The organism is Streptomyces camelliae, from assembly GCF_027625935.1.
GTDB classification, from domain to species: Bacteria; Actinomycetota; Actinomycetes; order Streptomycetales; family Streptomycetaceae; genus Streptomyces; species Streptomyces camelliae.
The window spans coordinates 3,781,644-3,838,396 of record NZ_CP115300.1 but is presented as its reverse complement, the minus strand read 5'-3'; the positions used below and the strand labels follow the sequence as shown (position 1 = coordinate 3,838,396).

The 56,753-nt window shown below is 69.7% G+C and carries 53 protein-coding genes, 3 tRNA genes and 1 pseudogene (2 of these 57 cut by a window edge); 30 read left to right on the top strand and 27 right to left on the bottom strand.

Annotation, left to right across the window (positions count from 1 at the left end):
• From O1G22_RS17385 to O1G22_RS17330, 12 genes are all read right to left on the bottom strand, one after another.
• A protein-coding gene (locus O1G22_RS17385; protein ID WP_270082175.1) for an ATP-binding protein crosses the window boundary here: on the bottom strand, positions 1–174 show its start. The gene continues 1,302 nt to the left of window position 1, outside the view; 174 of the gene's 1,476 nt are visible here — the first part of the coding sequence; it begins with the start codon at positions 172–174; its stop codon lies off the left edge, out of view.
• Between the two features lie 2 nt (positions 175–176).
• Positions 177–1,025, bottom strand: coding sequence for a bifunctional DNA primase/polymerase (locus tag O1G22_RS17380; protein WP_270082174.1), 849 nt, complete (start codon positions 1,023–1,025; stop codon positions 177–179).
• A complete protein-coding gene (locus O1G22_RS17375) occupies positions 1,022–1,762 on the bottom strand; it encodes a class I SAM-dependent methyltransferase (RefSeq protein WP_270082173.1) in 741 nt (246 codons plus the stop codon). Before O1G22_RS17375 ends, O1G22_RS17380 begins: the two co-directional genes overlap by 4 nt.
• 88 nt (positions 1,763–1,850) lie before the next feature.
• Positions 1,851–2,351, bottom strand: coding sequence for a hypothetical protein (locus O1G22_RS17370; RefSeq protein WP_270082172.1), 501 nt, complete (start codon positions 2,349–2,351; stop codon positions 1,851–1,853).
• Between the two features lie 168 nt (positions 2,352–2,519).
• Positions 2,520–4,541 carry a plasmid transfer protein TraB gene (gene traB / locus O1G22_RS17365; protein ID WP_270086444.1) on the bottom strand — a complete coding sequence of 674 codons (2,022 nt, stop codon included), beginning with the start codon at positions 4,539–4,541 and terminating at the stop codon, positions 2,520–2,522.
• A gap of 57 nt (positions 4,542–4,598) precedes the next feature.
• Positions 4,599–5,129, bottom strand: a complete 531-nt coding sequence (traA, locus tag O1G22_RS17360) for a plasmid transfer protein TraA (RefSeq protein WP_270082171.1) — start codon at positions 5,127–5,129, stop codon at positions 4,599–4,601.
• A gap of 19 nt (positions 5,130–5,148) precedes the next feature.
• Positions 5,149–5,649 (bottom strand): hypothetical protein, encoded by a 501-nt coding sequence (locus O1G22_RS17355; RefSeq protein WP_270082170.1) that lies wholly within the window; start codon positions 5,647–5,649, stop codon positions 5,149–5,151.
• Positions 5,650–5,701: 52 nt separating this feature from the next.
• Positions 5,702–6,040, bottom strand: coding sequence for an RRQRL motif-containing zinc-binding protein (locus tag O1G22_RS17350; protein WP_270082169.1), 339 nt, complete (start codon positions 6,038–6,040; stop codon positions 5,702–5,704).
• Positions 6,040–7,047, bottom strand: coding sequence for a DUF2637 domain-containing protein (locus O1G22_RS17345; protein WP_270082168.1), 1,008 nt, complete (start codon positions 7,045–7,047; stop codon positions 6,040–6,042). Before O1G22_RS17345 ends, O1G22_RS17350 begins: the two co-directional genes overlap by 1 nt.
• On the bottom strand, positions 7,044–7,331 hold the full coding sequence (locus O1G22_RS17340; RefSeq protein WP_270082167.1) for a DUF6303 family protein: 288 nt from the start codon (positions 7,329–7,331) through the stop codon (positions 7,044–7,046). Before O1G22_RS17340 ends, O1G22_RS17345 begins: the two co-directional genes overlap by 4 nt.
• Positions 7,328–7,588, bottom strand: a complete 261-nt coding sequence (locus O1G22_RS17335) for a DUF6284 family protein (protein ID WP_270082166.1) — start codon at positions 7,586–7,588, stop codon at positions 7,328–7,330. The genes O1G22_RS17340 and O1G22_RS17335 overlap by 4 nt, the downstream gene beginning before the upstream one ends.
• A gap of 110 nt (positions 7,589–7,698) precedes the next feature.
• On the bottom strand, positions 7,699–8,079 hold the full coding sequence (locus tag O1G22_RS17330) for a RapZ C-terminal domain-containing protein (protein WP_270082165.1): 381 nt from the start codon (positions 8,077–8,079) through the stop codon (positions 7,699–7,701).
• 720 nt (positions 8,080–8,799) lie between these two features.
• Between O1G22_RS17330 and O1G22_RS17325 the strand changes: the two genes are divergently transcribed.
• The 4 genes from O1G22_RS17325 to O1G22_RS17310 all read left to right on the top strand — a co-directional run bounded on the left by O1G22_RS17325 (position 8,800) and on the right by O1G22_RS17310 (position 11,730).
• Entirely contained in the window at positions 8,800–9,558 is a 759-nt protein-coding gene (locus O1G22_RS17325; RefSeq protein WP_270082164.1) for a GntR family transcriptional regulator, read from the top strand.
• Entirely contained in the window at positions 9,539–10,156 is a 618-nt protein-coding gene (locus O1G22_RS17320) for a GNAT family N-acetyltransferase (protein WP_270082163.1), read from the top strand. Before O1G22_RS17325 ends, O1G22_RS17320 begins: the two co-directional genes overlap by 20 nt.
• Before the next feature lie 1,095 nt (positions 10,157–11,251).
• Positions 11,252–11,476, top strand: coding sequence for a hypothetical protein (locus tag O1G22_RS17315; RefSeq protein ID WP_031167006.1), 225 nt, complete (start codon positions 11,252–11,254; stop codon positions 11,474–11,476).
• 41 nt (positions 11,477–11,517) lie between these two features.
• Positions 11,518–11,730 carry a hypothetical protein gene (locus O1G22_RS17310; protein ID WP_225100465.1) on the top strand — a complete coding sequence of 71 codons (213 nt, stop codon included), beginning with the start codon at positions 11,518–11,520 and terminating at the stop codon, positions 11,728–11,730.
• Between the two features lie 84 nt (positions 11,731–11,814).
• Here O1G22_RS17310 and O1G22_RS17305 read toward each other — a convergent pair whose 3' ends face one another.
• Together O1G22_RS17305 and O1G22_RS17300 are read right to left on the bottom strand one after the other, a co-directional pair.
• Positions 11,815–12,471, bottom strand: coding sequence for an SDR family oxidoreductase (locus O1G22_RS17305; protein WP_270082162.1), 657 nt, complete (start codon positions 12,469–12,471; stop codon positions 11,815–11,817).
• A 285-nt stretch (positions 12,472–12,756) separates the two neighbouring features.
• Positions 12,757–14,022, bottom strand: coding sequence for an amidohydrolase family protein (locus O1G22_RS17300; RefSeq protein WP_270082161.1), 1,266 nt, complete (start codon positions 14,020–14,022; stop codon positions 12,757–12,759).
• 374 nt (positions 14,023–14,396) lie between these two features.
• On the opposite strand from O1G22_RS17300, the gene O1G22_RS17295 reads away from it, so the two are divergent.
• The 8 genes from O1G22_RS17295 to O1G22_RS17260 all read left to right on the top strand — a co-directional run bounded on the left by O1G22_RS17295 (position 14,397) and on the right by O1G22_RS17260 (position 19,409).
• Positions 14,397–14,469 (top strand) — tRNA-Thr (locus O1G22_RS17295).
• 46 nt (positions 14,470–14,515) lie between these two features.
• A tRNA-Met gene (locus O1G22_RS17290) sits at positions 14,516–14,588 on the top strand.
• Between the two features lie 90 nt (positions 14,589–14,678).
• Positions 14,679–14,843 (top strand): 50S ribosomal protein L33, encoded by a 165-nt coding sequence (gene rpmG, locus O1G22_RS17285; RefSeq protein ID WP_003948671.1) that lies wholly within the window; start codon positions 14,679–14,681, stop codon positions 14,841–14,843.
• A gap of 122 nt (positions 14,844–14,965) precedes the next feature.
• Positions 14,966–15,418 carry a MaoC family dehydratase N-terminal domain-containing protein gene (locus O1G22_RS17280; protein ID WP_270082160.1) on the top strand — a complete coding sequence of 151 codons (453 nt, stop codon included), beginning with the start codon at positions 14,966–14,968 and terminating at the stop codon, positions 15,416–15,418.
• A 7-nt stretch (positions 15,419–15,425) separates the two neighbouring features.
• Complete coding sequence (locus tag O1G22_RS17275) at positions 15,426–15,854, top strand: MaoC family dehydratase (protein WP_270082159.1); 429 nt, start codon at positions 15,426–15,428, stop codon at positions 15,852–15,854.
• Positions 15,855–15,970: 116 nt separating this feature from the next.
• A complete protein-coding gene (locus O1G22_RS17270) occupies positions 15,971–16,540 on the top strand; it encodes a TetR/AcrR family transcriptional regulator (RefSeq protein ID WP_270082158.1) in 570 nt (189 codons plus the stop codon).
• 85 nt (positions 16,541–16,625) lie between these two features.
• Complete coding sequence (locus O1G22_RS17265; protein WP_270082157.1) at positions 16,626–18,140, top strand: DHA2 family efflux MFS transporter permease subunit; 1,515 nt, start codon at positions 16,626–16,628, stop codon at positions 18,138–18,140.
• A 213-nt stretch (positions 18,141–18,353) separates the two neighbouring features.
• A complete protein-coding gene (locus O1G22_RS17260; RefSeq protein ID WP_270082156.1) occupies positions 18,354–19,409 on the top strand; it encodes a UDP-N-acetylmuramate dehydrogenase in 1,056 nt (351 codons plus the stop codon).
• A 21-nt stretch (positions 19,410–19,430) separates the two neighbouring features.
• Here O1G22_RS17260 and O1G22_RS17255 read toward each other — a convergent pair whose 3' ends face one another.
• Entirely contained in the window at positions 19,431–20,063 is a 633-nt protein-coding gene (locus O1G22_RS17255) for an NAD(P)-dependent oxidoreductase (RefSeq protein ID WP_270082155.1), read from the bottom strand.
• A gap of 106 nt (positions 20,064–20,169) precedes the next feature.
• Between O1G22_RS17255 and O1G22_RS17250 the strand changes: the two genes are divergently transcribed.
• Positions 20,170–20,793 (top strand): TetR/AcrR family transcriptional regulator, encoded by a 624-nt coding sequence (locus O1G22_RS17250; RefSeq protein ID WP_270082154.1) that lies wholly within the window; start codon positions 20,170–20,172, stop codon positions 20,791–20,793.
• Positions 20,794–20,808: 15 nt separating this feature from the next.
• Complete coding sequence (locus tag O1G22_RS17245) at positions 20,809–21,537, top strand: hypothetical protein (RefSeq protein WP_270082153.1); 729 nt, start codon at positions 20,809–20,811, stop codon at positions 21,535–21,537.
• Here O1G22_RS17245 and O1G22_RS17240 read toward each other — a convergent pair.
• Together O1G22_RS17240 and O1G22_RS17235 are read right to left on the bottom strand one after the other, a co-directional pair.
• Complete coding sequence (locus O1G22_RS17240; RefSeq protein WP_270082152.1) at positions 21,482–22,522, bottom strand: adenosine deaminase; 1,041 nt, start codon at positions 22,520–22,522, stop codon at positions 21,482–21,484. The two genes, O1G22_RS17245 and O1G22_RS17240, sit on opposite strands and share 56 nt — an antisense overlap.
• Positions 22,523–22,667: 145 nt before the next feature.
• On the bottom strand, positions 22,668–23,894 hold the full coding sequence (locus O1G22_RS17235; RefSeq protein WP_270082151.1) for a pyridoxal phosphate-dependent aminotransferase: 1,227 nt from the start codon (positions 23,892–23,894) through the stop codon (positions 22,668–22,670).
• Between the two features lie 274 nt (positions 23,895–24,168).
• Between O1G22_RS17235 and O1G22_RS17230 the strand changes: the two genes are divergently transcribed.
• The 10 genes from O1G22_RS17230 to O1G22_RS17185 all read left to right on the top strand — a co-directional run bounded on the left by O1G22_RS17230 (position 24,169) and on the right by O1G22_RS17185 (position 37,492).
• A tRNA-Trp gene (locus tag O1G22_RS17230) sits at positions 24,169–24,241 on the top strand.
• A gap of 108 nt (positions 24,242–24,349) precedes the next feature.
• Positions 24,350–24,637: a preprotein translocase subunit SecE gene (secE, locus tag O1G22_RS17225; protein WP_225100442.1), complete on the top strand. Its 288-nt coding sequence runs from the start codon at positions 24,350–24,352 to the stop codon at positions 24,635–24,637.
• Positions 24,638–24,717: 80 nt separating this feature from the next.
• Positions 24,718–25,572, top strand: a complete 855-nt coding sequence (nusG, locus tag O1G22_RS17220) for a transcription termination/antitermination protein NusG (protein ID WP_270082150.1) — start codon at positions 24,718–24,720, stop codon at positions 25,570–25,572.
• A 169-nt stretch (positions 25,573–25,741) separates the two neighbouring features.
• Complete coding sequence (rplK, locus tag O1G22_RS17215; RefSeq protein ID WP_031167035.1) at positions 25,742–26,176, top strand: 50S ribosomal protein L11; 435 nt, start codon at positions 25,742–25,744, stop codon at positions 26,174–26,176.
• 100 nt (positions 26,177–26,276) lie between these two features.
• Positions 26,277–27,002: a 50S ribosomal protein L1 gene (gene rplA, locus O1G22_RS17210; RefSeq protein ID WP_225100439.1), complete on the top strand. Its 726-nt coding sequence runs from the start codon at positions 26,277–26,279 to the stop codon at positions 27,000–27,002.
• A gap of 181 nt (positions 27,003–27,183) precedes the next feature.
• Positions 27,184–28,140 carry an SCO4651 family lipoprotein gene (locus O1G22_RS17205; RefSeq protein WP_270082149.1) on the top strand — a complete coding sequence of 319 codons (957 nt, stop codon included), beginning with the start codon at positions 27,184–27,186 and terminating at the stop codon, positions 28,138–28,140.
• A gap of 280 nt (positions 28,141–28,420) precedes the next feature.
• Positions 28,421–28,951, top strand: coding sequence for a 50S ribosomal protein L10 (gene rplJ / locus O1G22_RS17200; protein WP_225100436.1), 531 nt, complete (start codon positions 28,421–28,423; stop codon positions 28,949–28,951).
• 109 nt (positions 28,952–29,060) lie between these two features.
• Entirely contained in the window at positions 29,061–29,444 is a 384-nt protein-coding gene (gene rplL, locus O1G22_RS17195) for a 50S ribosomal protein L7/L12 (RefSeq protein ID WP_225100579.1), read from the top strand.
• A gap of 560 nt (positions 29,445–30,004) precedes the next feature.
• Entirely contained in the window at positions 30,005–33,490 is a 3,486-nt protein-coding gene (rpoB, locus tag O1G22_RS17190) for a DNA-directed RNA polymerase subunit beta (RefSeq protein ID WP_225100435.1), read from the top strand.
• A 102-nt stretch (positions 33,491–33,592) separates the two neighbouring features.
• A complete protein-coding gene (locus O1G22_RS17185) occupies positions 33,593–37,492 on the top strand; it encodes a DNA-directed RNA polymerase subunit beta' (protein ID WP_270082148.1) in 3,900 nt (1,299 codons plus the stop codon).
• A gap of 56 nt (positions 37,493–37,548) precedes the next feature.
• On the opposite strand, the gene O1G22_RS17180 is transcribed toward O1G22_RS17185, so the two are convergent.
• From O1G22_RS17180 to O1G22_RS17155, 6 genes are all read right to left on the bottom strand, one after another.
• Positions 37,549–38,940 carry a M48 family metalloprotease gene (locus O1G22_RS17180; RefSeq protein ID WP_270082147.1) on the bottom strand — a complete coding sequence of 464 codons (1,392 nt, stop codon included), beginning with the start codon at positions 38,938–38,940 and terminating at the stop codon, positions 37,549–37,551.
• Between the two features lie 51 nt (positions 38,941–38,991).
• Positions 38,992–39,519, bottom strand: coding sequence for a Pycsar system effector family protein (locus O1G22_RS17175; RefSeq protein WP_270082146.1), 528 nt, complete (start codon positions 39,517–39,519; stop codon positions 38,992–38,994).
• Positions 39,516–41,327, bottom strand: coding sequence for a hypothetical protein (locus O1G22_RS17170; protein WP_270082145.1), 1,812 nt, complete (start codon positions 41,325–41,327; stop codon positions 39,516–39,518). The genes O1G22_RS17175 and O1G22_RS17170 overlap by 4 nt, the downstream gene beginning before the upstream one ends.
• 29 nt (positions 41,328–41,356) lie before the next feature.
• Positions 41,357–43,555, bottom strand: a complete 2,199-nt coding sequence (locus tag O1G22_RS17165; protein ID WP_270082144.1) for a hypothetical protein — start codon at positions 43,553–43,555, stop codon at positions 41,357–41,359.
• Positions 43,552–44,385, bottom strand: a complete 834-nt coding sequence (locus O1G22_RS17160) for a hypothetical protein (protein WP_270082143.1) — start codon at positions 44,383–44,385, stop codon at positions 43,552–43,554. The genes O1G22_RS17165 and O1G22_RS17160 overlap by 4 nt, the downstream gene beginning before the upstream one ends.
• A gap of 426 nt (positions 44,386–44,811) precedes the next feature.
• A complete protein-coding gene (locus O1G22_RS17155; RefSeq protein ID WP_270082142.1) occupies positions 44,812–45,612 on the bottom strand; it encodes a Crp/Fnr family transcriptional regulator in 801 nt (266 codons plus the stop codon).
• A 456-nt stretch (positions 45,613–46,068) separates the two neighbouring features.
• Between O1G22_RS17155 and rpsL the strand changes: the two genes are divergently transcribed.
• The 5 genes from rpsL to O1G22_RS17130 all read left to right on the top strand — a co-directional run bounded on the left by rpsL (position 46,069) and on the right by O1G22_RS17130 (position 53,632).
• Entirely contained in the window at positions 46,069–46,440 is a 372-nt protein-coding gene (gene rpsL, locus O1G22_RS17150; protein WP_003948652.1) for a 30S ribosomal protein S12, read from the top strand.
• 2 nt (positions 46,441–46,442) lie between these two features.
• A complete protein-coding gene (gene rpsG, locus O1G22_RS17145) occupies positions 46,443–46,913 on the top strand; it encodes a 30S ribosomal protein S7 (RefSeq protein WP_003998848.1) in 471 nt (156 codons plus the stop codon).
• A 39-nt stretch (positions 46,914–46,952) separates the two neighbouring features.
• Complete coding sequence (gene fusA / locus O1G22_RS17140) at positions 46,953–49,079, top strand: elongation factor G (RefSeq protein ID WP_225100424.1); 2,127 nt, start codon at positions 46,953–46,955, stop codon at positions 49,077–49,079.
• Positions 49,080–49,235: 156 nt separating this feature from the next.
• Positions 49,236–50,429, top strand: coding sequence for an elongation factor Tu (gene tuf, locus O1G22_RS17135; protein WP_225100422.1), 1,194 nt, complete (start codon positions 49,236–49,238; stop codon positions 50,427–50,429).
• A gap of 176 nt (positions 50,430–50,605) precedes the next feature.
• Complete coding sequence (locus tag O1G22_RS17130; protein ID WP_270082141.1) at positions 50,606–53,632, top strand: glycosyl hydrolase 115 family protein; 3,027 nt, start codon at positions 50,606–50,608, stop codon at positions 53,630–53,632.
• A gap of 118 nt (positions 53,633–53,750) precedes the next feature.
• On the opposite strand, the gene O1G22_RS17125 is transcribed toward O1G22_RS17130, so the two are convergent.
• The 4 genes and pseudogenes from O1G22_RS17125 to O1G22_RS17110 form a co-directional block, all read right to left on the bottom strand.
• Positions 53,751–54,098 (bottom strand): hypothetical protein, encoded by a 348-nt coding sequence (locus tag O1G22_RS17125; protein ID WP_270086443.1) that lies wholly within the window; start codon positions 54,096–54,098, stop codon positions 53,751–53,753.
• Between the two features lie 83 nt (positions 54,099–54,181).
• Positions 54,182–54,772 carry a Uma2 family endonuclease gene (locus O1G22_RS17120; RefSeq protein WP_270082140.1) on the bottom strand — a complete coding sequence of 197 codons (591 nt, stop codon included), beginning with the start codon at positions 54,770–54,772 and terminating at the stop codon, positions 54,182–54,184.
• Between the two features lie 52 nt (positions 54,773–54,824).
• Positions 54,825–55,173, bottom strand: a pseudogene (locus O1G22_RS17115) (helix-turn-helix domain-containing protein); the annotation flags it as partial.
• Between the two features lie 211 nt (positions 55,174–55,384).
• Entirely contained in the window at positions 55,385–55,906 is a 522-nt protein-coding gene (locus tag O1G22_RS17110) for an ATP-binding protein (protein ID WP_333492289.1), read from the bottom strand.
• Positions 55,907–56,043: 137 nt separating this feature from the next.
• Here O1G22_RS17110 and O1G22_RS17105 point away from each other — a divergent pair, with 137 nt between their 5' ends.
• Positions 56,044–56,753: the 5' portion of a helix-turn-helix domain-containing protein gene (locus tag O1G22_RS17105; protein ID WP_270082139.1), read on the top strand. Its footprint extends 136 nt past the window's final position; only the first 710 of its 846 coding nucleotides appear in the window; the start codon lies at positions 56,044–56,046; its stop codon lies off the right edge, out of view.

Below are 56,753 nucleotides of genomic sequence, written 5' to 3'. Positions count from 1 at the left end.
CATGAGTTCCTGGCGGTGGCTGCCCGTCGTGCCCTGGGAGCGGATCGGGCGGGCAACGGGGTGGCCGTTCCTCTGCGCGTACACGGTCCCGTCGGCGGTGCGGAAGTAGCGGAAGTGAGCCTGCGCGTAGTCGGTGATGACCTTGCGAGCGGGATTCTGCTCGTCGTCAGCCATGGTCACAGTCCCAACCTGGTGCGGGCGTTGATCCACGCGTCGGTGCAGTGCCGGGGCGATTCGCCCTTGGCCTGAGCGGCGGTGAACAGTCGCGCGACGTGCGCCTCGGAGAGGCAGCCGCACCGGCCGTGAGCGGACAGCACAGCGAGGAAGGTGCGGTAGACGGTGGCGTGGACAGCGCTGCGAGCCTCGGTGATGCGCTGCTCGGCCATGGCGATGCCACGTTCCAGGTAGGAGGGCGTGCGGTGGCGGCACGCCCCTTCCCCGGCGCCTGCGGGCACGGTGGCAGCATGTGGCGCCGGCCGGTTCGGGGAGGTCTCCTTCACAGCCAGCGCACGCACGACCTCCGGCAGCGCCGTGATGGTGCCGGTGCCGTGGCCGAGCCACCGGGCGTAGGACATCGTGGACTTGATGTCGACACCGTCCCGGACGGCGTTCACGGAGCGCATGGCGCCTTGGTAGATCCAGTGCTCTCCGCGCGTGGTGGCCACAATCTGGGTGGACGGCAGGGTTCGGCTTGCCCAGGCGACGGCGGCCGGGTTGTCGAGGTCCACGACGGTGAGGCCGGCGCCGCCGGGGTGGTAGGCCACCGCTGCCGCATCGCGCCACGCCCGTGCCCACGCCGACGAGGTGATGACGTGGGGGTCGGTGGTGGCGGCGGCCCATGCGTGGCAGGGCTTCGGGCAGGCACAGGAGCCCGGGTTCTTCATGTTCGGCCGGCCACCACACGCATTCTGAGCGCACGTGCGGCAGTTGCCGAACGGCACCTTCCCTGCCCGCAGCGGCAGTACCGGGACGCCAGCCGCCGCGAGGTGGAGCGCGGTGCGCAGGTGGCTGTTCGTGGCGCTCACGCGGCCACCTCCAGGCCGGCCGTGGCGTGTCCGGCGAGGAAGGCCCGGCCGATCCACTCGGTGTAGGCCGGGGGCAGCGCCTCACGCAGACGGAGATGGTCGGTGGACCAGTCGATGCCCTTCGCGGCCCGGATCTCCTCCACGGTGGCCTTGCCCCCGCCATGGCCGTACGCGGCGACGTAGGGGCCGTCGTGGTACTCGCCGTGGCGCCACCCGCGCACGCGGCCCCGGTGGCGGGGGTGGGCCGGTCGGGCGGTGGTCCAGCGGCCGAGTTCGAAGTAGCGGTGCATCAGCACCGCAAGCCCGAACTGTTCCCCGCACAGGCGGACGTCCTTGCGGACCTCGGAGCCGGCCACGTTCTCGATCACGTATGGCCGGCCGGTCGCCTCCAGTGCGGCCCGCGTGGGGGCGATGAGCCGGGGGTAGGTCCGGCCGATCGTCGCGTTGCGGGCGGCGTTGGTGCCCTTGGTCGGGGCGCCCTCTCCCTGGCACGGGGGTGAGGTGTGGATGAAGTCGAATTCGTGTCCGTGGGCGCGGATAAACTCGATCGCGTCGCCCTGGTGGAAGGCGTCGCCCCGGTAGTCCGGCTGCGGTTCCTTGTCGACGCCGGTGATGTGGCAGCCGGGGAAGGCGCGGCGGTAGCCCTCGGTGGCGCCGCCGATGCACGAGTAGGCGTCCAGTACCCGGAAGGGTCCGGGCAGGGCGAGCACTCGCCCGATGTCGGTCGGATGGGTCATGCTGGGTGACCTCCACTGTTCGGTTGGATGGGTGGAACAAGGGCGGCCCCGCGACTTTGGCGAGACGGAGGGGCCGCCCTTGGCGTAGCTACTGCTGGTTGGTGGTTTTGGCCCACACGCCGCGGGTGGTGGTGTGGAGGTTGCGTTGGTCCTGGTAGACGGGGCCGGTGTAGTGGTTGTGGATCTCCGGCGGCATCGCGTCCTTGGCCCGCCGCAGGAGCCGGGTGAGAGCGAGGATGGGCACGGCCGGAGCACCGAGGAGCAGCGCGATGACGGTGGGATCGGCGTGCCGGGAAGCGATGAGCAGGCCGATAGCGATCAGACCCGGGGGCACGGTGGCCAGGCCGGCGGTGAGCATGAGGCGGCTCGCGTCGGTGGCCCGCTGTGACATGGGCGGTAAGCCCGGCTGCGGGACCGGGAGCGCGCTGCCGTACGCGGGCAGCGGGCTGGTGTCCCGGTAGGCGGTGGGGGTCGTCGGCGCGGGCCGGTAGGCGTCTTCGATGATCCGGCGTGCTTCGGCGGCGGCTTCGGCGTCGGTGAGGCGGGGGTCGGCGCGGATGGGGTCGGGGGCGTGCTCGGGGTGAGTCATGACGCGCTCCTGCGGGTGAGGCGCGGGCCCGCACGCGGGCGTGCGTGGGCGGGCCCGCGCGTGGGTGTCAGGCGGGTGTCAGGGGTGTCAGGCGGGGGGCGTCAGGCGTTTCTGACACCGGGTTTGCCTAGGGGCTTGGGTGTCAGGAGGGCGTGACGGTGTCAGGTGTCAGGCGGCCGTCAGGGCGGGGATGATGCGCCACCGGCCGGTCTGGTTCGTGGCCTCCAGGCGGCCCTCCTGGTAGGCCTCCTTGAGCTGAGCGGAGACCCACGGGCGGGAGAGGTTGTTGCGCTCGCACCAGTTCTTGAAGTCGACCGGCCCGACGATCATCCGCCCCTCCTGCTCGAACTCCTCCAGCGCCTGAGCGAACAGACGGCGGGCCTCCTCGGGGGACGGCTTGCGGCCGGTCTCTTGTCCGAAGATCGGGGTGTCGTCGCCCTGCTCCGCGTCGGGGAGTTCGGCTTCGGGGTCGATGTCGGCGTCCTCGGGGTCCACCAGCAGGCGGTTGTCCGCCATGGCGTCGTCCTCCTCGTCCTTGACCGCGTGCAGTGGCGCGGGCTGCTCGGTGCCGGTCGCGGTGCGGCCGGTGTAGGCGCGGCCGGCGACGCTGGAGGCGGCGCCGGCGGTGACAGGGTCGGCGGTGGCGCCGTTGCGCTGCGCCCACTGGGCAAGCAGCTCCATGACCGGCACGGCCCGGTGGGTGAAGCGGCAGGTACGGCCCGGGGAGGCGTACCGGTCCTCGGGGATGCCGGGGGAGACGACGTAGCAGTAGCCGGGCCGCCGGTTGCCCCACGCCCCCGGGTGCGCCCCCGCAGCCAGAACCTCATCCGGCAGCACGAACCCCTCATCGCGCGGGTCACAGCCCAGCGCGATGACGGACGGAAGGGAAGCCCGGGTGGAGGTGGACATCTGGTCGTAGGAGGGCCGCTGGAGCGAGACGATCAGCGAGACACCCGCCGACCGGGCCTCCTGCGCGATGCCGGTGAACGCGTCGTCGCCCATCCGGCGCAGGGTGTTCGCGGCCTCCTCGAACCAGGCGACCAGGAACGGCATCCCGGGGCAGCCACACGGCCGGCCGTCGGGACGGCAGGTGTGCTTGCCGCTGGTCTGCTGCTCCGCAGCCTCCGGTACCCACTGGCGGTAGCCGTGGGCACCCAGCCACCGCGTGCGGGCCGGGATCGCCGCTTCGACGGCGGCCACCAGGACTTCCGTCGGCGTCCCGCCCTCCGCTGCCCAGTCCAGGCCGGGCAGCAGCGGGCGGAAGTCCTGGAAGGCCTTGGGGTCGGAGAGCCACACGATGACGTCCCGGCGGGACAGGATCTCCGTCAGGAGGTTCTGGGCGGTGTCGCCCTTGCCGGAACCGGTACCGCCCGCGATCAGGCCATGGGTGGAGTTGCGGCCCGCCTCCGGGTCACCGGGCAGCCACATCACGAGCGGGGCGCCGTCGTCGTAGCGGCCGATGACCAGGGGTTCGGCGATCGAGCCGCCCAGGTTCGACGGCCCCTCCCACTCCACCACCTCAGCCAGCATGTCCTCCGGGACGATGACCAACTCGCCGCGGCGGCTGGAGGAAGGGTCGGGGTTGTAGCGGACGGCGGACGTGGGCAGGTCCAGGGCGGACGCGATCCGCCCAAGGCTCTTGGTCACGTCGTCGTTGGTCTGCTCGCCGGCCTCCACCGCGAGCGAGGCGGTGACCCGGTTCGGCTCCACCTTGGCCGCCCCGAGCTGCGCGCGGGCCAGACCGACCTTCTCCAGCAGGCCCTTGTCGGTGCCCTCGCCGGTGGCGTCGGTGTTCTGTCGCAGAACCATGCGGATGTTCCACGACAGGGCGAGCGCCGGGCCGCCCATCAGGTACAGGTCACCGACCGGGTGCGCTGCGGGACCGGCCAGGCAGGCTGCGGTCAGCCAGGCGGAGCCGGCGGCCACGGTGATGGCCGAGTGCAGGCGCCGCTGCTGGCTGGTCGCCTTCCCCGCCCACCACGTGACCCCGGTCAGGGCGACGGAGGCGAGGGTGAGGCCGACGCCGGCGGCGGCGCTGTCGGCCCACCGCCAGTTCCCCAGCGCCCCGGCCACGCCGGTGCCCGCCCACGCGAGCCACGGCGGCAGATGGGGCTTGGCACGATGCAGCAGGTAGGCACCGATGCTCGCGCCGTCCGGTCCGCCCTGCTGCTGCGCCAGGTAGCCGGCCATGCCGTCCGGATAGTACGCGGCCACCCGGTTCTGTCCACGGACCATGGTCCAACCTCCTTACTGCTCAGCCCAGTTCATGACCGGCTGCTGCGGCCGGCGGGCACGGTGACGGACACGGTTGATCTCTTCCTCGAACTCCTGCTGAAAGGCCGAGTAGCAGGCCGCAGCGTTCTTGGCCGCATCCCGCAGCGCGTCAGCGGACTTCTGCATCTTGCGAGACACCTTCCGCGCGCGGGCCCGGGAGCCGAACGCGCGCCCCTCCGGGTCAGGGACCGCGGCCAACACGCCGTTGAGGATCTCCGCACCCATCGCAACCTCGATCGAGAGCGTCACGGCCGCGGCCCGCAGGGTGTTGCAGTAGTTGCGAACCTTCGCCGGGGCGGAGAAGTCCGCCTCCGGCAGCAACGCACCCGCGCTGCTGCTCGGCCCGTCCGCGCCTCCCCTCCTCGCGGGAACGCCGTTGTTGGTCTTGTTGGCGTTGACGTTGATGGTGAAGCCGGGCGCGAACGACGCGCCGAAGTTCTTCGTGTTGGCCTTGGTCTGGGAGCCGTTGGCCCCGGCGCCGGGAGTAGCAGAGGTGGAAGCCATCAGGCGGATTCCCTTCGGGTCAGAGCGAGCGGCGGACGAAGAACCAGGCGCACTGCGCGACGATCAGCCCCGTGAGCCAGACCTGGGCCAGCGGACCCGCGAGCGGGCCGAACCCGGCGGCCAGGGCGACCCAGCCGAGAACGAACGTGGCGCCCACGGCGGTGGCGATCCGCAGCCGCAGCGTGCTGCCCTTGCTCGGCCGGCGGTACTGCACGGACCCCAGCCACATCCCCGGACCGGCAGCGACGACGGCCAGGATCAGGCCGGACCACCAGGCAATCGCGTGCAGGACCGCGGTCCCGACGAACGCGAGCAGGGCGAAGCCGGTCGGGGCGAGCGCGCCCCGGAAGCGCCACAGCATCCGCCCGAGGAAACCGAGCGCTTCGCGGGTCAGGGAGGGCTGCTCGGGGACGACGACGATGAACGGCTGAGCGGAGCGGCGTCCGCGCTGACGCGGCAGGCGGACGGTGTGGACGCCCGCGGCCGACTTCATGCCGCGGGTACGGGTACGACTGGACACAGCCAGACTCCTTGGACAGAGAAGGAGAGATGGAAGAGAAGCGCTGTGCAGGTCAGGCCGCAGCCTGCTCGTCGGGGTAGGCGCACGGCACGCACACCCCGAGCGAGGCAGGGATGACGTAACCGGCGTCCATGCGGCACTGCGGGCAGGTGCGGCGGGCGGTGTTCGCCTTGGCCAGCGCCGCCCGCTTGGCCGGCGTCATCGGCCGCACCGGCTTGGCCAGCTCCTCGCGGTAGAGGTAGGCCACCAGCGGAGCGCGCCGACGGCGCGGGCGCTCGATCTGCGCGGCCACCTCCTGACCGCCTGGCCTGAGCCCCTTCGCGCGCAGTTGACGCAGGGTGGCCAGACCGTCAGGGGCGAGCCTCCAGGGATAGACAGGTATGGCGGCCATCAGCGGCCCGCGATGGCCAGCTCAGCCCCGCCCGTACCGGGATCACGGTGTTCGGCGTAGCGGGCGGAGACCCAGCCGACCGACCAGCCGCACAGCTCTGCAGCCGACCGCACCGACAGTTCCGCACTGAACGCGGCGGCCACGATCTGGCGGGCCTCTTCCTCCGGGAGCTTGCTCGCGGCCGGGCCGCGCTGAAGCAGCGCCGCGCGTTCACGCTCGGCCCGCTCCTCACGCTCAGCCTGTTCACGGCGTTCACGCTCGCGCCGCTCCGCAGCCTCACGGGTGCGGCGCTCGGCAGCGTCCCGCTCGGCGCGTTCACGCTCCCGCTCGCGCTGTTCACGCTCGCGTTCACGGCGTTCACGCTCCTCGCGCTCCGCAGCCTCAAGAGCGGTCCGCTGCTCGCGCTCCTCGCGCCAGCGCCGCTCCTCCCGCTCGGACTGTTCACGGGCCAAGGCAGCTTCGTGCTCACGCTGTTCACGGGCCAGCATCGCGGCGTGCTCGCGCTCCTCGCGGGCCTGCCGACGGGCGGCTTCCTCGCGCTCACGCACGGCCTGTTCGGCCCGCTCCCGCTCGGCCCGCTGCCGCTCCTCCAGCGCCGTCACGGCGTCGGTGATGGCGCGGCGGTAGGCCAGCCCGGTCTCTGCTGTGACGATCAGCAGCAGCGGAGCCACCGCATGCACGGCCACGCCGACCAGGTCTTTCTTCAGCGCAGAGTCGGCGGTGTTCAGCGCCAGGGTCATGGCGCCGGTCATCCACCGCAGCGTGATGGGCCACCGCCCGCCGTGCCCGCCCAACCGGGCCAGCACCGAATCCAGGCGGACCACGATCACCACCGCGGCATCCACCACCAGAGGCAGGATGGGCGCCGTCCAGGCCCACTTTTCGGGGGTGTGGGCGGACATCAGCGGCGTGACCGTGAGGACCGAATACAGCATCGCGCCGCACACGATCAGCCACGTGCCCACCGACAACGCCCGCTCCGCTGAACGGATCTGAACACCGTTCACGCGCCCACCCCCGTCCATGAGCGCACCCGGACGGCGGCGATCAGCGTCACCGGGGAAGCGGGGTCGTCGGGGTCGGCGCTGTACTCCGTCCACTCCCACTCAGCATCCGGAAGCGGCTCGAAACCCAGCACGCTGAGTGCGTCCGCGCGCTCCGTGAACGTCGGCACCGGCTCCGCCCGGTCGAAGCTGAACTCCGGCCACGGCGTGACACCCGCGTCGAGCAGGGCGACGTACAGGCGCCACCGCCCCTTGAACACGGACATCTGCGCCGTGAACGCCTTCACGCCGCCTCCCCCGAGGAGGCGCGGTTAGCCAGGGCCGCCCGCGCGGTCAGCACCCGGTGCAGCGCCTTGCGCAGCCGCCGCTTGTCCAGCTCAGTCGGCGTGCGGTCCATCAGCGCGATCCGCACGTCCAGCAACTCGACCTCCGCCTCGATCAGCGGCGTCTCGACGGCGATCGCGTCCAACTCCGCGGCCGTCGGCTCCTGGTCCAGCTCGGCCGAGTCGATCGCGGACGGCATGGGAAGGGGGAGAATCTTCATGGGTCGTTTGCTCCTTGGATGGGACGGCCCGAACAGCGCCCTCCGGATGCCGGTCCGGGGGGCGCCCGCCGTCTGACGGGAAGCCGCGCAGATAGCGCGACGGGTGTTGCTCAGCGCTCCACGACGGCCTTGGCCAAGTCGCGGTGCCGCACGCTCACGCAGTGCCCGGCGACCGTCAGCCGCTCGGCCAGCGCGAGAGCGAAGGTCGGGGCACGGTGCCGGCCGCCAGCGCATCCGTCGGCGACGGTCACGACTCCGGCACTCGGGCCGGAGGCGAACGCGGTGACGGCTGCGGCCGTGGCCTCCACCAACTCGTTGATGCCGGGAGTGCTCAGTACGGCGGCGCGTACCGGCGCGTCCATGGCGGTCAGATAGCGCAGCTCAGGCGCCACATGCGGGTCACGGAAGTGGTGACGCAGGTCGATCGTCAGATGCGCCGACGGCGGCGCATCGTGCAGGTAGCCGAAGGAAACGATCTCGACATCAGCCATTGGATGACTCCAAGAGGCGAAGGGGTGTTCCGGCTCCCCGCGCTCCCGTCCGTACGGCCCCGCTCACAGCGGGCGCGGACGGACGGGAGAGGCAGCCGGCCGCAGCGTCAGACGCTGCGAAACCAGGACGGACCAGGGATCTGAACGGGCGCCGCCGGCCGGTCCGTGACCGGCAGCGCCCAGGTATGTCGTCGGCTCACACCGACCTCCCGCAGAACGCAGGGACACGGCTTCACCAGCACGCCGTTGCCACGGCATACCGGCCCCGAGCCGGGAACGTCGGGCGCGTCATCGTCACTGCTCTGACGCCAGCAGGGCGGCGCGTACCAGGTGGCATCCGACGGGTTGTCCTCCCGCGAGGAAGGCATGATCCCGAGGGCTGTTCTCCAGAGCCGATACGCGGGGCAGGACACGTTCACCTGCCGCGAAGTGGCCGCCGACGGCCGTCACCCGGGCCGTTGCGGGGACGGGGACTCACCCCGTCGCACTTTGACACCCTGTTGAGTTCTCAATCAATCGGCGCTCCCTTCGTACTCACCCCTGCGGGCTTTCCTCCGGCACACCTTGTACGGCCGAACCGTACGGGTCACCCTATCCACCTTGTCTGGAGGAGTGCCCTGGGAAGAGATTGCATGAGGCTTACTTGGAGAGTCAAGCCCCCTGGTCTAACTTGTACGGAGGAGTCGGAGTAGAGGAGATGCCTTGGTGGCACGACGCGGTATGACGAAGGCGCAGGAAATCGCCTATGACCTGCGCGAACAGATCCTGTCCGGCGCGCTGTCAGGCGGTGAGGCCCTGCCGAGCGAATCCAAGATGATGAGCCAGTACGGCTACAGCCGAGAGACCATCCGCGCCGGCGTACGCCTCCTGATCGAGGAAGGCTTGGTCGTCACTGGACAGGGACAGGGCAAGTACGTCCGCGAGGACTACCCCCCGGTCGTGTGGAACTGGACGACGCTGGAGAGCCGGAGCCGCCACGCCAACGCAGTCGAAGGACGGACGGCCGGCGACCAGTGGGCGAGCGCAATCGCGGAGAACGGAAACGCTCCCCGCCAAGAGATCTCGGTATCCATCGTTGTGCCCCCGCCCCACGTCCGAGAGCGCCTTGGACTGCCCGCAGACGGATTGGCCGTGGTGCGCAAGCGCATCCGGTTCATAGACAACCGGCCCTATGCACTCGCCGACTCGTACTTCCCTCAGGAACTCGTGGTCGGCACCCCGTTGATGGAGCCCCGAGACGTCTCCGCGCCCGGCGGCATCCTCGCGTCCGTAGGACTCGTGCAAGCCAAGTACGTCGACGAAATCTCAGTCCGTATGCCGACTCACCAGGAAGCGGAGCAACTTGGCCTCCCCGCAGCTACTCCAGTCGCAGAGCACACCCGAACGGGCTATGACGCGGACGACCGTCCCCTCCGCTGCATGGTCACCATCCTCCCCGGAGACAGGCACAAGATCCTCTATGAAGTCAGTACGGACTGAGTTCCTCCGCCCCGCAGCAACGGCGGACGTACCCGCCCTCTTGGCTCTGCGCACGGAGGCCGAAGGGTGGCTACGCGCCAAAGGCACCGACCAGTGGAGCGACCCGGAGACGGGCGACCGGGCGATCTCGAAGTGGCGCGCGAGCATAGATGAGGGGCGCGCATGGGTCGTCGTTGGCGAGCATGACGAAGTGCTGGCCACTGTGAGCCGTGGCCCCGTCGACCGAGACTTCTGGACCGACGCCGACCGCCCCGAAACAGCGCTGTACCTCTACAAGCTCATCGTCGCCCGCAAAGCGTCCGGCCGGCAGCTCGGGACGCGGGTCATCGACTGGATGTCCCGCCTAGCGGCCCTGGAAGGACGGAACTGGGTCCGCATCGACACTTGGCGCACGAACACTGGGCTACACGCCTACTACGAGGGGCTTGGCTTCAGGCACGTCCGCACGGAGGCGCCGGCGCATCGGCTCTCGGGGTGGCTCGCTCAGCGGCAGGCGGGAGAACTAGCCATGCCGAACGACCTGTTGCCTGTACACCCCATCATCGAGGAACGGAGCGAGGCTGTGTCCAATCCCGGAGTGCCCCACCAGAGGGGCTGATGCGCGGGTTTAGCGCCTTCGGGTCTACAGCACACCGGGGGCGCCGGCTCGCGGAGAGCATGAAGCGCTATTTGTAACGGATTGGTAACGTTCTGTGTGGATGAAACGGAACGCGATGGCAACGTCCCGGGGGTTGTCGCGCACTTGGCCATGGGGTCCGGCGCGCGTGGATGTGACCGGGTCGGCTGCCCGCTTGGTCGCGCCTTCCGTGGACGCGGCATCGGTGACCGCGTGACCTGCGAAGTCTTCCGCCGTAATGTCAAAAGCATTGCAATGCAATGCATTGCTAGGGTAGATAAAACCCCAGCTCAACCCCACCCTAATGCAGCCATAGGTGCATGACGCTTTCGCAAATTAGCAAAGACTGACTCGGGTGCGGAGCGACCGGCGCTTGCCTCACTCTGGGCAGGTATCGGGGCGGCGTGGCCGACGAAAGGCGGCCCCCGGGTCAACGGGAGCCGCCCTGACCTTGTCCGTTGGGAGAGAAAGGTCAGTGGTGACACTACCGACTGAGTCGCAGGGGTTAACTTCGGGCGCGAACGACGGTGCGCCCTCAGTGTCTGAGGGGGCGTCGCAGAAACGCTGGAAGAGACGGCGTTGGCTTGTGCTTGCCAGCCTTGCCGGTCTAGGGGGCGCCGTCCTGGTGCTTGTTTGCCTGCTGCCTTCTCTGGCTGTTCCGATCGGAACAGCTACCGGTGTCGTAGCCCTGGTTGTTGACAGGACTCAGTTGCTCGGTGGAGGGCGACGCGAGGGCGAGCCGTAGATTTTGCTGTCTGGGCGCTGAGGTGGCCCGGAATGATGAGGCCTGCTTCCCCCAGGTGTCCCCCAGCCGCATCGCGCGGGTGCAAACCCCCAGGTCACAAGTGGTGGACCCGGCCCGCTGTAAATCTGCCGGCTCAGCCTTCCCAGGTTCGAATCCTGGCGCCGCCACACGGGAACGAGAGCCCGTGATCTGTGAGAGCAGATCACGGGCTCTCGTCGTTTGCGTTGTCCTGAGCCACCCTTCGCTAGAATCGAACGCATGAGCGATAGCTTGGGGATGCAGGAATGACCGGCCCGGGTGCGGGTCCCGGTGGGGCGGACGATGCTGGAGCCATGGCCGGGAAGCGACCCATCATCGTGCATCTGCCGTCCCCGACCGGTGGGCGCCGGGTCCGTGTGGACGGCGAGATCCTCGGTCTGGCGCACAGCGTGCGGGACCTGGTGGAGTTCCTGCGCCGCGCGGGGCTGGAGATCGAGCCGGAGCAGGTGGCCGACTCGCCCCTGATCGACTGGCGCGGGGTGGGGCCCGACCGCTGGGAGGCCGAGACCCGCACCTGAGGCGCTGTGCCCCGCACTCGTCCGCGGGGCACACTGACGACATGTCCTCCCGACGCAGAACCTGTCCCGTGTGCCGCCGCGACATCGCCGTCGTGGCGGGCCGTTTCGCGCGGCACGACCCGCCCGGGGCGCGGGAGAACGGCGAGCTCGTCTCCTGCGCCGGGTCGCGGCAGCAGGCGCAACTCGGCGCGGTCCAGCAGGCGTTGGACGGCTACGCCGTGCCGGAGTTTCCCGGGCAGTTGCCCCTGTTCTGACGTGGTGGATGCTTACGGGGTGACAGCGGGCGGTGCAACGCGGCCCGTTGAGGGCCGCGACCGTTCAACGGGCGGCGGCCCGCCTCAGTTCCCGGCCACCGACTTCACCGCGACCGACACCGGCTGCGACCCGCTGATGAGTTCCAGCGTCAGGCCGGTCGTCGCCGGGGTGTCCACCAACTCCGCGAGTACGGCCGCCACGTCGTCCCTCGGGACCATCCCACGCCCGGTGTGCGCCTCCAGCCGGACCTGGCCGGTACCGGCGTCGTCCGTCAGCGAGCCGGGCCGCAGGATCGTCCAGTCCAGGGCCTCCTGACGGGACACGTACGCGTCCGCCTCGCCCTTGGCCCGCAGATACACGTCGAAGACGTCGTTGCCCTGGTGCGCGGGATCCGCGCCCATCGAGGAGACGACCAGAAAGCGGCGTACGCGCGCGCGTACCGCCGCGTCCGCGAACAGCACCGCCGCGCCCTTGTCCACCGTCTCCTTGCGGGCCGTGCCGCTGCCCGGGCCCGCGCCGGCCGCGAAGACCGCCGCGTCGGCGCCCTGCAGATGCGCCGCGACCTCCTCGACCGAGGCGGACTCCAGGTCGAGCAGGACCGGTTCGGCCCCGGCCGCTCGCAGGTCGGCGCCCTGCTCCGACCTGCGGATGATGCCCGCGACCTCATCTCCGCGCGCGGAGAGCAGGCGCTCCAGCCGCAGCGCGATCTGACCATGACCACCAGCGATGACAATGCGCATGATTCCGACCGTACGCCCGAGGGGGCGCATCCGCCGCACGAGTTGACCGGCATGGCCGGAGCACGCCGGGCGCGCGCCCACGCCCCCGCGCCAGACGTGCACAACGAGCGCAGAGCGCGCGCTCGTAACCGCGCGCCCGGTGCCCACTCGGAGCGCCCCGCGCCCCATCACTGCTCCACAGCGCTGGCCTCTACGGCCCCTGGCCTTCAAGGCATCCAAGCGCCCTCGGCTCCCCGCGCCCCCACACGCAGCTCCCCGCATCCCCCTCACAGCGCCCCGCGCCCCTCACGACAGTTCGCCCCGCCCCTGCCGGGGCAGCCCCAGCTCCGCTGCCGCCGCCGAGTTGCAGTACTCCCGGACCGCGCTGGTGCGGGCGACCACGCGCCCCCGGTGGACCACGATGCGGCTGTAGGCGAGGGAGAGGGCGCCGGGCAGGTGGGTGCCGCGTACGGCCAGCAGGTCGGCCGGGAAGCCCGCCTCCACGCGTACCTCCGGCAGGCCCAGGACCGCGCGGGCCGAGGTGCTCACGGCGTCGTAGGCGTCCTCCGGGCGCAGGCCGTGGGCGGAGGCGAGGAGGTAGGCCGCTTCCAGGGGATCGCCGCGGCCGACGGGGTTGGAGACGTCCCGCAGGGCGCCGCTGCCGGCCGCCACCCGTACCCCGGCCGAGCGCAGCAGCCGTACCGGAGGCGTGTCCCGGCGCTCGGCGGCGCAGCAGCCGCCCTGGGGCAGGCACACCACCGTGACGCCGGCCGCCGCGAGCTGGTCGGCGGCGCGCGAGGCGCTCTCGGTGGGCAGGCGCCCGAGACCGGCGCACGGCCCGATCGTCACGCCGGGGCGCAGGCCCCCCGCCATGGCCGCGAGCCGGGACAACCGGGCCGGGTCGGCGGCGTCCGTGTGCAGATCCACCGGGCACCCGTGCTCGGAGGCCACCTCCAGGACCGCCTCGACATAGCCCGCGGGATCGGGGTCCAGGTCCGGGCAGCCGCCCACCACGGAGGCGCCCATCTTCAGCGCGTCACGCAGCATCGCGAGCCCGTCCGCGCCCGCCACGCCGGTCAGCAGCCGCGGGGTGGCCACCGTCGTCAGCTCCGCGAGCCCCCGCAGCGACCGCCGCGCCTGCAGGACGGCGCCCAGCGCGCCGAGTCCCTGGACGTCGCCCACTCGCACGTGCGCGCGTACCGCCGTCGCCCCGTGTCCGAGCTGCAGCAAGGCCGCCTCCGTCGCCCGGCGCTGGACGTTCTCAGGCGCGTACGACACCGGGCCGGGCGCCTCGGCGGACAGGGCGGTGTCGGCGTGGGCGTGCGGTTCGGCCGGGGCCGGCAGGAGCAGATAGCCGCTGAGGTCCACGCGCGTGGTGCCCGTACGGGCCGGGCCCGGTGCCAGGCTGCCCGCCGTGCCCACCGCCTCGATGCGCCCGCCGCTCAGCCGTACGTCCACGGTCCGGCCGTCGGTGAGCCGTGCCCCGCACAGCAGCAGGGCGGCCGGGTCGGGCTGTCCCGAGGGGCCCGGGGAGTTCGACGGCGGATGTGGCTGCGGCTGGCTGTCGGGCATCGCGCTCCAGGGTCGGGGCCGGGGGCTCGGGGCGGACCCGCGTGACGCGGGGGCGCGGGCCCCCAAGATCACGCAGAGTGAGTCGAGCCTAGGGTGGCGAGCCGCGCGGGACGCGCAGGAGCGCAATAGTCGTACCGGTGTGGTCCGCCCATGGCGGTACACGTGTCGCCCGCCCGCGTGGCCCCGCCTCGGTCCTGTCGTGCCCACGCGCGCGTGGGCGTCGACCCACTGTTCCCACGGATGCCCACGCGCGCGTGCCCGGCGCCGGGATACGTCTCAGGAGGCGGCTGTGCGGGCTGAGATGGGGGGTGTGACGGGCCGCCGGATACGGATTTGGGTGAACGGCGGCGGACCGTGTAATGTCTTCATCGCTCGCCCCAATAGCTCAGTCGGCAGAGCGTCTCCATGGTAAGGAGAAGGTCAACGGTTCGATTCCGTTTTGGGGCTCTGGTGTGAGAGGTTCCCGCCGAAAGGCGGGGCCCGATCGCATCAAAGCGGTGTAGCTCAGTCGGTAGAGCAAGCGGCTCATAATCGCTGTGTCACCGGTTCAAGTCCGGTCACCGCTACTGACAGTAGCCGATTGCGGGGTCGGTCCTTCGATCGGCTACTCTTTCTTGCGTTAAATCAGTCCATCCGTTCGTCTTAGGAGCACTCACGTGGCTGCCACCGACGTCCGCCCGAAGATCACGCTGGCCTGCGTGGAGTGCAAGGAGCGGAACTACATCACCAAGAAGAACCGGCGTAACAACCCGGACCGTCTTGAGATGAAGAAGCACTGCCCGCGCTGCAACGCGCACACTGCGCACCGCGAGACGCGCTGAACAGGGTTCAACAGGCTCGTACGTGAGGCCGTCCCCTTCCGAGGGGGCGGCCTCACGGCGTTTCACCGGCCGGTTTACGGCTAATTTGGGGCCATCACAGCAGACATCAGGAGGTGCCGGGCATGGCGCTCGACCAGTCCTTCGTGGGACGGACCTACCCGCCCACCGCGCCCTACGAGGTGGGCCGGGAGAAGATCCGCGAGTTCGCCGAGGCGGTGGGAGAGGCCAACCCGGTGTACACGGACCCGGAGGCCGCGAAGGCGCTCGGGCATTCCGATGTGATCGCCCCGCCGACGTTCGTGTTCTCCATCACCTTCCGGGCCGCCGGCCAGGTCGTCGAGGACCCGCAGCTCGGCCTCGACTACAGCCGCGTGGTGCACGGCGACCAGAAGTTCGCCTACAACCGCCCCGTGCGCGCCGGAGACCGGCTCACGGTCACCTCCACCATCGAGGCGATCAAGTCCATGGCGGGCAACGACATCCTGGACATCCGCGGTGAGGTGTACGACGAGGCGGGCGAGCATGTCGTGACCGCCTGGACCAAGCTCGTGGCCCGCGCGGCCGAGGAGGCGTGAGGACCTGATGACGGCGAAGATCGCGTACGACGACGTCGAGATCGGCACCGAGCTGCCGGCCCAGACCTTTCCTGTGACCCGTGCCACGCTCGTGCGCTACGCGGGCGCCTCCGGGGACTTCAACCCGATCCACTGGAACGAGAAGTTCGCCAAGGAGGTCGGCCTGCCGGACGTCATCGCGCACGGCATGTTCACCATGGCCGAGGCGATCCGCGTGGTCACCGACTGGACCGGGGACCCGGGCGCGGTCGTGGAGTACGGCGTCCGCTTCACCAAGCCCGTCGTCGTGCCGAACGACGACAAGGGCGCCCAGATCGAGGTCAGCGGCAAGGTCGCGGCCAAGCTGGACGACAACACCGTCCGCGTGGACCTGACGGCGACCAGCGGCGGCCAGAAGGTGCTGGGCATGTCCCGGGCGGTCGTACGACTGGCCTGACGGCAAGCGCGCAGTGGTTGAGGTAAGGGGCGTCCTCCATGGTGGGGCGCCCCTTACGCATGCCCCGTGCCGAAGACCTCTTGCCAAGTTAGTGATTGAGTACTAACTTCCTTCTTGTGGTCAGGATGAGTGCAGAAGAGCGGCGCGAGAGCGTCATTCGCGCGGCGATCGCGGAGTTCGCGCAGAGGGGCTACTACGGCACGTCCACGGAGGCGATCGCGAGCCGCGTGGGCGTATCGCAGCCGTACCTCTTCCGGCTCTTCGCGGGCAAGAAGGCGATCTTCGCCGCCGCGTCGCTCCGCTGCGTGGAGGACACCTGCCGGGTCTTGGGGGAGGCGGCCGAGGGGCTGGAGGGTGAGGAGGCCCTGCATGCCATGGCGAACGCCTATGTGCGGCTGATCACGGAGCAGCCCGAGAGGCTGCAGATGCAGATGCAGACCTACATCACGGTTGCGGCGGCCGAGGCGGAGGGTGATCACGAGTTCGGTGAGGCGGTACGGGCCGGCTGGATGAAGCTCTGGGACACCGTTCACCTGCCGCTGGGGGCGGACGACAACGACACCACGACCTTCCTGGCGTACGGAATGCTCATCAACACCCTTGCGGCCATGGGGTTTCCGCCCGAACACCGGGTCTGGCAGGGGATGTATCCGTCGGCCCGGATCACCGGCCGGCTGGAGAAGTAGCGGAACGAGGCGGATTGCCCTGCCTCTTTTCCTGCGCCAAAAAGTTAGTAATCAATGACTAACTAGATCACTCTCTGGGGGACAGATGTCACAGCAGAACGCACTGAGCACAGGACGCGGGGGCGCCGCCTGGACCCTCGTCATCACCAGCGTCGCCGGATTCATGGCGGCCCTCGACAACCTCGTCGTCACCACCGCCCTGCCATCCATCCGCAAGGACCTCGGCGGGGCGCTGGACGACCTCGAATGGACCGTGAGCGCCTACACGCTCACCTTCGCCGTGCTGCTGATGTTCGGCGCCGCGCTCGGTGACCGGTTCGGGCGCCGCCGGCTCTTCATCGCCGGACTCACCGTCTTCACCGGCGCCTCCGCCGCCGCGGCCATGGCGCCCGGCATCGGCGCGCTGATCGCCGCCCGCGCGGTGCAGGGCGTCGGCGCGGCCGTGATGATGCCGCTCACGCTGACCCTGCTGACCGCGGCCGTGCCCGCCGCCAGGCGCGGGATGATGTACGGCATCTGGGGCGCCGTCAACGGCCTCGCCGTCGCCTCCGGACCGCTCATCGGCGGCAGCCTCACCGAGCACGTCTCCTGGCACTGGATCTTCTGGCTGAACGTTCCGCTCGGCCTGGCCGTGCTGCCGCTCGCCCGGCTGCGGCTCGCCGAGTCCCACGGCACCGGCGCCCCGCTCGACGTCCCCGGCACACTGCTCGCCAGCGGCGGGCTCTTCGGGATCGTCTACGGCCTGGTCCGCGGGCCCGCCGACGGCTGGACCGACACCGTGGTCCTCACCGCGATGTTCGCCGGTGCCGCGCTGCTGGCCGGGTTCGTTCTGTACAGCTCGCGCGCGGAGAACCCGATGCTCCCCATGCGGCTGTTCCGCTCCCGCGCGTTCTCCGGGATCAACGCGGCCAGTCTGCTGATGTTCGTCGGGATGTTCGGCTCGATCTTCCTGCTCAGCCAGTACATGCAGGGCGTGCTCGGCTACTCGCCCACCGAGGCGGGCCTCAGGATGCTGCCGTGGACCGGTATGCCGATGCTCGTCGCGCCGGTCGCCGGCATCCTCTCCGACCGCCTGGGGGGCCGTCCCGTCGTCGCCGCGGGCCTGTTCCTGCAGGCCGTCGGGCTCGGCTACATGGCCGTCGTGGCCACCGTGGACGCCTCCTACGCCGCCCAGCTGCCCGCCCTGATCGTCAGCGGGGTCGGTATGGCCCTGTACTTCGCACCGGCCGCCAACCTCGTGATGTCCAGCGTCCGCCCGCAGGAGCAGGGCATCGCCTCCGGCGCGAACAACGCGCTGCGCGAGGTGGGCGGTGCGCTCGGTATCGCCGTGATGTCGTCGATCTTCTCCGCGCGGGGCGGTTACGAGAGCGCACAGAGCTTCGTGGACGGCCTGCGGCCCGCCCTGGTCACCGGTTCGGCGGTGGTCGCCGCGGCGGCGCTTGCCGCGCTGGTGATACCGGCCCGCCGGAGCGCGGGTCCGCTGGGTGCGGAGGAGGAACAGGCGTCCGGACGGGGCGTGGAGACCGGCTCCCCGACAGCCGTGCCGGTTGCGGGGACCGAGGCGCTGGAGACCGGGTCGCTGGAGTCGTCGGCTCGCTGATCCGGAGCCTCGCCCAAGGGAGCCGACGTAGACCGCGGGAGGGCGGCGCGTTCCCCGTCGTGCGCACGCGCGCGTGGTCCTGCTGTGGGGCCACGCGCGCGTGCGTGTGCGCGCCGCGGCTGCCGTCCAGCCGCCGGTGGACCGGCAACGGCGGTCTCCAGGCTCCCTGGCGGGTGTGCGGGGCTGTCGTAGGTGTCTCGTAGTCTTGGGGCCGTGCAGGTACTCCACGACGCCCCCCTCGCCCCGCTGACCACCTTCCGGCTGGGCGGTCCCGCGACGCGGCTGGTCACCGCCGTGACCGACGCCGAGGTGATCGACGCTGTCCGCGAGGCCGACGACAGCGGGACGCCGTTGCTGGTGATCGGCGGCGGATCGAACCTGGTCATCGGCGACAAGGGCTTCGACGGCACCGCCCTGCGCATCGCCACGCGCGGTGTGGAGCTGCGCGGTACGACGCTGGAGCTGGCCGCCGGTGAGGTGTGGACGGACGCCGTCGCCCGCACGGTCGAGGCCGGGCTCGCCGGGATCGAGTGCCTGGCCGGCATCCCGGGCTCCGCGGGCGCCACGCCGATCCAGAACGTGGGTGCCTACGGCCAGGAGGTCTCCTCCACCATCACCGAAGTGATCGCCTACGACCGGCACGCCGGCCAGACGGTCACGCTGACGAACGAGGAGTGCGCCTTCTCGTACCGCCACAGCCGTTTCAAGGCCGACCCCGCGCGCTATGTCGTGCTGCGCGTCCGCTTCGGGCTGGAGGACGCCGGCGGGCTGTCCGCGCCCGTCAAGTACGCCGAAGCCGCCCGCGCGCTCGGCGTCGAGCCCGGCGCCCGGGTGCCGCTGGCCGACGCCCGCGAGACCGTGCTGAAGCTGCGCGCCGGCAAGGGCATGGTCCTCGACCCCGAGGACCACGACACCTGGTCGGCCGGGTCCTTCTTCACCAACCCGATCCTCACCGACGGGCAGTTCGCCGCGTTCCACGCGCGCGTGCGGGAGCGGCTGGGAGAGGGCTTCGAGCCGCCCGCGTACCCGGCGGGTGCGGGCCGTACGAAGACCTCCGCGGCCTGGCTGATCGACAAGGCCGGCTTCACCAAGGGTTACGGCACCGGGCCCGCCCGCATCTCCACCAAGCACACCCTCGCCCTCACCAACCGGGGCGAGGCCACGACCGAGGACCTGCTCGCCCTGGCCCGCGAGGTCGTCGCCGGCGTCCACGAGGCCTTCGGGATCACGCTGGTCAACGAGCCGGTCACGGTGGGCGTCAGCCTCTAGGCACAGGGGCCCGGAAAACCGCTAGTACGCCACTCCCACTCCCTGCTTCACCGTCCCCTGGTCGTCGATCATCGACAGCATGGCGTGGGCGACGTCCGCGCGGGCGATGAAGCGGCCCTTGCGCGGGAAGCCGCCGATGACGGTGCGGTAGCGGCCGGTGAGCGGCTTGTCCTGGAGGCGCGGGGGGCGTACGGACGTCCAGTCCGTGCCGCTGCGGGCCAGCTCGGCCTCCATCTCGCTCAGATCGGCGTAGACGTCCTTCAGGACGGCACTGACGATGCCGCGCATCCCGCGGTCCAGGGGGCTGTCGCTCTCGGGTGCGGGGCCGACCGGGCCGGCGCTGACCACCAGCAGCCGTCGTACGCCCTCCGCCTCCATGGCGCGCAGGACCGTCCGGGTCAGCCGGGTGGCGACCCCCGCGTCCTTGCGGCTGCGGGCGCCCAGGCCGGACAGGACGGCGTCCCGGCCCGCGACGGCGGCTCGCAGCGGCTCCGGGTCGGTCAGGTCGGCCCGGAACACCTCCAGCGTGTCGCCGGTGACCTCCAGCCGGGCCGGATCACGGACCACGGCGGTGACCCGGTGGCCCGCGTCGAGCGCTTGCCGGACGAGCTCCCGGCCGATCCCGCCGGTGGCGCCGAAAACGGTGAGGTTCATGAGTGCTCCCGTGCTGCTCGGGATTGGTGGGTAAGTATTCACTCACCCCTGCTGGCTCTAGAGTGGGTAAGCACTCACCCACCCGTCAAGCCCGATTGGACGTCCCATGGAGCCGAAGCCGGCGCGAGTCCGCATCCTCGACGCCGCCCACGAGCTGATGCTCACCGTCGGACTCGCCCGCGCCACCACCAAGGAGATCGCGCGCGCGGCCGGCTGCTCGGAAGCGGCTCTCTACAAGTACTTCGACAGCAAGGAGGACCTGTTCGTCCGGGTGCTCGCCGAGCGGCTGCCCCGCCTCACCCCGCTGCTCGGCAGCCTCGCCGCCGAACCGGACCGGGGCACCCTGGCGGGCAACCTCACCGAGATCGCCCGCCAGGCCGCCCTGTTCTACGAGCAGAGCTTCCCGATCGCCGCCTCCCTGTACGCCGAGACCCAGCTCAAGGAGCGCCACTTCGAGGCCCTGCGCGAGCTCGGCTCCGGCCCGCACCGGCCCATCCAGGACCTGGACGCCTACCTCCGCGCGGAACAGGCCGCCGGCCGTGTCCGTGCCGACGCCGACACCTTCGCCGCCGCCTCCCTGCTGCTGGGCGCCTGCGCGCAGCGCGCGTTCGCCTACGACGCGGCCGGCACGGGGGAGCGGCCGCCTGTCGACGCGTTCGCCGCGCGGCTCGCCAGGACGCTGCTGGGCGGAATCTCCGTTGCCGAGGAGCCCTCACAGTCGCGACCCTGAGGCCATGAGGCGCACATGCGGCTGAGGCTGCGCGAGTTCAGATTCCGGACGGGGCCCCACGAGCACCGGGTCGTCCAGCCCTGGCGGCCCCTGCGCCACACGTCGCTGCGCGCCCCCGACCCCATCGGGTGGCTGCTCGGCGACCACGACGGGCTGAACCGGCTCGCCGGACTGTTCTCCTTCGCCGCGTACTCCCGGCACACGATCGTGCACCTGCCGCTGCGCGACGGCGTGCCCCCCGACGAGGGCGTCGGCGACACCGTCGACCTCGTCCTCGCGCACCACACCCTCGGCCTGCGCCCCAGCCAGTGGCCCGAGCTGCGTCGGAGGCTGCGCCACGGCACCCCGCTGACCGCCCGCACCGACGAGGCACGCACCGCGCGGGACGCCGCCGCCTGGCGCGCCCGCCAGGGCCGTGCCGGCTTCCGGGACGAGCTGCGGCACGCCACGCACGCGCGTACGTTCTTTCTCCTCGGCAGCCGAGACGTGTTCGCCGAGACAGCCGGCTGGTTCGCCCGTGCGGCCGGCCACGGGCCGTACCAGAAGCGCGTCGCCGAGGGGCGTATGACGCTGATGGGGGAGATCCCGGCGCTGGTGCAGCCGCCCGGCGGCGGGCACCCCCTCGACGTGCTGATCTGCTTCAAGCCCTATCCGCCGTACGCCCACTTCAGACGGCCGGGCGAGCCCCTCAGGAGGCCGGGCGGGCCAGCCACTCGTCCACGCCGGCCAGCAGCCGCTCCCTGACGTCCTCCGGCGCGGCCGAACCCCGCACCGACTGGCGGGCCAGCTCGGCGAGTTCGGCGTCCGAGAAGCCATGGGAGTGCCGGGCGATCTCGTACTGGGCGGCCAGCCGGGAGCCGAACAGCAGCGGGTCGTCGGCGCCGAGGGCCATCGGGACACCCGCCTCGAAGAACGTGCGCAGCGGGACGTCCTCGGGCTTCTCGTACACGCCGAGCGCCACGTTCGACGCCGGGCACACCTCGCAGGTCACCTGCCGGTCCGCAAGCCGCTTCAGCAGCCGCGGGTCCTCCGCCGCGCGCACCCCGTGCCCGATCCGGGAGGCGTGGAGGTCGTCCAGGCAGTCCCGGACCGAGGCCGGGCCGGTCAGTTCGCCGCCGTGCGGGGCCGACAGCAGGCCGCCCTCGCGCGCGATGTGGAAGGCCCGGTCGAAGTCCCGCGCCATGCCGCGCCGCTCGTCGTTGGAGAGCCCGAAGCCGACCACGCCCCGGTCCGCGTACCGCACCGCCAGCCGGGCCAGCGTGCGCGCGTCCAGCGGGTGCTTCATGCGGTTGGCGGCGACCAGGACGCGCATGCCGAGCCCGGTCTCGCGGGCCGTCGTCTCCACCGCGTCCAGGATGATCTCCAGCGCCGGGATCAGCCCGCCCAGCCGGGGCGCGTACGACGTCGGGTCCACCTGGATCTCCAGCCAGCCCGAGCCGTCCTTCAGGTCCTCCTCGGCGGCCTCCCGGACCAGGCGCCGGATGTCCTCCGGTTCGCGCAGGCAGGAGCGCGCCGCGTCGTACAGCCGCTGGAAACGGAACCAGCCCCGCTCGTCGGTGGCCCGCAGCTTCGGTGGCTCGCCGCTGGTCAGCGCGTCCGTCAGGGCGTCGGGCAGGCGTACGCCGTACTTGTCGGCCAGTTCCAGCACGGTGCCCGGCCGCATCGAGCCGGTGAAGTGCAGGTGCAGATGGGCTTTCGGCAGCTCAGAGAGGTCACGTACACGCTCCATTGGAGGATCCTGCCGTACACACCTGTCACACCGGTAGCCGTTTCCCCGTACGTGGTCTTGCTCGCACGTACGAACGAGGGGCACCTACTAGTCGCCAGTAGGTGCCCCTCGTCCAAAAATGGACCGCTCAGACCGGTCGGACCACTCAGTCCCTGGCCTCCGCCAGCAGCTTCTGCATCCGGCTCACACCCTCGACGAGGTCCTCGTCACCGAGCGCGTACGACAGCCGCAGATAGCCCGGCGTGCCGAAGGCCTCGCCCGGGACGACCGCGACCTCGGCCTCCTCCAGGATCAGCGCGGCCAGCTCGACCGAGTTCTGCGGGCGCTTGCCGCGGATCTCCTTGCCGATGAGGGCCTTGACCGACGGGTAGGCGTAGAAGGCGCCCTCGGGCTCCGGGCAGAGCACGCCGTCGATCTCGTTGAGCATCCGCACGATGGTCTTGCGGCGCCGGTCGAAGGCCTCGCGCATCTTCTCGACGGCGGACAGGTCACCGGAGACGGCGGCCAGGGCGGCCACCTGGGCCACGTTGGAGACGTTCGACGTGGCGTGCGACTGCAGGTTCGTCGCGGCCTTGACGACGTCCTTCGGGCCGATGACCCAGCCCACGCGCCAGCCGGTCATGGCGTACGTCTTCGCCACACCGTTGACCACGATGCACTTGTCGCGCAGCTCGGGCAGCAGCGCCGGCAGGGACACGGCGGCCGCGTCGCCGTAGACCAGGTGCTCGTAGATCTCGTCGGTCAGCACCCACAGGCCGTGCTCCAGGGCCCAGCGGCCGATCGCATCGGTCTCGGCCTCGGAGTACACCGCGCCGGTCGGGTTGGACGGGGAGACGAAGAGGACGACCTTGGTCTTCTCCGTGCGCGCCGCCTCCAGCTGCTCCACCGTGACGCGGTAGCCGGTGGTCTCGTCGGCCACGACCTCCACCGGGACACCGCCCGCGAGACGGATCGACTCGGGGTACGTCGTCCAGTACGGCGCCGGGACGATGACCTCGTCGCCCGGGTCGAGGATCGCCGCGAACGCCTCGTAGATGGCCTGCTTGCCGCCGTTGGTGACGAGGATCTGCGATACGTCCGGCTCCCAGCCGGAGTCGCGCAGCGTCTTCGCGGCGATCGCGGCCTTCAGCTCGGGCAGGCCGCCGGCCGGGGTGTAGCGGTGGTACTTGGGGTTCTTGCAGGCCTCGACGGCCGCCTCGACGATGTAGTCCGGGGTCGGGAAGTCGGGCTCGCCGGCGCCGAAGCCGATCACCGGACGCCCGGCGGCCTTCAGGGCCTTGGCCTTGGCGTCCACGGCGAGGGTGGCGGACTCGGAGATCGCGCCGATTCGGGCGGAGACCCGGCGCTCGGTGGGAGGGGTTGCAGCGCTCATGGGGCCCATCGTTCCAGACCGGAAATGTCCCCGGCACACGGGTTTCACAGACTGAACAGCCAGGGGGCGGCACGTGAACACGGGTCCGAATCCGGGCCCCGTTCGCCCCTCCGGCCAGGACGATCTTCGGCCACCCTCCCTCGGACGGGCAGTTTCTGTTCGACGCCGGGGCGTGGACCACGTACACTCTGTCCTCGTTGGCCATCAACAGCCGCCGCCGCAACCGGTGCACACCCCGCACCCGGTCGGATGCGGTACGTTGGGGGACACACAAAGGGTCGTAGCTCAATTGGTAGAGCACCGGTCTCCAAAACCGGCGGTTGGGGGTTCAAGTCCCTCCGGCCCTGCTACACACACCGCCAGGATGTGTGCGCATGTACGTACTGCAATGCACCGCCGTGCGGCTCCAGAAACCGGGCGCGGCACGGCCATGACCCGGGACCAGGTGAGGACGCATGACGGACGCCGTGGGCTCCATCGACACGCCTGACGCCCAGGACGAGCTGTCCGAGTCCAAGAAGAAGGCCCGCAAGGGCGGCAAGCGCGCCAAGAAGGGCCCGCTGAAGCGCTTGGCCACCTTCTACCGCCAGATCATCGCGGAGCTCCGCAAGGTCGTCTGGCCGACTCGTAACCAGCTGACGTCGTACACCACCGTGGTGATCTTCTTCGTCGCCATCATGATCGGCCTGGTGACCGTGATTGACTATGGGCTCAACCACGCGGCCAAGTACGTCTTCGGCTGAGCCAAGAGCGAAGGGCGCCGTGGTACCGGCGCCCGTTTTCGCATGTTCCACCCCTATGTATCCAGGAAGAAGCAGCCACCGTGTCTGACCAGAACCTGAACGACGCCGTCGAGCCGGACGAGTCCGTGGATGACGAGCTCGACATCGTCGAGGGCGCGGACGAGGAGCTGGACGAGGTCGAGGCTGCCGACGCCGAGGCGGGCGAGCCGGCCGAGGACGCCGCGCTGCACGTCGAGGACGAGGACGAGACCGAGGACGCCGAGTCCGCCGAGGAGGCCGCCGTCGCGGAGGCCGCCGAGGAGGAGCCGGCCGCGCCCGTCGACCCCGTCGAGGCCCTGCGCGAGGAACTGCGCACTCTGCCCGGCGAGTGGTACGTGATCCACACCTACGCCGGTTACGAGAACCGCGTGAAGACCAACCTGGAGCAGCGCGCCGTCTCGCTGAACGTCGAGGACTACATCTTCCAGGCCGAGGTGCCGCAGGAAGAGGTCGTCCAGATCAAGAACGGCGACCGCAAGACGATCAAGCAGAACAAGCTGCCGGGTTACGTCCTTGTCCGCATGGACCTGACCAACGAGTCCTGGGGCGTCGTCCGCAACACCCCGGGTGTCACGGGCTTCGTCGGCAACGCCTACGACCCGTACCCGCTGACCCTGGACGAGATCGTCAAGATGCTCGCCCCGGAGGCCGAGGAGAAGGCCGCCCGCGAGGCCGCCGAGGCCGAGGGCAAGCCCGCTCCGCAGCGCAAGGTCGAGGTCCAGGTGCTGGACTTCGAGGTCGGCGACTCGGTCACCGTCACCGACGGCCCGTTCGCCACGCTGCAGGCGACCATCAACGAGATCAACGCCGACTCCAAGAAGGTCAAGGGCCTGGTGGAGATCTTCGGTCGCGAGACCCCGGTCGAGCTGTCCTTCGACCAGATCCAGAAGAACTAGTCCATTTCTGGATGTCGCTCTTCCGTGCAGGTCAGGCGGGCTGCCTCAGCCGGTCTGACCTGCTCGGTTTTCAGCCGCGCATCTATACCCGTTATCGTTGTGCGGTATGCCTGCGTGAGGACTCGGTCCTCGCGCGGGCATGGACCCGAATGAAAGGACCCGGAGAGTAATGCCTCCCAAGAAGAAGAAGGTCACGGGGCTCATCAAGCTCCAGATCAACGCCGGTGCGGCGAACCCGGCCCCGCCGGTCGGCCCCGCGCTCGGTCAGCACGGCGTCAACATCATGGAGTTCTGCAAGGCCTACAACGCCGCGACCGAGTCGCAGCGTGGTTGGGTCATCCCGGTGGAGATCACGGTCTACGAGGACCGTTCCTTCACCTTCGTCACCAAGACCCCGCCGGCCGCGAAGATGATCCTCAAGGCTGCTGGTGTCGAGAAGGGCTCCGGCGAGCCGCACAAGACCAAGGTCGCCAAGATCACCGAGGCGCAGGTCCGCGAGATCGCCCAGACCAAGATGCCCGACCTCAACGCCAACGACCTGGACGCCGCGTCGAAGATCATCGCCGGCACCGCCCGCTCCATGGGCATCACGGTCGAGGGCTGACCTCACCCCCCAGTAGTCATGCGGCCGTAGCCGGTCGCACGTGGCAGGGCCTGCTCGGCCCAGGGACCACGACTCCTTACAGAACACACAGGAGCAAGTTGTGAGCAAGCGCAGCAAGGCTCTCCGCGCTGCGGACGCCAAGGTCGACCGGGAGAAGCTGTACGCCCCGCTCGAAGCCGTCCGTCTCGCCAAGGAGACCTCCACGACCAAGTTCGACGCCACCGTCGAGGTCGCCTTCCGTCTGGGTGTCGACCCGCGCAAGGCCGACCAGATGGTCCGTGGCACCGTGAACCTTCCGCACGGCACCGGTAAGACCGCCCGGGTCCTGGTCTTCGCGACCGGTGACCGTGCCGAGGCCGCGCGTGCCGCGGGCGCCGACATCGTCGGCGCCGACGAGCTGATCGACGAGGTCGCGAAGGGCCGTCTGGACTTCGACGCCGTCGTCGCCACCCCGGACCTCATGGGCAAGGTCGGCCGCCTCGGCCGCGTCCTCGGCCCGCGTGGTCTGATGCCGAACCCGAAGACCGGCACCGTGACCCCGGACACCGCCAAGGCTGTGACCGAGATCAAGGGCGGCAAGATCGAGTTCCGCGTCGACAAGCACTCGAACCTGCACTTCATCATCGGCAAGGCGTCCTTCGACGACGCCAAGCTGGTGGAGAACTACGGCGCCGCGCTGGAGGAGATCCTCCGTCTGAAGCCGTCCGCCGCCAAGGGCCGCTACATCAAGAAGGCCGCGGTCAGCACCACCATGGGCCCCGGCATCCAGGTCGACCCGAACCGCACCCGCAACCTCCTCGTCGAGGAGGACCCGGCCGCCGTCTGAGCCTCCCGCTCAGCCCGGTAGCCGCGTCAGGGACGCGTGAACAGAGGGCGGGCCCCGCAACCTTCCAGGTGCGGGGCCCGTCCTTTCTTCGTACGAGCTTTCTTTGTGGGGCCTTTGGCACGACTGTCAGTGCCCTGGGCTACGGTGCAGGGCACACGACTTGCAACAGGGGTGGGACCAGATGAAGAGCACGACCGTTCGCCGTACGGCCCTTTCCATAGCGGTGGTCGCCGCGCTGACCTCCGTGGCAGCCTGCGGCTCCTCCTCGGGCTCCGGCAAGAGTGACAAGGCCGCCGGCGGCACCACGATCCACATCAGCCCGATCGCCGCCGTGCTGCGCACCGCCGAGCAGTCCACCGACAAGGCGGAGTCGGCGAAGGTGCGCTCCACCATGGCCATCGGCGACGTGATGTCGATGTCGGGGAACGGCGTCATGCGCTGGGGCAACGGCCTCACCGGCAGCCTCACCATCACCTACACCGGCGGCAAGATCGCCGAGGCCATGCACAGGGTCGGTGCGGCGCCGTCGCTGCAGGCCCGCTACCTGCCGGACGCCTACTACGCGAACCTGGGCGGCGCGTCCGCCGAGCGCCTGGGCGGCAAGCACTGGATCAAGTACTCGTACGACCTCCTCGCCCAGGTCAGCGGCGCCTCCGGGTCGTACGTGAAGGACCAGATCCGCACCGCCACGCCGAACCAGTCCGTGAAGCTGCTGCTGGCCTCCGGTGACGTCAAGAAGGTGGGCGAGGAGACGGTCGCCGGCGTCCACACCCGGCACTACTCGGGCACGGTGAACATCGCCGACCTGGCGGGCAAGAACAGCAACATCCGCGCGGACCAGCTGGCCGCCCTGAAGAAGCAGCTCGACCAGGCGGGCATCACCACCGAGACCGTCGACATCTGGCTCAACGACCAGAACCTGCTGGTGAAGAAGGTCGAGAAGGGGGCCACGGCCAAGGGCGAGATGACCAACACCGCCTACTACAGCGACTACGGCGTACCCGTCACCACCGAGGCCCCGCCGGCCGCCGACACGCTGGACTTCGCCAAGCTCATGAAGTCCAGCGGCGGCCTGCCCAGCGGCACCGCCACGGGCAGCAGCACCAGCACGGGCAGCGGGATCAGCACGACGTCCTGACCCGATTTGCCTGGGCGGGGGGCCGTCCCGTACTCTCCTGAAGAAGCCAAAGACCGCTGGTCGTTGCCGCGCGTTCGAATGAGCGCGCGGTGGCCGAAGGATCCGCTGAAAAGTGGGCGACCCGCGCAGGTGACAGTGGAAGAGCTCCCGGAGTGCGCGCGCCGAGCGCGTGTGCGGCCGGTCGAGTCCGCCCCGTGCACCTGCGCCGGGGCGTTTATTTTTGCCCAGTCCTCCTTCGGGTCCGCGCGGTCAGAATCACCCGGAAGGAGGCCGAGGCTCTATGGCGAGGCCCGACAAGGCTGCCGCGGTTGCCGAGCTGACGGACAAGTTCCGCAGCTCCAACGCCGCCGTGCTGACCGAGTACCGCGGTCTCACCGTGGCGCAGCTCAAGACGCTGCGCCGGTCGCTCGGTGAGAACGCCCAGTACGCCGTGGTGAAGAACACGCTGACCAAGATTGCGGCCGACGAGGCCGGGATCACGCTGCCGGGCGAGCTTTTCGCTGGTCCGACCGCCGTCGCCTTCGTCACCGGTGACCCGGTGGAGTCGGCGAAGGGTCTGCGTGACTTCGCCAAGGAAAACCCGAATCTCGTCATCAAGGGCGGTGTCCTTGACGGCAAGGCGCTGTCCGCCGACGAGATCAAGAAGCTTGCGGACCTTGAGTCCCGCGAGGTTCTGCTCGCCAAGCTGGCGGGTGCCATGAAGGGCAAGCAGACGCAGACTGCTCAGCTCTTCCAGGCGCTTCCGTCGAAGCTCGTCCGCACCGTGGACGCGCTTCGCGCCAAGCAGGACGAGCAGGGCGGTGCCGAGTAATTCGGCTCGCATCATGACCGCCGCCGTCAGGCAGTGGTCGTAGCGGGCCGACGTACGCCCGCCTTACCCAGTACATCCGGCACCAGCCGAACTTAGTGGAAGGAAAGCCATCATGGCTCTCACCCAGGACGAACTGCTCGCCGAGTTCGAGGGCATGACCCTCATCCAGCTCTCCGAGTTCGTGAAGGCGTTCGAGGAGAAGTTCGACGTCACCGCCGCTGCGGCGACCGTCGTTGCGGGCCCGGCCGGTCCGGCCGCCCCGGCCGAGGCCGTCGAGGAGAAGGACGAGTTCGACGTCATCCTCACCGGCGCCGGCGAGAAGAAGATCCAGGTCATCAAGGTCGTGCGTGAGCTGACCTCCCTCGGCCTGAAGGAGGCCAAGGACCTGGTCGACGGCACCCCGAAGCCGGTTCTGGAGAAGGTCAACAAGGAGGCCGCGGACAAGGCCGCCGAAGCCCTCAAGGGCGCCGGCGCGTCCGTCGAGGTCAAGTAAGACCTTCGCGACCGCATGAACGGCCCCCTGGGGCTGTAACGCGAACGCACCGAAGGGCGATCATCCATCCGGGTGGTCGCCCTTCGGCGTTCCCCGGGGTCGGGCCCGGGCTGCCTTGCACCTGTGTTCGTGAGGGGTAAGGTGATCTTCGTCGTGTCTCCGGATGCCCTGGCTCGGGCAAGGGGGGCCTTGACGAACCGCACGCAGCGCGCAATTCTCAGGACGCGTCGCCACAAGGATCCGAATCCGAGGCATGGATCGGCGACGAAGAGGGCAGTATCAACGTGCGTTGAGGGCAGGCATGCCGAGGGCGTTGACGAAGGCGTTGAGAACAACGAGGGTCGCAAGGGTCTCTGGAACCCGGGACTGGACATCAGTGTGCCAAGTGGCTACACTGACCCTTTGCGCTGCCTGTTAGCTGTCCCCTGCCCGTCACCAGGGGTCTGCCCTCACTCGAACGCCGATGACAAAAGCTCCCTTGACCTGGGGTTTCTGTCTCTGCGGATGGGGGAGGGGCCGGCACGCGCGTAGTGAGTCCGAGCCCTCGGAAGGACCCCCTCTTGGCCGCCTCGCGCAATGCCTCGACCGCGAATATGAACAACGGCGCCAGCACCGCCCCGCTGCGCATCTCCTTTGCAAAGATCAAGGAGCCTCTTGAGGTTCCGAACCTGCTCGCGCTGCAGACCGAGAGCTTCGACTGGCTGCTCGGCAACACCGCTTGGCAGAGTCGGGTCGAGGAGGCTCTGGAGAACGGTCAGGACGTCCCCACCAAGTCCGGTCTGGAGGAGATCTTCGAGGAGATCTCCCCGATCGAGGACTTCTCCGGGTCGATGTCCCTGACGTTCCGGGACCACCGCTTCGAGCCGCCGAAGAACTCCATCGACGAGTGCAAGGAGCGCGACTTCACGTACGCCGCCCCGCTCTTCGTCACCGCCGAGTTCACCAACAACGAGACCGGTGAGATCAAGTCCCAGACGGTCTTCATGGGCGACTTCCCGCTCATGACGAACAAGGGCACCTTCGTCATCAACGGCACCGAGCGTGTCGTGGTGTCTCAGCTGGTCCGTTCCCCCGGTGTCTACTTCGACTCCAGCATCGACAAGACGTCCGACAAGGACATCTTCTCCGCCAAGATCATCCCGTCCCGGGGTGCCTGGCTGGAGATGGAGATCGACAAGCGCGACATGGTCGGTGTCCGTATCGACCGCAAGCGCAAGCAGTCGGTCACCGTGCTGCTCAAGGCGCTCGGCTGGACGACCGAGCAGATCCTTGAGGAGTTCGGCGACTACGAGTCGATGCGCGCCACCCTGGAGAAGGACCACACCCAGGGCCAGGACGACGCGCTGCTCGACATCTACCGCAAGCTGCGTCCGGGCGAGCCCCCCACGCGCGAGGCCGCGCAGACGCTGCTGGAGAACCTCTACTTCAACCCCAAGCGCTACGACCTCGCCAAGGTCGGCCGCTACAAGGTGAACAAGAAGCTCGGTGCGGACGAGCCGCTGGACGCCGGCGTGCTCACCACCGACGACATCATCGCCACCATCAAGTACCTGGTGCAGCTGCACGCCGGTGAGACCGAGACGGTGACCGCGACCGGTCGCACGATCATGGTCGAGACCGACGACATCGACCACTTCGGCAACCGCCGTATCCGCAGCGTCGGTGAGCTGATCCAGAACCAGGTCCGTACGGGTCTCGCCCGTATGGAGCGTGTCGTGCGCGAGCGCATGACCACCCAGGACGTCGAGGCGATCACGCCGCAGACCCTGATCAACATCCGGCCGGTCGTCGCCTCCATCAAGGAGTTCTTCGGCACCAGCCAGCTGTCCCAGTTCATGGACCAGAACAACCCGCTGTCGGGGCTGACGCACAAGCGTCGTCTGAACGCCCTCGGCCCGGGTGGTCTCTCCCGTGAGCGGGCCGGCTTCGAGGTCCGTGACGTGCACCCGTCGCACTACGGCCGTATGTGCCCGATCGAGACGCCGGAAGGCCCGAACATCGGTCTGATCGGCTCGCTCGCCTCCTACGGCCGGGTCAACGCGTTCGGTTTCGTCGAGACGCCGTACCGCAAGGTCGTCGACGGCCAGGTCACCGACGAGGTGGACTACCTGACCGCCGACGAGGAGGACCGCTTCGTCATCGCGCAGGCCAACGCCACGCTCGGTGAGGACCTCCGCTTCGTCGAGAACCGCGTGCTCGTCCGCCGCCGTGGCGGCGAGGTCGACTACGTCGGCCCCGAGGACGTGGACTACATGGACGTCTCGCCGCGCCAGATGGTGTCGGTCGCGACCGCCATGATCCCCTTCCTGGAGCACGACGACGCCAACCGTGCCCTCATGGGCGCGAACATGATGCGTCAGGCCGTGCCGCTGATTAAGTCCGAGGCGCCGCTCGTCGGCACCGGCATGGAGTACCGCTCCGCGGTCGACGCCGGCGACGTGGTCAAGGCCGAGAAGGACGGTGTGGTCCAGGAGGTCTCCGCGGACTACATCACCACCGCCAACGACGACGGCACGTACATCACGTACCGCCTGGCCAAGTTCTCCCGGTCCAACCAGGGCACCTCGGTCAACCAGAAGGTCATCGTCAACGAGGGCGACCGCGTCATCGAGGGCCAGGTCCTCGCCGACGGCCCGGCCACCCAGAACGGTGAGATGGCCCTCGGCAAGAACCTGCTCGTGGCGTTCATGCCGTGGGAGGGTCACAACTACGAGGACGCGATCATCCTGTCGCAGCGCCTCGTGCAGGACGACGTCCTCTCCTCGATCCACATCGAGGAGCACGAGGTCGACGCCCGTGACACCAAGCTCGGCCCCGAGGAGATCACCCGGGACATCCCGAACGTCTCCGAGGAGGTCCTCGCCGACCTCGACGAGCGCGGCATCATCCGCATCGGTGCCGAGGTCATCGCCGGTGACATCCTCGTCGGCAAGGTCACCCCGAAGGGTGAGACCGAGCTGACCCCCGAGGAGCGCCTGCTGCGCGCGATCTTCGGTGAGAAGGCCCGTGAGGTCCGTGACACCTCGCTGAAGGTGCCGCACGGCGAGACCGGCAAGGTCATCGGCGTGCGCGTCTTCGACCGCGAGGAGGGCGACGAGCTGCCGCCGGGCGTGAACCAGCTGGTCCGCGTCTACGTCGCGCAGAAGCGCAAGATCACCGACGGTGACAAGCTCGCCGGCCGCCACGGCAACAAGGGCGTCATCTCCAAGATCCTGCCGATCGAGGACATGCCGTTCCTGGAGGACGGCACCCCGGTCGACATCATCCTCAACCCGCTGGGTGTGCCGTCCCGAATGAACCCGGGACAGGTCCTGGAGATCCACCTCGGCTGGCTCGCCAGCCGCGGCTGGGACGTCTCCGGTCTCGCGGACGAGTGGGCCCAGCGTCTGCAGGCCATCGGCGCCGACCAGGTCGCCCCGCGCACCAACGTCGCGACCCCGGTCTTCGACGGTGCCCGCGAGGACGAGCTGGCGGGTCTGCTGCAGCACACCATCCCGAACCGCGACGGCGAGCGCATGGTGCTCCCGTCCGGCAAGGCGCGGCTGTTCGACGGCCGTAGCGGTGAGCCGTTCCCGGACCCGATCTCGGTCGGCTACATGTACATCCTCAAGCTGCACCACCTGGTCGACGACAAGCTGCACGCCCGCTCGACCGGTCCGTACTCGATGATCACCCAGCAGCCGCTGGGTGGTAAGGCCCAGTTCGGTGGCCAGCGGTTCGGTGAGATGGAGGTGTGGGCCCTTGAGGCCTACGGCGCCGCGTACGCCCTCCAGGAGCTGCTGACCATCAAGTCCGACGACGTCACCGGCCGCGTGAAGGTCTACGAGGCCATCGTCAAGGGCGAGAACATCCCCGAGCCCGGCATCCCCGAGTCCTTCAAGGTGCTCATCAAGGAGATGCAGTCGCTCTGCCTGAACGTGGAGGTGCTGTCCAGCGACGGTATGTCCATCGAGATGCGTGACACCGACGAGGACGTCTTCCGCGCTGCGGAGGAGCTCGGTATCGACCTGTCCCGGCGCGAGCCGAGCAGCGTCGAAGAGGTCTGACGGGAGTCCGGTAGGGGCCTCGCCACCGCGTGAGGCCCCCGCCGACCCCCAGGCCCCCGTTTCAGACCAAAGACTTTCGACCCTGAGAGGGATTGACGCATAGTGCTCGACGTCAACTTCTTCGACGAGCTCCGGATCGGCCTGGCCACCGCTGACGACATCCGTCAGTGGAGCCACGGCGAGGTCAAGAAGCCCGAGACCATCAACTACCGCACCCTGAAGCCCGAAAAGGACGGACTCTTCTGCGAGAAGATCTTCGGTCCGACCCGGGACTGGGAGTGCTACTGCGGCAAGTACAAGCGCGTCCGCTTCAAGGGCATCATCTGCGAGCGCTGTGGCGTCGAGGTCACGCGCGCCAAGGTGCGCCGTGAGCGGATGGGCCACATCGAGCTGGCCGCTCCCGTCACGCACATCTGGTACTTCAAGGGTGTCCCGAGCCGGCTGGGCTACCTGCTCGACCTGGCTCCCAAGGACCTTGAGAAGGTCATCTACTTCGCGGCGTACATGATCACGTACGTCGACGAGGAGCGCCGTACCCGCGACCTGCCCTCCCTGGAGGCGCACGTCTCGGTCGAGCGCCAGCAGATCGAGAACCGCCGCGACGCCGACCTGGAGGCCCGCGCCAAGAAGCTTGAGGCCGACCTGGCCGAGCTGGAGGCCGAGGGTGCCAAGGCCGACGTGCGCCGCAAGGTGCGCGAGGGTGCCGAGCGCGAGATGAAGCAGCTGCGCGACCGTGCGCAGCGCGAGATCGACCGCCTCGACGAGGTGTGGGCCCGGTTCAAGAACCTCAAGGTCCAGGACCTGGAGGGCGACGAGCTGCTCTACCGCGAGCTGCGTGACCGCTTCGGCACGTACTTCGACGGCTCGATGGGCGCCGCGGCGCTGCAGAAGCGCCTGGAGTCCTTCGACCTGGAGGAGGAGGCCGAGCGCCTCCGCGAGATCATCCGCACCGGCAAGGGCCAGAAGAAGACCCGTGCCCTCAAGCGCCTGAAGGTCGTCTCCGCGTTCCTGCAGACGTCCAACAGCCCCAAGGGCATGGTCCTGGACTGCGTCCCGGTGATCCCGCCGGACCTGCGTCCGATGGTGCAGCTGGACGGTGGCCGCTTCGCGACCTCCGACCTGAACGACCTGTACCGCCGTGTCATCAACCGCAACAACCGCCTGAAGCGCCTTCTCGACCTCGGTGCGCCCGAGATCATCGTGAACAACGAGAAGCGCATGCTCCAGGAGGCCGTCGACGCGCTCTTCGACAACGGCCGTCGTGGTCGCCCGGTCACGGGCCCCGGCAACCGTCCGCTGAAGTCGCTGTCCGACATGCTCAAGGGCAAGCAGGGCCGCTTCCGTCAGAACCTGCTCGGCAAGCGAGTCGACTACTCGGCGCGTTCCGTCATCGTCGTCGGCCCGCAGCTGAAGCTGCACCAGTGCGGTCTGCCCAAGGCGATGGCGCTGGAGCTGTTCAAGCCGTTCGTGATGAAGCGCCTGGTCGACCTGAACCACGCGCAGAACATCAAGTCCGCCAAGCGCATGGTGGAGCGCGGCCGCACCGTCGTGTACGACGTCCTCGAAGAGGTCATCGCCGAGCACCCGGTGCTGCTGAACCGTGCGCCCACCCTGCACCGCCTCGGCATCCAGGCCTTCGAGCCGCAGCTGGTCGAGGGCAAGGCCATCCAGATCCACCCGCTCGTCTGCACCGCGTTCAACGCGGACTTCGACGGTGACCAGATGGCCGTGCACCTGCCGCTGTCCGCGGAGGCGCAGGCCGAGGCCCGCATCCTGATGCTGTCCTCGAACAACATCCTCAAGCCGGCCGACGGCCGCCCGGTGACGATGCCGACCCAGGACATGGTCCTCGGTCTGTTCTTCCTCACCACCGACGGCGAGCTGCGTGACGTCAAGGGCGAGGGCCGTGCGTTCGGCTCCACGGCCGAGGCGATCATGGCGTTCGACGCCGGCGAGCTGGCGCTCCAGTCGGCCGTGGACATCCGCTTCCCGGTGGGCACCATCCCGCCGCGCGGCTGGACCCCGCCGGCCCGCGAGGAGGGCGAGCCCGAGTGGCAGCAGGGTGACTCGTTCCGCCTGCGCACCACCCTGGGCCGCGCGCTCTTCAACGAGCTGCTGCCCGAGGACTACCCGTTCGTCGACTACTCGGTGGGCAAGAAGCAGCTCTCCGAGATCGTCAACGACCTGGCCGAGCGTTACCCCAAGGTCATCGTGGCGGCGACGCTCGACAACCTGAAGGCGTCCGGCTTCTACTGGGCGACCCGTTCCGGTGTCACCGTCGCCATCTCCGACGTCGTCGTTCCCGAGGCGAAGAAGGAGATCGTCAAGGGCTACGAGGCGCAGGACGAGAAGGTCCAGAAGCAGTACGAGCGCGGTCTGATCACCAAGGAAGAGCGCACGCAGGAGCTCATCGCGATCTGGACCAAGGCGACCAACGAGGTCGCCGAGGCGATGAACGAGAACTTCCCCAAGACCAACCCCATCTTCATGATGGTTGACTCGGGTGCCCGAGGAAACATGATGCAGATGCGGCAGATCGCCGGTATGCGTGGTCTGGTGTCGAACGCGAAGAACGAGACCATCCCGCGTCCGATCAAGGCGTCCTTCCGTGAGGGCCTGTCCGTGCTGGAGTACTTCATCTCCACGCACGGTGCCCGTAAGGGTCTGGCGGACACCGCTCTGCGTACCGCCGACTCGGGTTACCTCACCCGTCGTCTGGTCGACGTCTCCCAGGACGTCATCATCCGCGAGGAGGACTGCGGCACCGAGCGCGGCCTCAAGCTCAAGATCGCGGAGCGGGGCGCGGACGGCGTGCTGCGCAAGGCGGACGACGTCGAGACGTCCGTGTACGCGCGCTGCCTCGCCGAGGACATCGTGGTCGACGGCCAGGTCCTGGCCCCGGCCGGCACCGACCTCGGTGACGTCCTCATCGACGAGCTGGTCGCCCGTGGCGTCGAGGAGGTCAAGACCCGCTCGGTCCTGACCTGCGAGTCCGCCGTCGGCACCTGCGCGATGTGCTACGGCCGCTCGCTGGCCACCGGCAAGCTGGTGGACATCGGCGAGGCGGTCGGCATCATCGCCGCCCAGTCCATCGGTGAGCCCGGTACCCAGCTGACGATGCGTACCTTCCACACCGGTGGTGTGGCCGGTGACGACATCACCCAGGGTCTGCCGCGTGTCGTCGAGCTCTTCGAGGCCCGTACCCCGAAGGGTGTCGCCCCGATCTCCGAGGCCTCCGGCCGCATCCGGATCGAGGAGACCGAGAAGACCAAGAAGATCGTCGTCACCCCGGACGACGGCAGCGACGAGACGGCGTTCCCGATCTCGAAGCGTGCCAAGGTCCTGGTCCGCGAGGGCGACCACGTCGAGGTGGGCCAGCAGCTCACCGTGGGTGCCACCAACCCGCACGACGTGCTGCGCATCCTGGGTCAGCGTGCCGTCCAGGTCCACCTGGTCGGCGAGGTCCAGAAGGTGTACAACTCGCAGGGTGTGTCGATCCACGACAAGCACATCGAGATCATCATCCGGCAGATGCTCCGCCGTGTGACGATCATCGAGTCCGGCGACGCCGAGCTGCTGCCCGGCGAGCTGGTCGAGCGCTCGAAGTTCGAGACCGAGAACCGTCGTGTGGTCCAGGAGGGCGGTCACCCGGCCTCCGGTCGTCCGCAGCTGATGGGTATCACCAAGGCCTCGCTGGCGACGGAGTCCTGGCTGTCGGCCGCCTCCTTCCAGGAGACGACCCGAGTCCTGACGGACGCGGCGATCAACGCCAAGTCCGACAGCCTCATCGGCCTCAAGGAGAACGTCATCATCGGTAAGCTCATCCCGGCCGGTACGGGTCTGTCCCGCTACCGCAACATCCGGGTCGAGCCGACCGAGGAGGCCAAGGCCGCGATGTACTCGGCCGTCGGCTACGACGACATCGACTACTCGCCGTTCGGCACCGGCTCCGGCCAGGCCGTTCCGCTGGAGGACTACGACTACGGTCCGTACAACCAGTAAGCGAGCAGCATGAAGGGCGGCCACTCCCGTACGGGGGTGGCCGCCCTTCGGCATGCTCAGGGGGTCTGGGGGGACTGAAGGTACGGCTGGAGGTGGTGCAGCCGCGTGTAGTAGTCCGGGTGGGACGCGAGCAGCCGGGCCGGCGTGCTCTCCTCGACCGGCCGCCCGCCGTTCCGCGCGGCCAGCTGCGCCTGCTGCCACTGCTCCTGCTGGTGCATCTTGTCGAGCACGGCCGCCAGCATCGGGGCGAAGCCGAGCGCGGCGGCGTGCTCGTCGGCCCGCAGCTCGGACCGGCGGCCCACGGCGGCCAGCGCGTACGGCACGGCCAGGATCAGCAGGGGCAGGCCGTAGAGACTGCTGATCGTGGCCAGTCCGACACTGCCGACGACGAGGACGAGAAAGCCGATGCCGAAGCAGCCGAAGGCGCGCGAGACCTTGAACATGAAGCCGGAGCACGCCTTCAGCACCCGCCAGGCCACCCGGCCGGGCAGGGCGTACCAGTAGCCGAGCAGCGAGGACCAGGCGTGGCCGCCGACATGGTGGCCCAGCTCGTGCGCCATGACGGCGGCCAGCTCGCCGTTGGGCAGCCCGTGCATGGCGAAGCGGGTGACCCCGACGATGTGGCCGGCGGCCGCGACCGCGTTCAGGGCGTCGCTGTCCTCCACCCACAGCTCGTAGTTCCGGCCCTCGATCCCGGCGCGGGCCGTGACTTCGCGCCAGACCGGTTCGAGTTTGGCGCGTTCTTGTGGAGTGGGGTAGCGCAGCCGGAGCACATGGCGCGCGAGGGCGCTCTCGGTGGGCCGGTGGAACACGAGTGCGCCGCTGGCGAGCCAGGCGAGTATGACGACGATGCCGAAGCCGCCGAAGAACAGCGAGACCAGGGCGACGACGAACAGGCTGCACAGGAAGTTGGGCACGTGCAGCAGCAGGTTTCCGACGGCTGTGGCATCCGTCTGCCGCTGCTTGGCGGAGACGAAGACGCGCCCTCGGTCGGTGTCGATGTGGTGCGGGTGCTCGGCCGGGGGCGGGGGCACCGGGGGCATCGGGGGAGCCGGGGCCGTGGGAGGCGCCGCCGTCGGGTACTGCGGGGCGGGTCCTGGGGGCTGTGGGGGTGCGGAGGCGGTGGCCTGGGGGTGCGAGGGCGTCGCCTGCGGGTACTGGGGTGACGCCGTCGGGTACTGGGGGGCCGCCGTCGGGTACTGCGGTGGTGGGGAGGCGGTGGCCTGGGGGTACTGGGGCGCGGAGCCGGGGTACTGCGGGGCGGGCCCTGGGGATTGCGGCGGTGCGGAGGCGGTGGCCTGCGGGTACGGGGGTGTGGCCTGGGGGTGCTGCGGTGGTGTCTCGGGATACTGCGGTGGTGTCTCGGGATGCGCCGGTGGGGGAGGCTCGGGGTGGGGGCGGGAGGATGGCTCGGGGTGGTCCGGGGGTGGCGGCGGAGGCTGGGTCATGGCGGTCGTTCGTTCCTTCACGTGCGGTGGGGACGGTTGCCGACGGGCGGTTCAGCCGATCAGCAGGGAGGCCGGCAACAGGACCGTGCCGGCGCAGAAGGCGAGGAGTCCGGTGCGGATCCACTGGTGTTTGCGTGCGGCGATACGGCTGTTCTCGGAGAGGGCGCGGGCCAGGCCGACCGCGGGCCGGCGCACGGTGTCGGCGAGGGCGTCGTCCAACCGGCCCTGCGCGACGGCCTGTTGGATGTCGCCGAAGTACGACAGTGGCTCCCCGGGCGCCCAGGTGCCCAGCTGATAGCGGGGCAGTACGGCGAGCAGCAGGGCGAACAACGAGACCAGCAGCGACAGGGCCCCGGCCCACCACATGGCGGTGCCCACGGCGGACAGTTCCGAGGGGCCCCACCTCCGCCCGGCGAGCAGCGCGCTGAACACCCCGGCGGTCATACCGAGCGCGGCGACCAGGACCGAGGCCTTGTTGTCGGCGTGCGCGATCTCGCTCCGCGTCTCGGCGAGCAGCCGCTCACAGAGCTGGGCGGCGGTGGTGGGGGTGCCGGGGGGAGGCGGGTCCGTGGTGGTCATGGAGCGCTCCCGTCACCGTCGTCGTCGGGCGCCTGCACACCGTCCGTCTCGGCCGCCGTACGCGGATCGGGCACCGTCGGCGTCGTGCCGTACCCGGGAGGCGGCTGCCAGGCCGGGGGCGGTGGGGCGTAGGCGGGCGGGGGCGGGAAGCCGGGGACGGCGGCGTAGGGGCCGGGCATCCCCGGCGGGCTGTAGGGCGTGGCCGGGGGAGCGGGGGGTGCCGATGGGGTGTTCGGCGCAGGTGAGGCGGCCGGGGTGGCGGGAGCGGCAGGAGGGACCGGCGGCAACGGTGGGCTCGCGGACGTCGGAGGCGCCGGGGCGGCCGCGGGCCCGAGGGGCTGCGGCGCCGGGGCGGTCGCCGGGGGGATCGCGTCCGCCGGCCCCTTGCCCACCGCCACCGACTGCCCGGCTGCCGACTGCCCGGTCGGCGGTGCGTCCGACGGCCCGGCCGGCGGCGGCGCGTCCGACGGCTGTGCGGCCGGCGGCGGTGTGGGCGACGGCTGTGCGGCCGGTACGGCAGCGGCGGGCGACGTGCCGTAGCCGGGTACCGCACCCGCCGGCGTGCCGTAGCCGGGCACCGCACCCGCCGGCGTGCCGTACCCGGGCACCGCACCCGCCGGCGTGCCGTACCCGGGCACCGCACCCGTCGGCGCGCCGTAGCCGATTCCCCCGGGCACCTGCGGGGCGTACCCCGGAGCGCCGCCCGCTCCCTCCGGAAGCAGCGGCGGGTGCTGTGGGACGCCCGGGAGGCGCTGGTTGAGGATGTCGCTGACCGTGCGCAGGGCCAGCTGCTTGGGGCCCTCCAGCTCGTAGTTCTCGGCTGTGTCGCCGCTCAGCAGCTGCTTCACCAGGTCCATCTGGGCCTGGATCATGCGGAGTTGGTCCTCGCGCATGCTGGACATCACCAGGTGGGAGTCCTCCGGATGCTGGGCGAGATGCAGGGCCCAGGAGTGCACGCCGCCCTGCTGGAGGTGATGCTGGTAGAACGCGATCTTCTGGGCCTCGATCTGCTGCAGCTCGATCTGCTGACGCCCCTGCTGGAGGGCCAGTTCGTGCTGCTGGCGCTGCTGCTGGAGGAGCAGCTCGTGCTGCTGGGTGCCGTAGGCGACGGCCCGTTCGATCTGCAGGGCGTCCTGCTGGCGCAGCCGACGGTCCACCTCGACGTCGACCTCCATGCCGCGCTGGGCCGCGTAGGCCTGCTCGGTGGCGGAGTGGCCGATGGCGCGCAGCCGTTGCTGGTGCTCGATGTCGGCCTGGTCGCGGCGCAGCCGCAGGGTCCAGGTGACCTGGAGGCCGGCCGTCGCCCCGAGCGGGCCCAACACGGTCACCGCCTGGAGCAGCTCCTGCTCGGCCGACGCGCTCTGCGCGACCGGGAAGCGTCGGGTCACCGGCCGGGCCGCCTGCTGGAGTTCGCCGAGCACCAGCGCGGGCACGTCCCGGTGGCCGCTCGCCACGAACCGGGCCGGGTCCAGCACCTGCCAGGACAGGTCGACCTCGGCGGTGAACTCGAAGGCGTCGTTGTCGCTGGGCAGGTTGAGGACCGCGGTGTGCGGGTGGACGCCCATGTCCACCTCGTAGACGGCGGAGTAGCGCTTGGCCGTGATCTCGGAGCGGGTCGGCCGGTGCGGCGGCAGATAGGCCTCGTAGGAGCCCTTGGGCGTGGCGAAGACGAGGGCGTGGTCGACGCGGACCAGGGAGCGGAAGTTGAACTCGAAGCGTGCCAGCTGCCGCACGGTGAGCACCGGGTCGACCAGCTGGGTGTGCCGGTCGGCGGGCTGCTGCCACTCGGGTTGCCGGAAAGAGGGCATGGTGTCGTGTCCAGGGTTTCAGGGGGCGGTCAGCGGTCGGACAGTACGGTCAGGAGGCGGGCGGCGACCCCGGGCGGGGTCGGGCCGTCCTCGCCGGGCATGGTGCGCAGCAGATGGCTCAGCCGCTGGTGGTCGGCGGTCGTGGTGACGAGCAGGGGCAGCAGGGCGGCCAGGGCCCACTCGGTGGACTGCGACCGGTCGGCGATCAGCACCCAGGTGCGCAGGACGTCCAGCGCCTCCCTTGTGGTGCCCAGGTCGGTCAGCGCGGCCCGCCACAGGAACGGCACGCCCTCCGCGGCGGGTCCGCCGTCGCCGGCCGCGCGGGCGAACCAGGCGAGGACGAGCGGAGTGCCGTACCGCTCGTCGCCCTCGGTACGCCCGCATGCCCTGACGAAACCGCCCAGGGCCAGGTCGCATACGGCCCGGTCGTCGTCGAGGTGGGCGCGCAGCTCGGCCAGGACGCGGTCGCTCGCCGCGGACAGCAGCAACAGCTCGACGGCCTCGGTGAGTTCCGCGCCGAGTTCGCCGTCGATGTCGTCGGGCGCGTCCTCGTACAGCCGTCGTACGGCGCGGCGCAGTGCGGACATGGCCTGTTCCGGGCGCTCGGCCCCGATCAGTCCGTACGCCCGGACGGCCACCCAGCGCAGCGACGGGGGGCCGTCCTCGCACCAGTTGTCGAGGATGCGCGGGATGTTGGGCGTGCCGACCAGGTGGGCCAGGGCGAGCGCGTTGACCGCGACAAGCCGGTGCCGGTACCGCTTGGAAGTGCCCCACGGCTCGATGACCAGCGCCATCGCGGACGGCAGGTCGGTACGGGCGAGGACGGCGACCGTGGAGGCGGCCCGGGTGCGCACCAACGGCCGTCCGTCGTCGGCGAGTTGCCGCAGCCAGCGGATCAGTGCCGGGCGGGCGGAGGGGTGTCCGGTCCACACCTCGCGCAGCAGCACCAGCGAGGCGCGCTCGTCGCGGAACGCGGCCTTCTGCTGGTCGACCGGGCCCCACTCGGTGTGTTCGGGCTCCCAGTAGGTGCGCGCCCGCGCCAGTTGCAGCCGCTTGCCGACGTGTGTGCCGAACACGGGGACCTCGGGGACCTGGGCCGGGTTCTCGGTCTCCTGCAGGAAACGGTAGAGCAGGTCGCTGAGTTCGGCGGTGAGGGCGTACGGCCCCCCGTCGAAGGCGGCGAGGGCGACGAGGAACGCCTTGTCCCTCAGGTGCAGCGCGGCCTCCTCCGCCTCGAACCACTCCTGGACCTGCTTCTCCAGCGACACCAGCGAGAACTGTCCTACGGCGGCCTCGGCGGCGTCTCCGGTCGCGTACCGGGCGAGCAGGCGGGCGAACGCGGCGGCCTCGCGCGGCTGGTGGCTGTGCCGGAGGAACTCGGTGACCTGCGGCAGGCGGAGCAGCTTTCCGGCGGTCTCCTCGTCGGTGCGGGCACGCAGGTGGGCGGCGAGTACGTCGGTGGCGGCCGGCGGGTGCCACTCCTCGGCGGTCACGTCGTCCAGCGCGGCGCCGGGGTCCAGGGTGACGACGAGGTAGGCGTCGCGTTCGGCGAGGCGCTCGCGGACGGCGAGCAGATGGGTCCAGCGCAGTGGTTCGTCGCGGCGCGGGGCGAGATCGCAGAGCACATGCCCGCGAGTCTTGTCCTTGCCCTGCTCTCCGCTGAACTGGTCGGCGAGGCTGCCGGCGGTGGTGTCGCGGACGAGGGTGCGCACGGGCAGGGCGCCGAGGCGGTGCAGCAGCATCAGCGCGGCCGTGCGCCGACCGGTGAAGCGGCCGCCGGACAGCACCAGGACCCGGTCCTCGCGCAGCCGGTGCAGCAGGCGCTGCATCAGCGGCTCGTCGGCCGCGAAGTCGTGGGCCAGCTCCTGCAGGGTGGCCTCGGGCACCTCGCCGGAGGCCGCGGCGGCGCCGCCCGGTACGGAGACCTGGTAGACCTCGGTCTTGCTGCCGAGGAAGACGTCGCCGGTGAAGTGGCCGCCGCTGATGCCGCCGTGCTGGTCGCCGCCGAGCAGGCCGCCGCTGAAGCGGGCGCGGGCGCCGACGTTCATGGTGCGCGGGCTGTGGTCGACCAGGTCGCGCCGCGCCGACCAGGAGTCCTGCGGCTGGTCCCGCTCCTCGGTCTCGCCCTGGTCCGCGGTGCCGTCACCGGGCCTGGGCTCGTCCGCGGCCGGCTCGGGCGGGGGCGTGGTGGCGGGGCGGGGCGGGGCCTGTGCCTCCGGCGTGCTCACGCGCCCTCACCCCGCCCGCGGTCCCCGTCACGCTCGCCGAAGGAGACGTTGCCGCTGAAGTGGCCGCCGCTGATGCCGCCGTACTGGTTGCCGCCGATCACTCCGCCGCTGAAGGTGCCGCCGTGGATCGTGACGGAGGGTCCTGCGGACCGACCGGGGCCGTCCGGGAGGGGGACGGCCGGTGCCGGGCGGTCCCCCGACCCGCCCGGCACCTCCCCCGTCTCACCGTGGCCGTGCTCCCCCTGCAGGTCCCGGCCGACGGGCAGCGGCCCGTGCAGCCAGGCCCGCAACGGGCCGTTCTTGCTGTCCACCGTCACCGGGCGGAAGTCGGTGGCGGGGACGCCGGGGTGGTCGTGGCGGACCACGCCGGTGTACAGGGCGTCCGAGACGCACAGGGCGAAGTCGTCGGTGCGCTCGCGCAGGGCCTGGCGCAGCAGGCCGGCGTCCAGCAGCCGGCAGGCGTGGTTCAGGTCGGAGCCGACCCAGCCGTCGTGCTCGTCCACGGCGACATAGCCGGTGGCGACGACACCGCGCAGCCGCATCTGCGCGGAGCGGGAGGCCATGCGGTTGACGGTGCGCAGCTCGGCCGGGACCTCCGTGAGCAGGACCCGCAGCAGCGCGGTGACCGAGGCGTTCGCGTCGATCAGCTCCATCACCGCGTCCCCGCGGTCGGCCCGCAGCCGCCGCGTCTCGTCGATGCCGGCGCGCTCCAGGGCGCGGTCGGTGAGGTCGTAGAGCATCCGCCGCAGATAGGCCTGCTCCACGTCGTCGCGGTCGCTGAACCGCTCGATGTCCAGCAACAGGATCGTCCGGCTCACGGGGTCGGTCATGGTCGCCTCTCGGGGGGTTCCGCCGTGCAGACCAGCAGAGTGACGGCCCGACGGCGTCCGCTGTGAGGGCGGATGACGCAGTCGAAGTGTGACCGTGTGCACAGAGTGAACCCGGGGGCCGAAGTCACCCTGCGGGCGGCAGGGCCGGGTGGCTGGTCGGGTACGTCGGCCAGTCAGGTTCTCGGGCACCTGAAATCCGGCGGCTGCCGCGCCCGGAGGACTGGTGCGGGTGCACGGCGGTGGTCGACCATCGGCCTGTCACCTCATCCACGCGGTCCAGGCCTGCCGCCCCTCACACCCCAGGCGCCCCCGATGCCGCGGGGATCCCTGGAATCTCAGGAAGCCTGGAATCTCAGGAAGCCTGGAAGCCCCGGAAGCCAGGGAAGCCAGGAAGCAGCCGAATCCCAGAAGCCCCAGAACCCCGCCCTAACCCGGCGTTCGCCCCCCGCCCTCACCCTCCGTCGGCCCCGCCGGTGAAGGGATCCCCGGTATTCCCTGGACCTCTGGTGCCGCGGCCGTGGAGGCTATGCGGCGCAGGATGTCGGGGCGGTGGATCAGGAGGGCTCGGCGGCCTGTGGTGACCGCTTGTTTGTCGCGGAGTTCCTTCAGGAGGCGCTGGACCATTTCGCGGGAGGCGCCGACCGAGCCGGCCAGTTCCTGTTTGCTCAGGGGGATCGAGACCTCGATGCCCTCCTCGGTACGGCGGCCGTGGGTGCGGGCCAGGTCCAGGAGGAGGACGGCGAGGCGCTCGCGCACGTTCATGGAGGCGAACTCCAGGCGGCGGCGGTCGGCCGCACGGGTGCGGTCGGCGGTCAGGCCCAGCAGGGCGAAGGACGCGGCGGGGGAGCCCTGCAGGAAGCCGCGGAACTTCTCGTGCTCCACGGCCAGCGACCGCACCGGCTCCAGCGCGGTCACCGTCGCCGAGCGCGGCCGTCCGGTGAGCGCGGCCGACTCGCCGACGATGTCCCCGGGGCCGCGCAGCGCGAGCAGCGCCTCGTAGCCGTTGGCGGCCGCCGCCGTCACCTTGGTCCAGCCCGTGAGCAGGAAGAGCACGTGTGAGGACGGCTCGTGCTGGTGGATGAGGACCGTCCGGGCGGTGTAGGCCAGCTCCCGGCCGAGCGCCAGCAGCGCGGCCCGGTCCTCCGTCTCCAGCCTCGCCAGGAAGGGCACCCGGTCGTCCAGGCCACCGTCGTCCCGTGCATAAGCGCTCGTCCACGTGCTCGTCATGCCGGCCCCCGAATTGTTCACCCGCAGCGGACGGATCAACGTACTGAAAGCGCACCCCGCCCCCGACCCGCAAGAGCGTAAACCGGCCAGCCTCTGTCCCAAGGGCGCCGAAGGCCCCTCCGACCTGCTGTGACGCGGCGCCGGGGCGGCTGGAGCGAGGCCATCGGACAACTGGGGCGAAAGCTGGCTTACGAGGTGAGAAGTCCGGCGTGTCGGGGGCCGCGCCATTTGTTTTGACCGAAGTCCGTGAGGTAGGTACGCTCAGACCTTGTGCCTGGGGTGTGCCCTGGCTCTCGTGCGTGCCTTCAACCGCATGGCGAGCCGTGATATGGCCACCGTGATCTGCGTCCTTTTCGCCTGGCGGCAAGGGTCCGCGGGATTCGACACACCCGACCGCGTGGGTCGGTGACGTCCCAGGTTAGCTGTACCCATCGGCACACAGAAACCGGAGAAGTAGTGCCTACGATCCAGCAGCTGGTCCGCAAGGGCCGGCAGGACAAGGTCGAGAAGAACAAGACGCCCGCACTTGAGGGTTCTCCTCAGCGTCGCGGCGTCTGCACGCGTGTGTTCACGACCACCCCGAAGAAGCCGAACTCGGCCCTGCGTAAGGTCGCGCGTGTGCGTCTGACCAGCGGCATCGAGGTCACCGCTTACATTCCGGGTGAGGGACACAACCTGCAGGAGCACTCCATCGTGCTCGTGCGCGGCGGCCGTGTGAAGGACCTGCCGGGTGTTCGCTACAAGATCATCCGTGGCTCCCTCGACACCCAGGGTGTCAAGAACCGCAAGCAGGCCCGTTCCCGCTACGGCGCCAAGAAGGAGAAGTAAGAATGCCTCGTAAGGGCCCCGCCCCGAAGCGCCCGGTCATCATCGACCCGGTCTACGGTTCTCCTCTGGTCACGTCGCTCATCAACAAGGTGCTGCTGAACGGCAAGCGCTCCACCGCCGAGCGCATCGTCTACGGTGCCATGGAGGGCCTGCGCGAGAAGACCGGCAACGACCCGGTCATCACGCTGAAGCGCGCTCTGGAGAACATCAAGCCGACCCTTGAGGTCAAGTCCCGCCGTGTCGGTGGCGCCACCTACCAGGTCCCGGTCGAGGTCAAGCCCGGCCGTGCCAACACCCTGGCGCTGCGCTGGCTGGTCGGTTACTCCCGCGCCCGTCGCGAGAAGACCATGACCGAGCGTCTGCTCAACGAGCTTCTCGACGCTTCGAACGGCCTCGGTGCGGCCGTCAAGAAGCGCGAGGACACGCACAAGATGGCCGAGTCCAACAAGGCCTTCGCGCACTACCGCTGGTAGTCGCTACCCACATCGAGACCGAGAGAAGACTGAAGCCTTATGGCTACCACTTCACTTGACCTGGCCAAGGTCCGCAACATCGGGATCATGGCCCACATCGACGCGGGCAAGACGACCACCACCGAGCGGATCCTGTTCTACACCGGTGTGTCTTACAAGATCGGTGAGGTCCACGACGGCGCTGCCACCATGGACTGGATGGAGCAGGAGCAGGAGCGTGGCATCACGATCACCTCTGCTGCCACCACCTGCCACTGGCCGCTGGAAGACGTCGACCACACCATCAACATCATCGACACGCCGGGCCACGTCGACTTCACCGTCGAGGTGGAGCGTTCCCTGCGTGTGCTCGACGGTGCCGTGACGGTGTTCGACGGCGTCGCCGGCGTCGAGCCCCAGTCCGAGACGGTGTGGCGTCAGGCGGACCGCTACGGCGTGCCGCGTATCTGCTTCGTGAACAAGCTCGACCGCACCGGTGCCGAGTTCCACCGCTGCGTCGACATGATCTCGGACCGCCTGGGTGCGCAGCCGCTGGTCATGCAGCTGCCGATCGGTGCTGAGGCCGACTTCAAGGGCGTTGTGGACCTGGTCCGCATGAAGGCGCTCGTGTGGTCCGCCGAGGCGACCAAGGGCGAGATGTACGACGTCGTCGACATCCCGGACACCCACACCGAGGCTGCCGAGGAGTGGCGCGGCAAGCTCGTCGAGGCCGTGGCCGAGAACGACGAAGAGATCATGGAGCTGTACCTGGAGGGCCAGGAGCCCACCGAGGAGCAGCTGTACGCCGCGATCCGTCGCATCACCATCGCGTCCGGCAAGTCCAAGGACACCACGGTCACCCCGGTGTTCTGTGGCACCGCGTTCAAGAACAAGGGCGTCCAGCCCCTGCTCGACGCGGTCGTGCGCTACCTGCCGTCCCCGGTCGACATCGAGGCCATCGAGGGCCACGACGTCAAGGACGCCGAGGTCGTCATCAAGCGCAAGCCGTCCGACGACGAGCCGCTGTCCGCGCTGGCGTTCAAGATCATGAGCGACCCGCACCTCGGCAAGCTCACCTTCGTCCGGGTTTACTCGGGCCGCCTGGAGTCCGGCTCTTCGGTGCTGAACTCCGTCAAGGGCAAGAAGGAGCGCATCGGCAAGATCTACCGCATGCACGCCAACAAGCGTGAGGAGATCGAGTCGGTGGGCGCCGGCGACATCGTCGCCGTCATGGGCCTGAAGCAGACCACCACCGGTGAGACGCTGTCCGACGACAAGAACCCGGTCATCCTGGAGTCCATGGACTTCCCGGCGCCGGTCATCCAGGTCGCCATCGAGCCCAAGTCGAAGGGCGACCAGGAGAAGCTGGGCGTCGCGATCCAGCGCCTGGCCGAGGAGGACCCGTCCTTCCAGGTCCACTCGGACGAGGAGACCGGCCAGACCATCATCGGTGGTATGGGCGAGCTGCACCTTGAGGTGCTGGTCGACCGTATGCGCCGTGAGTTCAAGGTCGAGGCCAACGTCGGCAAGCCGCAGGTGGCGTACCGCGAGACGATCCGCAAGGCCGTCGAGCGCGTCGACTTCACCCACAAGAAGCAGACCGGTGGTACCGGTCAGTTCGCGAAGGTGCAGATCGGCATCGAGCCGCTTGAGGGTGGCGACACCTCGTACGAGTTCGTGAACAAGGTGACCGGTGGTCGTATCCCGAAGGAGTACATCCCTTCGGTCGACGCCGGTGCGCAGGAGGCCATGCAGTTCGGCATCCTCGCCGGTTACGAGATGACCGGTGTCCGCGTGATCCTGCACGACGGTGCCTACCACGAGGTCGACTCCTCCGAGCTCGCCTTCAAGATCGCCGGTTCGCAGGCCTTCAAGGAGGCCGCGCGCAAGGCTTCGCCCGTGCTCCTTGAGCCGATGATGGCCGTCGAGGTCACCACGCCCGAGGACTACATGGGTGAGGTCATCGGCGACATCAACTCCCGCCGTGGCCAGATCCAGGCCATGGAGGAGCGGGCCGGTGCCCGCGTCGTGAAGGGTCTCGTGCCCCTCTCGGAGATGTTCGGTTACGTCGGCGACCTGCGCAGCAAGACGTCCGGCCGCGCCAGCTACTCCATGCAGTTCGACTCCTACGCCGAGGTTCCGCGGAACGTCGCCGAGGAGATCATCGCGAAGGCCAAGGGCGAGTAACGCACCGCGTTCACACGCCGTAGGCTTGACTCCGGAGCCTCAAGGGGCAAACAGCCGTAAACCCGGATGTTTGCCCCCGGTTCCGGGCCTTTACAGCAAAGATCACCTGGCGCCGATGAAGTAAGGCGTACAGAACCACTCCACAGGAGGACCCCAGTGGCGAAGGCGAAGTTCGAGCGGACTAAGCCGCACGTCAACATCGGCACCATCGGTCACATCGACCACGGTAAGACGACCCTCACGGCCGCCATTACCAAGGTGCTGCACGACGCGTACCCGGACCTGAACGAGGCCACCCCGTTCGACAACATCGACAAGGCGCCCGAGGAGCGCCAGCGCGGTATCACCATCTCCATCGCGCACGTCGAGTACCAGACCGAGGCGCGTCACTACGCCCACGTCGACTGCCCGGGTCACGCGGACTACATCAAGAACATGATCACGGGTGCCGCGCAGATGGACGGCGCGATCCTCGTGGTTGCCGCCACCGACGGCCCGATGCCGCAGACCAAGGAGCACGTGCTCCTGGCCCGCCAGGTCGGCGTTCCGTACATCGTTGTCGCCCTGAACAAGGCCGACATGGTGGACGACGAGGAGATCCTGGAGCTCGTCGAGCTTGAGGTCCGTGAGCTCCTCTCCGAGTACGAGTTCCCGGGCGACGACGTCCCGGTCGTCAAGGTCTCCGCTCTGAAGGCCCTTGAGGGCGACTCGGAGTGGGTCGGCTCGGTCCTCAACCTGATGAAGGCTGTCGACGAGTCCATCCCGCAGCCCGAGCGTGACGTCGACAAGCCGTTCCTGATGCCGATCGAGGACGTCTTCACGATCACCGGTCGCGGTACGGTCGTCACCGGCCGTATCGAGCGTGGTGTCCTGAAGGTCAACGAGACCGTCGACATCATCGGCATCAAGACCGAGAAGACCACCACCACGGTCACCGGCATCGAGATGTTCCGCAAGCTGCTCGACGAGGGCCAGGCCGGTGAGAACGTCGGTCTGCTGCTCCGTGGCATCAAGCGCGAGGACGTCGAGCGCGGCCAGGTCATCATCAAGCCGGGCTCGGTCACCCCGCACACGGAGTTCGAGGCCACGGCGTACATCCTGTCCAAGGACGAGGGTGGCCGCCACACGCCGTTCTTCAACAACTACCGCCCGCAGTTCTACTTCCGTACGACGGACGTGACCGGCGTGGTGACCCTCCCCGAGGGCACCGAGATGGTCATGCCGGGTGACAACACCGACATGAAGGTGGAGCTCATCCAGCCCGTCGCCATGGAGGAGGGCCTGAAGTTCGCCATCCGTGAGGGTGGCCGCACCGTGGGCGCCGGCCAGGTCACCAAGATCGTCAAGTAAGTTCCGCTTGCTTGAGGGTCACTGACTGACCAAGGCAAGAGGCCCGTACGACTCCGGTCGTACGGGCCTCTTCCGCGTTGTCGAAAGTATTCGTCGCGTACGACCCGTTCCCCCTACGGGTCACTCCCCTCACTATTTGTCATGCCGCTGAGCAAATAGGAGCCGGAGGGGGACGTATGTCCGTGGCGCGCAGAACGGTGCTGGGAGCGGGGCTGGCCGCTGTGCCGGTGCTGGCTTCGGGGCCCGCGTTCGCAGCAGGTGCCGGGGGTCCTGGTCCTCGGGTCACGGACCCGGGCTCGTACATCTCCTTCACCGGCGGGGACTTCTCGCTCGTCGGCGCGCCCGTAGTGGTCAGCCCGGAGGATCACCCCGGGGTCGTACGGGTGGCAGGGGACCTGCGGGACGACATCGCGCGCGTGACGGGCATCCGTCCGGGGACGACGACGGGGCGCTTCCCGGTGCTGCTGGGCACGATCGGCCGCAGCCCGCTGATCGACGGCCTGGTGCGGTCCGGGAAGCTGGACGTGACGGGTGTGCGCGGCCGGTGGGAGACCTCGCTGCAGACGGTCGTGGACCACCCGATGCCCGGCGTGGAGCGGGCGTTCGTCATCGCGGGCAGCGATCCGCGCGGCACGATCTTCGGCGCGTACGACGTCTCGTACGGCATCGGCGTCTCACCGTGGCACTGGTGGGACGACGTGCCGCCGGTGCGCCGGTCCCGGGTGTGGGTGCGGGCCGGCCGCTACACGCAGGGCACTCCGGCGGTGAAGTACCGGGGTTTCTTCATCAACGACGAGAATCCGGCACTCGGCACGTGGGCACCGGCGTACTTCGGCCCCGGGAAGGCTCCTGGCTATCCCGGGGGCTTCAACTCGGCCTTCTACGAGAAGGTCTTCGAGGTCCTGCTCCGCCTGAAGGGGAACTACCTGTGGCCGGCGGTGTGGGGCCGGGCCTTCGCGGAGGACGACCCGGAGAACCATCGGCGGGCGGCGGAGTGCGGCATTGTCATGGGCACATCCCATGAGGCGCCGATGATGCGGGGCATCGAGGAGTGGAACCGCCACGCGAGCCCCGGTCACGACCCCTACGGGGGCACGGGTGAGTGGTCGTACCGGCGCAATGCCGAAGCGATCCGCGCGTACTGGCGAGCCGGCATCCAGCGCATGGTGGACCAGGGCTTCGAGGGCGTCGTCACGCTCGGCATGCGGGGCAACGGCGACACGGGCCTGCCCGACGGCGACGGCATCGAGCTGATGGAGCAGATCATCGCCGACCAGCGGAAGATCATCGAGGAGGTGACGGGGAAGCCGGCCGCCGAGACCCCCCAGGTGTGGACGTTGTACAAGGAGGTGCAGCGGTACTGGGACCGCGGCCTGCGCGCCCCGGACGACGTCACGGTGGTCCTCACGGACGACAACTGGGGCAACATCCGCAAACACCCGGACGGCACTCGGACCGGCGGCTTCGGCCTGTACTACCACTTCGACTACGTGGGCGCGGGCCGCAACTACAAGTGGGTCGACACGGCCAACGTACGCAACGTCTGGGACCAGCTCCACCAGGCCCACGCCTACGGCAACCACGGGCTGTGGGTGGCGAACGTGGGCGACCTGAAGGGCAACGAACTGCCGACGGAGTTCTTCCTGTCGTACGCCTGGAACCCCGAGGCGTGGCCGCTGGAGCGTGTGGGCGAGTGGGAGGAGCGCTACGCCCGCCAGAACTTCGGGGAGACCTCGGCGCGCGAGATCGCGTCGGTACTGGCGGCGTACGGCCGCCTCCAGGCCCGCCGCAAACCGGAGCTCCTGAACCGCCGGATCACGATGGTGGACGGCAAGGTGGTCTACGACGACCAGCGGACCCCGTACTACTTCGCGCACCGGGAGCTGGAGCGGGTGACGGCGGAGTGGCGGATGCTGGGTGACCGGGCGGAACGTATCGCCCGCCGGCTGCCGGGTGAACTTCAGGACGCCTGGTACGAGCTGGTCGGCTACGAGGTGACGGCGACGGCGAATCTGTACGGCCTGCGGGCGGCGGAGTTCACGAATCTGCTGTACGCCGGTCAGGGCCGGGCGGCGACGAACGACCGCGCGGCGCAGGCGGAAGCGGCCCTGGCGCGGGACTTCGCGCTGGCGGACCGCTTCAACTCGCAGGTGGCGGGCGGCAAATGGAAGGGCTTCCAGACCCAGCCGCACATCGACTACGGCGACGTGGACCGCTATGGCCCGAACGCGGGCTGGCAGCAGCCGGAGAAGGACAACGTGGCGCTGCCGGATGTCCTGTTCCCGGCGGTACGGCGGATCGAGGTGCCTTCGGGCGCGGACCTGGGCGTGTCGGTGGACGGGGCGGAGGACGCGGGGGAATGGTGGCCGGGGGGTTCCTCCCGGCCGCAGGCCTCGCTTCCGCCGTTCAGCCGGTACCAGACGCGTCCGCAGCAGTACGTGGAGATCTTCAACAGGGGTCGTACGCCGTTCGAGTACGAGGTCCGGTCGTCGGTGCCGTGGCTGGTGGTGGACCGGCCTCGGGGGCGGGTGGACCAGCAGGTGCGGGTGGAGGTCCGGGTGGACTGGTCCCGGGCTCCTTCCGGTGGGGCCGAGGGGGCGCTGACGGTGACGGGCGCCGGGGCGTCGGTGACGGTGCGGTGTGTGGCGGAGGGGGCGCCGGCTGCGGGGCTGCGGGGCTTTGTGGAGGCGGGCGGGTATGTGGCGATCGACGCGGAGCACTACGACCGTGCGGTGGGCGATTGGCGCCGGCTGGACGGCATCGGGCGGACGGGGTCGGGGATGACTCCGTGGCCGGTGACGGCCCCGAGCGTGACCCCGGGCGGCTCTTCGCCGAGGTTGGAGTACGAGGTGAGCCTGCTGTCCGGTCCCGGGGAGGTGACGGTGTGGGCGTACGTCTCGCCTCGTAACCCGGCGCTGCCGGGGGTGACGGGCCTGAGCTACGGGGTCTCCCTGGACGACGGCCCGATCCGGACGGTGGACATCACGGCGGGGGCGGACGACGGGGCGCTGAACGCGGTGTGGGCCCGGAACACGTCGGACAATGCCAACCGGACGGCTACGCGGCACATGGTGAGCTCGGCGGGGGTGCACCGGCTGACGTTCTGGATGGTGGATCCGACGGTGGTGGTGCAGCGGTTGGTGGTCGATACGGGTGGGATGCCTGAGCTGTACTTGGGGCCGGGGGAGAGCCGGAGGGTGTGAGGGGCGGGCGCCACGAACCTCCTGAGTCTGCTGCGTACGACCGCTGGTGGGCTGCCCTGAGCTGACCGTCGAGCGGCTCTGGCTTCCTTCGCTCCGAAGGCGTACTCCCACTTCCAGCTCACGTGCGGACCGCCTGCATGGCCTCGTCCAGAACGGCACTCAGCTCCCGCAGGGCTTCCCGAGCGGCGACCGGGTCCTCGTGCTCCAGATGGTCCTTCGCCCGGGCGTACCTGGACGACAGGTCGGGACGGCGGGCGATCTCGATGTCCCTGGCCCACGTCAGGACCCAGCTCTGCACCGGGCTCACGGACTGCCATTCCACGGCCTTGGCGAGGGCTTCGTCCTTCGTGGCCTGCATCTCCTCCAGACGGGCTGGAGCGACGACGGCGAGGGCTGCGCGCAGCGCGTCAGGAGTCTGCGCTGGACGGGGAATCAACTCGTGCCCATGGTCGGCCTGAGTGCAGATGGTGTCCTCCAGAGTTGCCTTGGCCAAGTTGTTCGGTCGGGACACTGGTCAGGCGGTCCAGGGCCAGGAGGAAGGCGGGGCGGTCAGCTGTAGAGCGGCAGACCTTCGGTCGAGATCGTCCAGTCGGCGATCGTGACGTCCTCGCCGTAGACGAAGTCCTTGCGGGTGGCGTAGCGGGGGCCGTCCGGGGTGGGGTGGATGTCGGTGAAAACCGCGCCGGTGCCGGTACGGGGGTCGAAGATCGCGTAGACCGGGATGCCGATCAGGGGATAGTCGCGGAGCTTGCTCACCCAGTCGTTCTCTGGGTTGGAGCGGGAGACGATTTCGATGGCGGCGATGAGTGTGCGGGGATCGAAGGACCCGTCACCCTCCATATCCGCCCAGGCGATCACCATCACGTCGGGGTGCCGCAAGATGGTTTCGGGCTCGTCCTCCACGTCGGGCTCGCCCGTGTGGGCCACGATCTCCTCCGGCATGACCTTCTCCAGGCGCTTCCGAAGGTGCAGCGCGGTCAGCTCGTGCTGCCTCACGGGCGACATCATGTCGTGGACGAGTCCTTCCTTGGTGATCTCGAACTTGCCGGGGAGGGTGTCTTCCACGGACTGAACGAAGTCCCGCATGGCTCGATAGGCGTGGGAGGGGCCCTGCCGCGCGCTGTCCGGTGCGATGGTCATGGCGCTCGCTCCTCGTCGTCTGTGCCCACGGGCAAGGATCGTCGCATTCATGCTAGGCGGCCTCCGGGAGATCGGTTCGGCAGTCGCGGCAGCGGCCGGGGTGGCGCGCGCAAGGCGCGGTCGCAGTTGTCGCAGGTCTGGAGGGGGTGTCGTACGGGTGGCGGGGTGGTTGGTGCGCGGAACGGGGGCGGGGGTGGCAGCTGGGTGGCGAGGCGGTGGGCCAGGAGGGCGGCCGGGCGGCACAGGGGTTCGTCCGGCAGGCCGTGGGTCAGGGCGTGGCGTGTGGCGGTAGGGCTGACGTCCCGTTCCAGCCAGGCGGCGACGCCGGGGGCCAGATGCGCGGTGTCGCACTCGGACAGGAGCAGGCGCCGGTCATGGTCGCGCAGGCCCGCGAGCAGGTCCGGTTCGGGTGCTTGTTGCCCGCAAAACCGGACTGGGCGTGCGGGGGCGCGCTAAGGTGCTGGGTGTCCATCGGGAAGTCCTTACCTTCCTCGGTGGTCAGGCCCTCGCAACGGGATGCCAGTCCCGGCGAGGGCCGTCGCATGTCTGCGGTTGTGTTGCGCCGAGCGTAAGGCAGGCAAAGGGCCCGAAATCCAGCTGAGTTGGCGATGTTCACCCGCGTGGGTGAGTTTGCGCCGTGGGCGGGAGAGATGGGGCTTGGTTGGGTTCTTTCACCCTCGTTTTACTTTGGGGAAGACCGCCCGTCACACCGGAGCGCGGGCGGCCGGGTTCGGGTGCCGGGACGGTGATCTCGGCCCAGACGGTCTTGCGCGGGGTGGGCCCGTCGGCCACTCCCCAGCGGTCGGCCAGCGCGGCCACGAGGATCAGGCCGCGACCGTATTCGTCGTCGGGGGACGTGCGTTGGGCGCGGGGCGGAAGGTCACCGCGTGTGTCCGTCACCTCGATGCGGAGCGTGTCGCCGACGACGTAGAGCGTGAGCCGGAAGTCCCGGCCGGGTACGCGCCCGTGGGTGACGGCATTGGCTGCCAGCTCGGCCACGATGTGCGCCGCCGAGTCCAACGGGAGTCCCCAGTCACGGAGTTGTTCAGTGGCGAGCAGGCGGGCGAGGCGGGCTCCGCGAGGTGTGGGGGACAACAGCACCGTGAAGTTGGGGATGGTGGTTTCTGGAATCACGTCACTCAGCGTGGCTGAGCGTGCTTACTTGGGTAAGCGGCAAAGCCTTTACGGCCTGTGACTGTCCCCGCTTTGTCTCGGCTGTCTCGGCTGTCTCGGGCGTTGTACGGGTACGAGTGCGCGTCGGAGGAGGAGTCATGAACGACGGTGTGGACGAGGCGGGTTGGGACGTCGAGCCGGGGGACGAGATCGAGCCGGTGGTGCAGGCGGTGGGGCGCTTGCTCAAGGTGTGCCGGGAGTCGGCCGGGGTGAGTGTGGCCGAGCTGGCGGAGACCCTCAGGTACGGCGAGGACATGATCCGCAAGATCGAGCGCGGGACACGCATTCCTCGGCCGGAGGCCCTGGACAAGGCGGACCAGATCCTCAAGGCGCAGGGGCATCTGAGGGCGTTCATGGAGGATATGAGGAAGGCCCGGTATCCGAAGAAAGTGCGAGAGCTGGCGGAGCTGGAGGGGCGTGCAGTGGAGATGCTCCTGTACAGCAACCACAATATCCATGGCCTGTTGCAGACGGAGGAGTATGCGCGAGCGCTGCTTCGCACTTGGCGTCCGGCTTACTCGCTGGACCAGCTGGAGCGCATGGTGGCCGCACGCATGGCCCGGAAGTCCGTCTTCGAGCGCTCGCCCGCGCCGGAGTTCAGCTTTGTCCAGGAAGAGGTGACGCTACGGCGCCCGGTCGGGGACACAATGGTGTTGCGCCGACAGCTCGAACACATGCTGGAGGTGGCCCGGTTGCCGTTCGTGGAGCTTCAGGTGATGCCGACCGCCCGCGCGAACCACCCTGGTACGGGAGGCCGGATCCAAGTGCTGAAGTTCGCGGACGGTACGGGGATGGGCCGTACCGACGG

Bases quoted from the DNA above. Each gene is read 5' to 3' on its own strand.
- O1G22_RS17370 (WP_270082172.1), bottom strand. From the start codon at position 2,351: ATGACTCACCCCGAGCACGCCCCCGACCCCATCCGCGCCGACCCCCGC.
- O1G22_RS17310 (WP_225100465.1), top strand. From the start codon at position 11,518: ATGTCCTCCCGACGCAGAACCTGTCCCGTGTGCCGCCGCGACATCGCC.
- O1G22_RS17205 (WP_270082149.1), top strand. From the start codon at position 27,184: ATGAAGAGCACGACCGTTCGCCGTACGGCCCTTTCCATAGCGGTGGTC.
- O1G22_RS17350 (WP_270082169.1), bottom strand. From the start codon at position 6,040: ATGGCCGCCATACCTGTCTATCCCTGGAGGCTCGCCCCTGACGGTCTG.
- secE (WP_225100442.1), top strand. From the start codon at position 24,350: ATGACGGACGCCGTGGGCTCCATCGACACGCCTGACGCCCAGGACGAG.
- O1G22_RS17265 (WP_270082157.1), top strand. From the start codon at position 16,626: ATGTCACAGCAGAACGCACTGAGCACAGGACGCGGGGGCGCCGCCTGG.
- O1G22_RS17130 (WP_270082141.1), top strand. From the start codon at position 50,606: ATGTCCGTGGCGCGCAGAACGGTGCTGGGAGCGGGGCTGGCCGCTGTG.
- O1G22_RS17255 (WP_270082155.1), bottom strand. From the start codon at position 20,063: ATGAACCTCACCGTTTTCGGCGCCACCGGCGGGATCGGCCGGGAGCTC.
- O1G22_RS17160 (WP_270082143.1), bottom strand. From the start codon at position 44,385: ATGACCGACCCCGTGAGCCGGACGATCCTGTTGCTGGACATCGAGCGG.
- O1G22_RS17280 (WP_270082160.1), top strand. From the start codon at position 14,966: ATGGCGCTCGACCAGTCCTTCGTGGGACGGACCTACCCGCCCACCGCG.
- O1G22_RS17120 (WP_270082140.1), bottom strand. From the start codon at position 54,772: ATGACCATCGCACCGGACAGCGCGCGGCAGGGCCCCTCCCACGCCTAT.
- traA (WP_270082171.1), bottom strand. From the start codon at position 5,129: ATGGCTTCCACCTCTGCTACTCCCGGCGCCGGGGCCAACGGCTCCCAG.
- O1G22_RS17305 (WP_270082162.1), bottom strand. From the start codon at position 12,471: ATGCGCATTGTCATCGCTGGTGGTCATGGTCAGATCGCGCTGCGGCTG.
- O1G22_RS17330 (WP_270082165.1), bottom strand. From the start codon at position 8,079: ATGGCTGATGTCGAGATCGTTTCCTTCGGCTACCTGCACGATGCGCCG.
- O1G22_RS17245 (WP_270082153.1), top strand. From the start codon at position 20,809: ATGCGGCTGAGGCTGCGCGAGTTCAGATTCCGGACGGGGCCCCACGAG.
- O1G22_RS17250 (WP_270082154.1), top strand. From the start codon at position 20,170: ATGGAGCCGAAGCCGGCGCGAGTCCGCATCCTCGACGCCGCCCACGAG.
- traB (WP_270086444.1), bottom strand. From the start codon at position 4,541: ATGGCCGGCTACCTGGCGCAGCAGCAGGGCGGACCGGACGGCGCGAGC.
- O1G22_RS17180 (WP_270082147.1), bottom strand. From the start codon at position 38,940: ATGACCCAGCCTCCGCCGCCACCCCCGGACCACCCCGAGCCATCCTCC.
- rpsG (WP_003998848.1), top strand. From the start codon at position 46,443: ATGCCTCGTAAGGGCCCCGCCCCGAAGCGCCCGGTCATCATCGACCCG.
- O1G22_RS17375 (WP_270082173.1), bottom strand. From the start codon at position 1,762: ATGACCCATCCGACCGACATCGGGCGAGTGCTCGCCCTGCCCGGACCC.
- O1G22_RS17315 (WP_031167006.1), top strand. From the start codon at position 11,252: ATGGCCGGGAAGCGACCCATCATCGTGCATCTGCCGTCCCCGACCGGT.
- O1G22_RS17320 (WP_270082163.1), top strand. From the start codon at position 9,539: ATGAAGTCAGTACGGACTGAGTTCCTCCGCCCCGCAGCAACGGCGGAC.
- O1G22_RS17235 (WP_270082151.1), bottom strand. From the start codon at position 23,894: ATGAGCGCTGCAACCCCTCCCACCGAGCGCCGGGTCTCCGCCCGAATC.
- O1G22_RS17300 (WP_270082161.1), bottom strand. From the start codon at position 14,022: ATGCCCGACAGCCAGCCGCAGCCACATCCGCCGTCGAACTCCCCGGGC.
- O1G22_RS17275 (WP_270082159.1), top strand. From the start codon at position 15,426: ATGACGGCGAAGATCGCGTACGACGACGTCGAGATCGGCACCGAGCTG.
- O1G22_RS17175 (WP_270082146.1), bottom strand. From the start codon at position 39,519: ATGACCACCACGGACCCGCCTCCCCCCGGCACCCCCACCACCGCCGCC.
- O1G22_RS17170 (WP_270082145.1), bottom strand. From the start codon at position 41,327: ATGCCCTCTTTCCGGCAACCCGAGTGGCAGCAGCCCGCCGACCGGCAC.
- O1G22_RS17240 (WP_270082152.1), bottom strand. From the start codon at position 22,522: ATGGAGCGTGTACGTGACCTCTCTGAGCTGCCGAAAGCCCATCTGCAC.
- rplJ (WP_225100436.1), top strand. From the start codon at position 28,421: ATGGCGAGGCCCGACAAGGCTGCCGCGGTTGCCGAGCTGACGGACAAG.
- O1G22_RS17325 (WP_270082164.1), top strand. From the start codon at position 8,800: ATGACGAAGGCGCAGGAAATCGCCTATGACCTGCGCGAACAGATCCTG.
- O1G22_RS17155 (WP_270082142.1), bottom strand. From the start codon at position 45,612: ATGACGAGCACGTGGACGAGCGCTTATGCACGGGACGACGGTGGCCTG.
- O1G22_RS17335 (WP_270082166.1), bottom strand. From the start codon at position 7,588: ATGAAGATTCTCCCCCTTCCCATGCCGTCCGCGATCGACTCGGCCGAG.
- rplK (WP_031167035.1), top strand. From the start codon at position 25,742: ATGCCTCCCAAGAAGAAGAAGGTCACGGGGCTCATCAAGCTCCAGATC.
- fusA (WP_225100424.1), top strand. From the start codon at position 46,953: ATGGCTACCACTTCACTTGACCTGGCCAAGGTCCGCAACATCGGGATC.